Genomic DNA, 47,434 nt, shown 5'->3' on the forward strand with positions numbered 1-47,434 from the left:
TTTCTTCTATGTTTTCTTTTAGCTGATAAATAGAATCAAAATCCAATTCTACACGATTTACCGCTAAACCTGCAAGATGTGATATTACGCTCGATTTACGCACATTGATGTACACTTCCAAATTACTGGCTAAGGCTGCCTGGATTAAATGATATCCAACAAAACCCGTTGCTCCTGTAATCAAAACCCGCTTTTTCATATTGCTTTTTCGAGAATTCTGTATTTCCGATACAACTGTCCGCCAATATTTTCAATTGGTTTATTCACCATTTCATTATGATCGAGTGTCCAGCTGGCTTCTGCATATTTCATGTTTTTTGCAGCAAAACTTTTGATAATATTGCCGTATAAACATGCTTCTATGCCCATTTTACGGTAACCATCGATCACGCCTAATAATAAAATTCTAATACCATCTACCTTTTTCTTTCCGGTTAAGAGTTTAATCAAACCTGTAGGAAACAAACGACCACGTTTAATTTTAATCTGGATCTGGTTAATATCAGGAAGCGCTAAGGCAAAGCCAACAATTTGTCCCTTCTGCTCTGCTAAGATACAGAAATCCGGATCAAGAATTAACTTCATATCATTTGCCATATAATCGAATTCCTTATCGGTTAGTGGCACAAAGCCAAGATTTTTATCCCAGGCTTTGTTATACACCGCACGAATGGCTTCACGTTCATTCTTGAAGTCTTTCATGTTGATTTTACGGATTACGATATCATTGCGCTGTAAGCGTTCTTCAATTTTATCAATTAATCCAACAGAGCGATCGTTGTAATTTCCAGCGGTGTAGCGGTAGGCACGTAAATCTACATTTTTTACAAAGCCGATTTGCTCCAAAAGGGTAAGGTAATACGGCGGGTTATAAGGCATCATCAATACCGGTGGCCCATCGAAGCCTTCAATCAGTAATCCGCAGGTTTCATTGGTAGAGAAATTAACCGGGCCTAAAACTTTTGTTAGCCCCTTTTCTGTTAACCACTCTTCTGCAGCCTGAACCAATAAATTTGCTATTTCCTGGTTATTGATGCAGTCAAAAAATCCAAAAAAACCATCTTTACCTTCATAGACTTTATTATGATTGGTATTATTAATGGCAGCGATACGTCCTACAATTTTTTCATTTTCATATGCCAGAAATAACTGTATCTGAGAATGTTCATAGAAAGGATGTTTACCTGGAGTAAGCAAATCACGCTGTGCAATAAAAAGCTCAGGAACGTAATTCACATCATTCGCATGCAAATCATGTGGAAAATCTATAAAAGAAGCAAGCTGTTTCTTCGTAGAAACTTTGACGATCTCTCTCATGATTGTGCGCTAACTATATTAACGTCAACAGCCTTGAAAGCGGCTGTAAGCTTTTCTATTGCAATTTCAATCTGTTCGAAGGTATGTGTTGCCATTAGAGAAAATCTAATTAAAGAAGAATCTGATGGTACAGCTGGCGAAACCACAGGATTAACGAAAACTCCATTCTCCTGTAGGATATTTGTAATCATAAATGTTTTCATGTTATCTCTGATGTAAACAGGAATGATTGGGCTATTACTATGGCCGATATCAAAACCAGCTTCTACTAATAATTTTTTAGCATAATTGGTATTTTGCCACAGCTTATCTATACGTTCTGGTTCAGATTCGATAATATCTAAGGCGGCAATAACACTAGCTACCGCTGATGGTGGCATACTTGCACTAAACATCAGTGATCTGGCGCGGTGTTTAATATATTCTATGGTTTGGGCATCACCAGCAATAAATCCACCCAATGAAGCAAGTGATTTACTAAAAGTTCCCATAATCAAATCCACACTATTGTTCAGGTTGAAGTGTGAAGCCGTGCCTGAACCATTAAACCCGATTACACCCAGGCTATGTGCATCATCCATCATTACATTGGCGCCAAATTCATCGGCAATCTGTACCAGTTCAGGAAGATTTACTAAATCGCCTTCCATGCTAAAAATACCATCTGAAACGATCAGCTTGGCAGCATCTTCCGGTAAGCGACTAAGTTTTTTCCTAAGGTCTTCCATGTCGTTATGGGCATATTTGATCGTCCTCGAAAAGGAAAGTCTACTGCCATCTATAATCGACGCATGATCGTATTCATCTAAGATCAGATAGTCATTCCGATCCAGCAAACAGGAAATTACACCCAGGTTAACCTGAAAGCCTGTACTAAATAATACGGCTGCTTCCTTAGATACATATTCTGCTAATCTGTTTTCTAGCTGAATATGAATATCTAAAGACCCGTTAAGAAACCTGGAGCCTGCGCATCCCGTTCCGTACTTATCGATAGCTATTTTTGCTGCTTCTTTGATTTTGGGATGGTTAGTTAAGCCTAAATAAGAATTTGAGCCGAACATCAATACCTTTTTTCCATCAATGATTACTTCAGTATCTTGTGCAGATTCTATAGATCTAAAGTATGGATACAAACCCTTTTCTTTGATCAGAGTAGCATCTTTAAACGCGTCGATTCTATCTATTAATTTTTTGCGCATGCGTGTATTCTAAATGTTTGTTCTTAGCAAATTTTGCCCGATAATACTTAATGAATTCAACAGTATTTTTATCTGAAATAAAATGGCCTGATTCCGGTAATAATTATGCAACAATTTGATAACGCAATTTTAACCTAGATTATTACCTTAAAAAAGGTTAAAATGTGGGAATTATTGGTCAATAAGTGGGATGCCCCGAATTTGACATTCAAATGAATTGACTTTTCGACTTACTGACTTTTATAACAAAAAAGTAAAACGGTTTAAAATTAGTTAAAAAGCCAATAAAAAACTGTTTATCAGCTATTTATTTAAATATTTCGTTAATCATAATAGCCGTTTCTGATCAGCGAATCGTCATTTTTTTTTAAAAAAAACTTAAAGATGCAATGGAATATTAGATTTGTCGCACTCAATAACATCAGATATTCGGGACTAACTTCATCAATTACGATTAATACAATTCGGCATCATCCAGTTGTTTACATTGTGCGGGAAGTAATGGTTTTAATATTTCTGATGCTGGAATGTTAAATTAAGTCTCATGCAAAAACAGTTAAATCATAGCCCTTCAAAAAAACTTAGTATTAAAGAAAGTGAATCTGGCAAGGAAGGGATAGAAGTAGCGCGAATCAATCAGGTTAATGCTGACGTATCTTGTAATCAACCATTCAGGGCAACTTCTTATGGATTTATTCTGATGTTAAAGGGCAAAATCAGTGTTAAAACCAGCGTGAGAAACGAAATTTTGAAGGAACGTGATCTCTTTTTTATTTTTCCTGATTCGGTTTACGAGGTTCTGGATCATACTGATTTTTCATTCATCAAAATTACAGTGAGCAAAGATTACCTGTCAAAAGAGGGACTTTTTCTCTCTGCTGCTCAACAGTACACTATTTTTCAGGCTAAAGCGATCAATAAATTTTTCTTAACAAAAGATGAATACCATGACATATACCACAATGTGATTGCGCTTGAAAAGAAATTGAAAATTCCGGATGATATGCCTTTTCGGAGCGATGTAATCCGGAATAGCTTTATTGAAATTCTTTACGATTTACTGCTGTCAAATAACAGCCGTAAAGATCTTGAACCACCAAAACGGGATAGTAAATTTGAGCTCACCACCAGGTTTCTTGACTTGCTTTCTGAATTTTTCAGAACTGAACGGCAAGTTATTTTTTACGCAGGTAAGTTATTTATAACCCCCAGACATTTATCTCAGGTAGTCAAATCCGTTACGGGTAAAACTGCAGGAGAGCTAATAGATGAGATCGTAATCGGAGAAGCCAAAATTTTACTGGCTAATCATTCACTTAATGTATCAGGAGTTGCAGAGGCACTGAACTTCTCCAATTCCTCTTTCTTCGGAAAATATTTCAAAAAAAATACGAACCTATCCCCTTCTGTTTACAGAATGACAAACCGATTACCCCGCCAAACATTTTTTTAAAAATGTAACCGCCATTTTAATACATAAAGGCCAATATCTACTACATACAGACCTTGATGACGAGTATATTTTTAATGAATTTTGACGAAAAATTTTTAACAAAATGATTAGCCAGCTACCTAAAGTTGCCCCACAATACCAAAGCCAAAATAAGTTTAACTGTGATCCGACAAATTCTTCCAGCTTAATTACCATGTTCGGAAAATTTATTCTTTATGGCCTAGCCATAGTGGCTGTGGCAGAATTCCTGATGCGACAAGTAGGCCGGGAGCAACAGGAAATGAAATTTTCAGAAGATTCGCCAATAGAAACTTTACAAAGTCTATTCCTGCTGTTTTCGATCTTTGCGCTAACTTATGGAATATTGATTTATAAAAACTGGCGTCCCCTACTGCTATTAATTGCGGAGTTTCTATTCGCTTCTTTTGTGCGCGAACAGGATGCCTACCTGGATCTTCACTATTTTGATGGTGCATGGCAAATGATCGTTTTATTGTCCTTGCCTTTCCCCATCTATTATGCAATCACAAACCGTAAACTTTTACTTGAAACTTTAAAAGTTTATACTTCCCTGTTTGCCTTCGGAATGATGGTATCAGGTGTACTCACCACCTACATTTTTTCGAGATTATACGGCAGAAAAATCTTCTGGATGGCCGCCATGGAGAAGGGTTATATGCGGGATGTAAAAAATATTTCTGAAGAATCTTTGGAGACCTATGGTTATCTATTGATTTTTATTGCCAGCATAGAGATGATTTTAATGATCCAGCGAATGGATAGCAAATCAAAAAAATCTTTGAAACCAGTATCAAAAATAAGCAGCGAAAACCTTAGGGTTAGTTAAGCTTTATTAACCTAAAACCTCATGAAGGGTTGTCCCTCTTGCAAATGATTTTTACTTAATCAATCAGACTAAGTTTTAAGCCCTATAGCCTTTTACTGTTTTATAAACCTTACTACCTAATGAAGGGCTGTCCCGCAGATCAAAACGATTACCGCAGATTTTAACCTTCGTTTCTTCGGAAATCATTTTGATTTGCGAGAAAATTACTAGCCTATTGCAAATGGGTTTTTACTTCATCAATCAGACTAAGTCTTATGGCCTATAGCCTTATACTACTATATTAACCCAACTACCTAATGAAGGGTTGTCATGCAGATCAAAATGATTACCGCATATTTTAACCTTCGTTTCTTCGGAAATCATTTTGATTTGCGGGAAAATTATTAGCCTCTTGCAAATGGTTTTTACTTCATCAATCAGACTAAGTTTTAAGCCCTATAGCCTCTTACTGCTTTATTAACCTAAAACCTAATGAAGGGTTGTCATGCAGATCAAAATGATTACCGCAGATTTTAACCTTCGTTTCTGTGGAAATCATTCTGACTGGCGGGAATATTATCAGCCTCTTGCAAATGGTTTTTACTTCATCAATCAGACTAAGTTTTAAGCCCTATAGCCTTTTTACTGCTTTATTAACCTAAAACCTAATGAAGGGTTGTCCCGCAGATCAAAATGATCACCGCAGATTTTAACCTTCGTTTCTGCGGGAATCATTTTGATCTGCGGGAAATTATTAGCCTCTTGCAAATGGTTGTTACTTTATCAATCAGGCTAAGTGTTAAGCCCTATAGCCTTTTACTGTTTTATTAACCTAAAACCTAATGAATGGTTGTCGTCCAGATCAAAAATGATCACCGCAGATTTTAACCTTCGTTTCTGCGGAAATCATTTTGATCTGCGGGAAAATTGTTAGCCTATTGCAAATGGTTTTTACTTCATCAATCAGACTAAGTTTTAAGCCCTATAGCCTTTTACTGTTTTATTAACCTAAAACCTAATGAAGGGTTGTCCCGCAGATCAAAATTATTACCGCAGATTTTAACCTTCGTTTCTGCGGTAATCATTTTGATCTGCGGGAAATTATTAGCCTCTTGCAAATGGTTGTTAATTCATCAATCAGACTAAGTTTTAAGCCCTATAGCCTTTTACTGCTTTATTAACCTAAAACCTAATGAAGGGTTGTCTTGCAGATCAAAACGATTACCGTAGATTTTAACCTTCGTTTCTGCGGAAATCATTTTGATCTGCGGGAAAATTATTAGCCTCTTGCAAATGGTTGTTACTTCATCAATCAGACTAAGTTTTAAGTCCTATAGCCTTTTACTGCTTTATTAAGCTAAAACCTAATGAAGGGTTGTCGTCCAGATCAAAAATGATCACCGCAGATTTTAACATTCGTTTCTGCGGTAATCATTCTGATTTGCGGGAAAGTTATTAGCTTCTTGCAAATGGTTGTTACTTCATCAGTCAGACTAAGTTATAAGCCTACAGTCTTTTACTACTTATAAATTTAAAGGTGCGCGCACGGCTCAGGCAATTGTCAAAATCCCGGGGCTTATAAATTACGCAAACAACAAATCGTAATTTTATTGGATGAATTGTAAAAAAAGGATTTTGATGTTTAAGCTAGTTATTGTTTGTCAGCTGCTATTATCCAACTTTTTTAGCTTTGCTCAGGGAGCAAAAAACTCAACTTTTGAACAGTTTAAGAAGGACAAAAAGACCTATGAAAATTTCGAAAGACAGCATGGTCATTACGTAAAAACGAACAATGTATTAATGCACTACCTAAGCTGGGGTGATCCGAAAAATACACCACTGATTTGGATTCATGGTAGTTTAATGAATGCTTATGAACTAGCGCCAGTGGCTGATTCCTTAACGAATGCCGGGTATTATTTAATTGCTATTGATTATTATGGACATGGTAAAACACCCATTCCAGAGAAAGAAGTTTCACTTTACCATATTGCTGATGATATTATAGTTATGATGGATTCTCTTCGGATTAAGAAAGCTGTTATTGGGGGTTTTTCGAGAGGTGGTTATGTGGCTTCAGTCGTTTATCAATCATACCCGGAGCGGGTTATGTCACTAATTTTGGAAGATGGTGGTTCTGTAGCCTTTAATGCTTTTTACCATAAAATGAGTGAAAAGGAACTAGATACTAAAGCAAAAACAATGATGCTATCTCCAGCAATCGACTCCTTATACAATGGCAGTTATTCGTCTGATTTCGAAGCCTATGCAAAATTATATGATCATGAGAAAGGTGGGGATCAATTTGATCTTTTAGCTTTGATCAAACCAGCGGATAACAAATGGATTATCTATCAGGGTCTGATGGAATACTTCTCTATGGCAAATGATAAGGAATTCAGGAACTTAGTGTTACGTCCTGCTATTTCGCCCTTATACGCGGCTTCTATTACCTACATAGAACCAAAGATTATATTTAGAAATTTACATGTTCCTGTGCTTATTTTAGATCCTGTATCTGATCACGATCCTATGCCATTTACTTCGGAAAATAGTCAGCTGGCAGCGGCCCATCCCAGGTTTATTACCAGAAAAATATATGAGGGCATTGAGCATAATATCCACTATGCGAAACCGCAGCAATTTGTAAACGATTTAATAGCGTTTTTGAATAAGGTTAGAAAATAATCTACTGGTTAATATCTCGCTAATTAATAACAGGTTAACAAAAGAAACTTTTGTTTTGAATCTGTAAGCGATTGTGATAAAGGGTTGTTTTGCATATCAAAAATGAACACCGCAGATTTTAACCTTCGTTTTTGCGGAATCTCATAAATCCATGGAAAAATTATAAAAATAGTGCTCACAAAAAAGCGGAGCCGTTAGAAAAAAGGCTCCGCTAACGGAAATAAAATTTGTTAAATAGTAAATATTATTAACAGCTAAACCACTACTAAAAGTCTATTCGGTAGGGTGCAGAGAATAAGGCTTCACCTACCCCATTTGTTTTCACGGCCACCCTGGCGTACATAAAATTCCGCGAAGCTAACGCCGCCGGGATAGTTACCGAAATTGTTCCCGGTTGCCCGATCACTACATCTGCGGCAACTTTTTCTGCACTGGCATCTTGCCGGGTATTATCCACTATCATGGTAGTGCCAAGATAAATGTTTACACGCTCTAACTGGCTTGTTGCTGTAACTTGCTGTACTGTAAATGTTGCCGTTACGGTATTTCCTGATTTGCTGAAGGAAACATTATTTAGATTGAAATGTGGCACCACAGGAACATCTACCTGAGTATTTCCACTCACTTTAACTGAAATTGAGTCTGTATTGTCTATCCACGGACCGTTTCCACGCAAACGCACCAGCTTATAATCGCCATCGAACAGTGTTGCAGAGAAGGTTCCATCTTGGGCTACATAAACCGGAATTTTAGTAAAAAGAGCGTAACCACGTTGCCACAGCTCCAATTGTACACCATCAGAGCGAACGCCAACAGGTTGATTCTGAAAGATCACCCTACCAGAAAGACGGGATGTAGGTTCCTCGTAATTGTCTTTTTTGCAAGAGAAAAGTGCAATCAGGGAGAACAGTATGATATAACTTATATTTTTCATAACGATTGATTAATGAAATGGATTACGAACGATTTTAGGATTGTTATTGAGTACAGTCTGGCTAATTGAAGAATAGTAATTTCCAATCTGATAGAAACGTGGTGCTTTAAATCTTGGAGCCACTTGTTTAATAAAGATATATTTATCATTTTTTGCGGCATCGCCGGGGCGTACCACACGATAAGGATACAAAGCATAAAGCATTGCATCAGGACTACTCGTACTGCCATTCCAAACCTTATCTGCAATGCGCCAGCGGGCAAGATCCCAAACACGGTGATCTTCAAAAGCCAGTTCCACACGGCGTTCATTTCTTAATCGATCTATGGTTAAACTCGTTAAACTATTGGCTCCAAAACCAGCTCTTTCTCGTAATGTATTAATATAGGTTAAAGCGCTTCCTGTTTGGCCAAGTTCAAAGGCAGCTTCCGCAGCATTGAGGTAAATTTCACCTAATCTAAATCTGATCCAGGCAATATCCGTTCCACGGGTACGGGTACTGGCTAAAGGTGTATTATCAATAAATTTGCGCAGATAAAAACCAGTATTCGATAAATCAAGTGCAGAACGTTGTGGACCATCCAGCCCAGTTAAAAGCTTTCCATCGCTGTATCTTGCGCCTAAATCACCTTCAATAATCTGGTAAGCACTTCCATTCCATAATGCTACGCCTGCCTGAATGTTAACCGGTAAATTTCTAAAACTCGTTCCCGGATAGATCACCGTTCCATATAAGCGGGCATCCTTGTTTGCAAAAACATCCTGGGTATTGGTGTAGTAAATGTAGTCGCTATTATCTGGTGTTCTGATTTTAAGCGCTCCATCCGTACCATCTAGATATTCATATTTTTCTACCAGGTTTAAACTTGGGGCAATAGCAGAAGAAGCCAGGTTATCTTCCCTCAACGAACGGGCAATGTTATCATAGCTAAAGCCATGCTTGAAGCCTTTCGACTGTAAAAAATCCTGAATTAAAATCAGCTCCGGATTTCCGGTTTTCTTGGTTAAGGCCTCATAAAAATTCTCACCAAGGTTGGAGGAATTTGTTTTATAAAGCGAATACGGACCAGCGATTACTTGCTTCGCAGCATCTAAAGCCTTATTGTAAAAATCTGTTGCACGTTGCGCCGGGATTCCAACTTCACCGCCTGGTAATGTAATCGGACTCGCCATTAAACTATTATACTTAGCTAAAGAACCCGCATATAACATCGCTCTGCATTTTAGCGCTAATACAGTGTATTTATTCGCACGGGAGGTGCTCCCATTATTGCCAACCGTATTTACAATAGCATCAAGTTCTGAAGCAATGAAATCATAAACATCTACTTCTTTGCTTCGTGGTAATTGAAGACCGGTGGCATCGCCACTGTAATCATAAACAAGTGGTGAGGTAACTAATGGAACACCCCCCATCCTTTTTACCATTTCAAAATAATCGTACGCACGTAGAAAACGGAATTCAGCACTAAATTGTTCTTTCTGTTGCACAGTTAATTTAGCACTCTTCTGCACACCCTCAATCCCCAGATTTACGTCGCGGATAAATCCGTAATCCCAAAGTCTCCACCGGTCTACCGGGTAAGAAATGATATTATTTCGGTATTCATCCCCAGAATTTCCGCTTCCAGACCAAACGGCATCATCATAAGCGGTGTGCTCCGTCCAGCGGTTGGTTAAAGAGGCATCTGTCGGAATCCGGTTATATAAATTAGCCAGTACGCCTTCGATAAGCTTAGGGTCTCCATAAACCTGATCTTCTACCACGATACTTTGCGGCTCGCGTTCCAGGAAATCTTTTTTACAGGCCGAAAACACCGACATGAACGCGATAATTCCTATATAAATTTTAATATTTTTCATCATAAAAATCTTAAAGTGTAACGTTAAAACCGAAATTAAATAATCGCTGTTGCGGATAGACAATTCCATTAGTTGAAGAAATTTCCCCGTCGACTTCGAATTTTCTCAAATTGTCAAACGAAATCAGGTTGGTTCCATTGGCATAAACAAATATGTTTTTAAAACCTGCTTTTTCGATCCAGCTTTTTGGAAGTGAATAACCCAGCAACAAATTTTTCAGGCGGAGATAAGTTACATTGGTGATCCAGAAATCGTTGCGGTAAGAGAAGTTGGAAAGACCCGGATTATCTTTACGTAAGGCTGGATATGTACCCGGAATCCATTCACTATTCGGATTGAACGGATCTGCACGGTGCCAGCGATCATTTAGCAAATATGCCGGAGAGTTTCCATTGTTCTGAAACGGAATCTGCAATTCATATTCCCGTTGAAAGGTCTGCATACTCGCACCTGCAAAGTCAAACTGTAAAGTAATGCCTTTCCAGGTTACACTTCCATTTATCCCCACATTAAGATAAGGAAGTCCGCCTTGGGCATACCCAATTGGGCGTTGATCCATCCCGTTAATAATTCCATCACCATTGGTATCTTCAAACTTAAGATCGCCCGGCAAAAGGGTACGATTTCCTTGTCCGTCATTATTAATTGGGTAATTGTCTATCTCATCCTGTGATTGAAAACGACCGATAACATGGTGTCCAAAATTTACATCCGCCCAACGGTCTACACCAGAATTGCGGTATTCATCCCATGAGTTACCAAAACGTGGCTTATAATAATCCAGGGTGCGCAAGCGCGATAATGTCGCATTTACACCGATGGAATAATCAACTTCCCTGATTTTACTCCGGTAAGTGACAATCCCTTCCATTCCGCGGTTTGCATCAGCGTTGAGGTTATCATTTGGTAATGAATAACCCACTTCGCTCGGCAGTAGAATATCATATCTTGGTGCAGGTAATCCGGTTCGTTTACGTTCAAAAAAATCAACAGAACCTGTTAGCTTATTATTAAAAAGGGCAAAGTCGACACCGATATTTTTTGCAATACTGGTAATCCATGATAAATTGGTGATGGGCAAACCCCTCGGCGAAACGCCAGTAACCAATGAACCATTAAAGACAGCGCCACCATTGGCATAATCATAACCTTGCAGGTAACTAAAAGGAGCAACCAATGGCTGAGTAGTGTCGCCATACGGCTGACGATCGGTACCCGTCTGTCCATAAGACACCCGAAGTTTCAGGTTATCCACAAATTTGATGTTGCGAAAGAAGTTTTCCTTAGAAACTACCCATCCTGCAGATACGCCGGGAAAGAACCCGAACCGATTTTCTTTTCTGAACAGAAACGAACCATCGTAACGGCCCAATGCCTCTAAAAGATATTTTTGCTTGTAGTTATAGTTTAATCGGCCAATGTAACCTGCCCTTGCAGAAACTCCGTAAGTATTACCTAAAAATGTTTGATCTGCAAAGTAGATTAATGGCACGGTGTTATTAGGCGGGTTACTGATCATCTCTACATAATCATCGGTAGAATCGTACCGCTCGTAAGCAGCCACCACATCGAAAGAGTGATCACCGATGCTTTTAGCATAATTCAATTGAAACTGACCGAAGTTTTCTGCAATCTCTCTTCGCTCCTTTCTTCTGAACGGATTCTGGTTTCCTCCATTTATATTATAGCTATTCGTAGCCGGATCATAAGTATAAGCATTATAGGTATACTCAAAGTTCTCCCCTACATAAGTGGTATAATTATAAGAGTAAGTTGCTTTCGCAACCAGGCCAAAAGGGAAACTATATTGCGTATAGAAATTTGACTTCAAAGCCCGCCAATCGTTGTCAGCATAACCTGAAATTTCTTCTTCATACGTCGCCGGATTTACATTGATGTTGTGCGTAGCATTGATATAGTTCGGGTTATCATTTGCGTACGGACGTTCTGTTGGCCAGTTGGTATACAAACTCAGCAGCGGATTAAAGTAATCATCATATCCTGGTACACCAGATTGATGACGACGCTCCAACCTCCCGGCGATTTGCGTTCCAATTTTTAAGCCTTTTGCTAAACCGGCGTCTAAGTTCGCCTGAATGTTGGTACGGTTAAAACTAAAATCCTTTATCACGGCTTCTTGATTCAGGTGCGTAGCGGAGATAAAGAAGTTGGTATTGTTAGATCCGCCTGAGGCATTAGCAGATAGATACCGCTGTGGCACATTTGGTCTAACAATAAAATCATAATAATCAAAACTTTGAAAGCCTGGTTCCGTTCCAGCTTTCCATTTATCTAATAGTTCACGTGTCCAGATACTTGGTCTTTTCAAATTCTGATCAGACTCTGCCAGCGCCCTTACATAATCGCCTGCATTCGCTGGTTTTGGCATTCGGGTAAAATTTTGAAGCCCGTAGTAAGAAGAAACATTTATCGTTGTTGGCTGATTGGAGCGACCTTTCTTTGTGGTAACCAACACCACACCATTGGCAGCACGAAGCCCATAAATAGCAGCGGATGCATCTTTTAGGATGGAGATACTTTCAATATCATTTTGCCCAAGGTTGTTAAACTGCCCTGCATCAGATGGAATTCCATCAATCACATAAAGTGGCTCACCCATATTCCTGATCTGCAAGCCTGTTGTACCTCCCGGGCGGGCATCTGTTTGGCGGGTATTAACACCCTGAATTTTCCCAACCAGTGCGCCAGAAGTGGTAATGGCCGGGGTACGCATTAGTGCATCAGATTTAATATCACTTACCGCTCCGGTAATGGTTGATCTTTTTTGTGCACCATAACCCACCACAACCACCTGTTCCAATGAATTATCCTGCGCAGTTAACGAAACGTTGATAGAAGTACGTTGCCCCACAACAATTTCCTGTGTATTGAAGCTGATATAAGAAAAAACTAACGTAGCTTGTGGATTGGGGACATTAATGCTATAATTTCCGTTTGGGTCGGTTTTTACACCGTTTTTAGTACCCTTTACAACGATGTTTACATCAGGCATTCCCAGACCTTTTTCATCCAGCACTTTTCCTTTTACGGAAATCTGGGCGAACGCGATAAACGAAAAAAACGTCAGAACGACGGTTAAAATCGCTTTAAAAAACGTCCTTTCATAGATAAAGACTTTCATAAGATAAGATTTATTGGTTTATATTGGTTAATTCGAAATAGTAGAGCCACAGCTGTCCACCAACCCATGCCTATTTTATTAAGGCACGGTTAAAGTGACAGCATGCAACTCAATGACAATACACTGTAAAACTGATGCAAAGCTTGTTAAAAGACCAATTAGTTACTTTGGTCTATAACTTCGGTTACTTTGCCTTTCCCCACAATCCTTCTGAAGTCATTTGAACACGCTTCATGGTACCGTCTTTATTATAGTATAGGTGATCGATAGACACTGATCGCCTGTAACTCCCCCCGCCTGTTTCTATCCCCCCGTTATGGTAAATAAAATACCAATTCCCCTTGAACTGTACAATTGCCTGATGGTTGGTATTGCTGTTACCAGCCAGTTCGTTTAAAATTCCTTTGTATTCCCATGGTCCGTTAATATTGTTGCTCATGGCGTAAGCTGTTTTCTCAGGAAACCCGGTTGCATAGGATAAATAGTACGATTTACCTCTTTTGTGTACCCAAGGTGCCTCTGTAAATTTCGATAAATTAACAGGCATGATTTCACCTTCGGTTTCGACCATGTTTTCCTTAAGTTTGATGTAGTAGCATTGGGTATTGCCCCAGAATAGATAAGCTTGTCCATCGTCATCAATAAAAACGGTAGGATCAATATCATCCCAGCTAATGTTTGTCCATTTGGTAGTCATCTCATTAGTGATGAGTGCTGTACCTATCGCGTCTTTAAACGGACCAACAGCGCTATCTGCAACGGCAACTCCTATTGCCTTTCCTTTTTTTCCATTTTCATTTTTATGTTCTGTGGAAACATAAAAATAGTATTTACCATTGCGGGCAATTACCTGCGATGCCCAGGAGGTTTGCCCAACAGACCAGCTGAAATCTTTGTTTCGGAGTGGAATTGGATGTTCAGTCCAGTTGATAAGATCTTTTGAAGAAAAAACAAGCCAGTTAGGCATCTCGTAACCTTTTCCTTCTCCAGTATCCTGACCTGCGTAGATGTAAAAAGTATCACCAACTATTAAAGCAGCAGGATCTGCGGTATATTTATGTTTAAATAATGGATTTCCAGAAGTTTGGAAGGAGGTTTGAATCGTTTCAGCACCTTTGGTTTCGGCAGACTGTGCATATACAAATTCAAACGCAAAAACTTGCATTGCGATCAAAACGAACGTTAATTTCATAGCGATATATTTGGTTAGCCCTTTTCTAAACAACTATATAAAATCGGTTTTAGAACCAGATTTTTAAAAGCAATCTTGTAAGGTACTCTCAAATATAATGATAAAATTTATAAACGTCCAAATAACGTTTTTTTTTATTTTTTACTCTTGTTTCATTACTGATGATCCATCTACTCAGCGCCCGAACCTCCATATTAATTAAAAAACAGTCTTATTTGATTATCCTAGAGTTTAGATAAATGAACGAGAATAATGAAATGAAAAGATAAGAATGACTAAACGGCATAATAGCTAGCAGGCGGTAATGGAGCTGGCACATCATTTTCATCAAGCATTTGTTTAATGTTGATTTCAATATTTGTGGCGATAGTGGTCACCGCTGTATCTGTTGGCTTGTTATTGAAAGGATCTTGTAGGTGCGAAGCTGATTTTTCCAATAAAAAGAATGCAGACGAGATTACCAATAATAAAGGGATCTCAAAAAAGCTGTCTATATTCCGCAATGCGATGGAAAGTGTAACCACAAAAATATAGATAAAGAAATGAAGAAACAGGCGGTAAGTGGTTGGAAACACGGTGCTTTTTATACGCTCAGCCATCCCCATCTCGTTTGAAAAGTTCACTAATGTGCTGTTAATCTGTACATGGCTAAACAATTCCAGCGCACCTCTTTCCCTTAGTGCGGCAATCTGCAGCGTATTTAGCTGTAGTAGTGCGAGTGGCTTGTTACTATGTTTACTGATACTTTTTATATCTTTTTCGCTGATAAAACGATCTAGGTTTTCCAGCGGATCGTTTCCACGTAAACTCTGTCCGAGACTAAAACACCACGCAATATGCCTGTAAGCGATTTCTTTTATTTCATCACGCTTCTCTGCAGATACAAATGATTGAAGCTGTAAAACAAAACTTCGGCTATCATTCACTATACTACCCCAAACTTTACGGGCTTCCCACCATCTATCGTACGATTGGTTGATTTTAAAGGACAAAATCACTGAAATGGCCGTTCCAATAAATGTTGGAATGGCGATAGGCATTTCCGGAATCAGATTTTTATATTCTCCGGTAAGGTAATTTACCAATAAACCAATTATAAGTACATAAAGCACTTCTAGTTTTATCTTCTTTAGGATATAGCTCGCGGGAATTCTCTTATTTAAAAGCATCTGTATTTAAGTATTTCGATTTAAAAATATAAAACCATCTCTATCAACGCTGAGCTACCTTCATTTATTTTAATCAATAGTGTTTTGGCAAAAGACCAAGGTGTCCAAATAAAAGTCCTGAATAGCTACTATTTTGGAAGAATAAACCAAAATTCGCTTCCTTCACCATAATCGCTTGTTACGCCAATTTTACCATCATGTTTTTTGATGATCTCGGCAGAAATGTAAAGGCCAAGTCCTAACCCGGAATATTGACTTCCTTTGGCATCTACCCGGTAATAGCGATCAAAGAGGTGAGCAGCTTTTTCATACTCTATTCCGGGCCCGGAATCAATAACCGAAATTTTAATGGCGTCTCCCAGATCAAGTGCCTTTACACGGATGATTTTTTCATCGGGCGCATACTTTATTGCATTGTTTATGAAGTTGATGATCACTTGCTGAATCCGATCAGAATCGCCAATAATGTCTGCGAAAAGATCACCTTCTATTATAATTTTGTAAATTCCTTCCCGGTTAATGTGGGCACAACATTCATTAACAGCATCTACAATATTAAAGGGCTTCTTGTTTAAGTGTAGCTGGCCTTCATTCATTTTGCTGGCGTTCAATAAATCCTCAATTAAGGTGGTTACTTTCTTTAGTCCCTTATTAGCCTGATCAATCAGGCCTGCTAACTTTGGATCTCCTTTAGGTTTGTTTCGTTCCAGTAACTGAAGTGTGCCACTCAAAATAGTGATAGGCGTACGAAGTTCATGACTTGCAATGCTAATAAAATCATCTTTGTATTGATCTGCTTTCTTTTCTTTGCTTACATCCTGAACAGTTCCCAAAAGTTTATGCGCGGTATTTTCACCTGGCTCCATACGTCCCTGTAAATGAACCCACTTGAGCACATTTGGTGCAATTTTTACTCTGCCTACAAAATCAATAGATCCGTTAACAGGTATGTTATTCAATAAGGTCTCGATTTCAGTCGCATCTTCTTCAATAAACCTTGCAATTAATAACTTCACATCAAGCTTTATATCAGCAGCTTTTAAACCAATTATTTCATTAAGCCCTTCAGAATGAATCACCTCTCCACTCTCCAGGTTCAACTCAAAAACGGCCATACGCGAATACTGTAATGACATGTTCAGGCGTTTCTCACTTTCCTGGTAACTTTTCATGAAGGTATAATCATCCAGTACGGTATAAGCAAAGCGTTTATTACCATCACTAAAAACAATTGTGGTTACATGAACCCATACAATGCCGCCGCCTTTCGTTTTTAAGCAGGCCTCTAGTTTAAAAAACGGTTTACCACGAAACCACATTTCATGCTGAAGATTTTCCCAGGATGCTATATGTTGTTTACAGGCAAAATCCATAATCTTCTTACCACAAATTTCTGCTCTCGTGTATCCCAAAAGATCCGTTAAGGCATCATTCACTTCAATAATCACCAAATTTTCATCGATAATCTTTGTGGCGGCAGAGGTCAGGGAAAATATCGTTCTAAAACGGTCTTCACTTTGTATGTACTTTGCTTTATAGTCTTCCTCCTGTATCACTGATTTCATCTTTTCTTCCTATATACTATTTTAAAAAATTATATTTTCTTTAACAAAGTCTATTGCAGTTCAATCCTAGTTTTGATTAATTAAACGGTCTACCATATTCATTAACTCATCAAAATCAAATGGTTTGGATATGTAGCCTGATGCACCCGCTTTTGAAGCAATCTGCTGACCTTCTCTACTGGCAGAAATAATGATAACCGGAAGATCTTCTGTTGAAGGATTTTTACGGAGTATTTTTAATACCTGATCTCCTGATAATACTGGCATCCATAAATCAAGTACAACAAGATCCGGAGATTGGCTTTCTACTAAACCCTTTACATTCAGGCTATTTTGTTCAGCAATTATAGTATATGGAGAATCTTCGAATACCATTTCCAGCATATCTAATATTCCCTCGTCGTCGTCACATATTAAAATTTTCTTCGTCTCGTTCATTAGGCTCTAATTATTGGTATTGATTGGTAGTGTAAAACTGAAAGTAGATCCCTTGCCTTTTTCACTTTCTACCCAAAGTGTTCCGTTATGGTTTTTTATAATTTGTTCACAGATATATAAGCCGATGCCCATTCCTGGGAAACGTTGCTGAATTTCTCCGGCACGGAAGAAGCGCTCAAAGATTTTTTTCTGGTCTTCTGAACTGATTCCCATTCCCTCATCGGTAACTGACACCTTTACAAATTCGCTCACTTTCGAGATATGAACATATACCTGATCTGCTTCTGGAGCATATTTTATGGCATTTGATAGCAGGTTATTAAGTACCTGAATAATATGAGATTCATCTGCAGAAACAGAAATACCAGAGTGTCCGGTAATCAGGATCTTATGGTTAACCGACGCAGATTGAATGGCATCTACCGTTTCCTTCACCATTTTATCAAAATCAAAAGGTATTTTATGCAATTCGATATTACCGGTCTGGATTCGGGAAACATCCAGCAGTTCGGCAATCAGGTTGTTTAAACGATCCAGATATTGGGAAGTTTTACCCAGCATATTTTTAAACCGATCGCTTGCATTATCTGGTATCATCCGCTCCATGGCTTGCACATATCCTTTAATGGTCGTGAGCGGGGTTTTAAGTTCGTGGCTCGCAATGGAAAGGAAATCATCTTTCCTGCGTTCAATTTCTCTTTTCTCTGTTATGTCTTCGATGGCCAGGAGAATCTGGTCCTTAAACTGCCCTTCGAGCTCTATACGGTAAGCATTTAACAGCATTAGCTTTCTGCCAATATGCGGAAAATCGTGCTCTACCTCAAAATCTTCTACCGGGTTATTGGTGGGCAAAATATCGACTAACAACTCCCTGAGTTTTGGAATATCCCATTGATGGTTTCCCAATTCATATAAATTGGTGCCGACTGTTTCCTCGGATGTTACTTTAAAAGTTTTAATGAAGTGATCATTTGCACTAACTACACAAAAATCAGGATCTAAAACAAGAAGACTTTCACGTACGGTTTGAATAATACTGGATAGAAAAAGTTCGCTTTCCCGAAGGTTACGGGTACGATCTGCAATCTGCCTTTCCATAGATTCCTGCTGCTGTCTGAAATCTTGTTCTATTTTTTTGCGTTTGGTAATATCATTTTGAACGCCAATAAAATGGGTAACGTTGTTATGATCATCAATAACCGGCGAAATGAAAAGTTCGTTCCAGAAAAGATCACCATTTTTACGGTAATTGCGGATTTCTATTGTACAGCCTTTTCCTTGCGATACTGCTTCACGAATTATTGCTCTTTCAGTTTGTGAACGGTCTTCGCGTTGCAAAAATCTACAATTATGACCAATAATTTCAGATCTGGTATAACCACTGATTTTTTCGAAAGCGCTGTTACAGTAAATAATCGGGTTATCTGGTTCGCGATTGTCGGTGATGATAATGCCGGAAACAGAAGCATCTATCGCTCTGATGAGCAATTCAAAATCCTGGCTAACATCATTATTGGAGAATGGAAACTTCTCTCTATCAGGTATATTCATTTGTCTATTTAATCTGTCCTACTGATTTATACTCAATGGATTTCGTTCACTAATAGAATAATCCATTTTGGTTGATTTACAAATGCCATGCCTTTTCCCGGTAGAAAATGCAGACGAATAGATAGATTAACTAAAAAAGAAGGATTTAGTTTTTAATGAATAAAAAAACTAAATAGTTGTTTAATAGCGGCTAGTGAACCAGCATTGCCTACCGATATTGCTTAAATCCTAAAACAGCTTTAAAACTCAGGCTACTTTAATCAACCTGGTCAATTAATTAGCGCAAAATGGAGTATGTTTTTTAAGCAATTAAAAACATAACATGGCACATCGTGTTTATTACTCAACGAAACTTAAATATAATACTATGGACAAGCTAGAATTAAAAGGAGCATGGAATGAGCTCAAAGGAAAAGTAAAACAAGCTTATGGTGACTTTACTGACGATGATCTGAAACATGAAGAAGGTAAAGATGATGAGCTTTATGGAAGAATTCAACAAAAAACCGGAAAAACCCGTGATGAGGTAATTACATGGTTAAAATCATTGTAAATAAATACAAGCGCCACACTTAGTTAAAATCTGATTGTGGCGTTTTTCTTTTTTAAACTTTAACATATAAAAGTTAGATCATATCAATCATTTGAATATTTGCGTTCTGCAAATTTCAGCAACACTAAGGCCAATACTTTTACCTGCTTAAAATTCTGACTTAATTACTTCTTTTTGTATTTGCACATTTTTTACTGCAGTAAATAACGGTATCCCAGTTGTTTTCCCATTTCTTTCGCCAAGTGAAAGGGCGTTTGCAAACGGGACAAACTTTACTCGGTAAATTTTCTTTTTTGACTCCTTTCATGGTGTATCTCTATTTTTATTTATTCGATTTGGCTATCGAAGTAGCAACCTTCTCAAAATCATTTTATACAGTAAAACCTGTTTGATAAGAGACATCAATGCTGCTGTTTCGATGCAAAACATATTAAACAATAAAACCTTGCAAAATTGCAAGGTTTTATCTATCATCAGCTACCTATCCGGATATTTGAAGATAGGAAATGTACTAACGTTTTAATACATTTCATTGTGAATCTAAATCGTCCCGTTGATTTAATTCTAACGGGTTGGAAAGATCAATTATGATGCCCGAGACATGCTGTAAATCATTAAGGGTAATATTACCTGAAGAAATCACCTTTTTTAAATATTCGATTTAGTATTCCTAGAAATACAAAAACAGATCACAAAACACTATACCAGGATGCAAATAGCTGAAAAATAAACATTTACCTACAGTCAGATCCTATTAATTACTTTTAGGCAGGATGATTATTTATTCTGTCAATCTGCACATACATTTTTTACTAAAAGCTTAACATTTCGTATCAAATAAGGTACAATATGAAGAAATATGTTCAACCCATTGCCTGTTTCTCTTTCCCAATCCAAACGCGCTCCAAGTCTATTATTTTTAACTTATTGCCTGGTTTCTAGTGCTAGCGCAGATCTCCTGTGGTGAATCTTAAGTTATCTATAGGAGATTAATTCATCATCTATAGTTTCAATTCATCAAATGAATATTGCTTCATTTAAAGATGCAACTTTTTCGTCTTTAAGTATTCTATGAGTTCTTTTGGCCGGTCGGTCTGGATCATATTTGCCTTTTGCTTTACTAACCAACCCCAGGTTTCATCTTTTTTATTTTCTTCCACTGCCTGGTCATCATCATGACCTCCATTTTGTTCAGGCCATAAACTATTAATCCAAAGGCCATAATTTGATCTAAATGCTTCCAGGTGTTTTAAAATGGCCAAAGTATCCGTATTAAAATTAGCCTGTAACACCGTACGCTTATGCGGCTTATAACTATTTATTATTTGTAAAGCATCGGGCCTTTTCATATCAACAATAGGCATAATGGTAATATCATCATCAATTTTACCTTGCTCCTGTTCAATTGTGGTAAGAGGGGTACTGCCTTTTACATTCACAATGGCTTGCCTAATCATTCCGGCTTCCCGAAGTTCCTTAATTACCTGTGGGTAATAATCATAACCTTTATCTACATCTATAATAATGTGATCTTTTGCAATGCTGAGTATTTCTTTAAAAGTGGGTATTTGATGTTTAGTGGGATGCCCTGAGCCGGAACGGAGGTAAAATTTTTGAATTTCTGCCAGGGTATAATCAGCAACATCACCTTTACCAGTAGTTGTCCGGTCGATATCCCGGTCATGCATAATTACCAGATATCCATCTTTTGTCTTTTTTAAATCCAGTTCCATGATATCCACTCCCATTGCGATGCAGTTTTTAAGTGCTTGAATAGAATTTTCCGGGGTATTGCGCCAGTCGCCGCGGTGCGCTGTTACCAATACCATTTTACTATTAGGATTAAAGACCTGGTTAAGATTTAACTCCGGTTTAGATTGAGCAAACCCGCTCAGGGAGATCAGCATGAACGATAGCTGCAGAATAACTTTTTTCATTTTAATATTGTTTTAAGATTATGGATTTTGTTTGATGGATGGGTCTGTATCTATCTGATCTTGTGGAATGGGTTGCAAAAGATCGCGGTCTGCAATTCTAGTAGTTATATTTTGTGAGGCGAACCATGCATTCATCACCGGAACAGCCGTATTTGTTCGCAATAAATCGAACCAACGATCTCCTTCACCAATAAGTTCTAATCTTCTCTCCAGCATAATGGCTGCGCGGATTTCTGTTTGGCTTTGAAGTGTAATATCAACCAGGCCAGCCCTTTTACGGACTAAATTCAATGCGTTTTTCGCATTTTGTGCATTACCCAATTCATTTTCTGTCTCTGCCAGCATTAGCAATACATCGGCATAACGTAGCACCACGAAATTACTTCCTCCATCAACAGGTGTAGTTGTAGATGCTTTCAACTTGATTGAAAACGGTGTACCAGCGCTGGTAAGCCCGACATAAGCAGTTTTACGTTTATCGCCAGCACTATAGAGCTGATAAAAACTTTTAGTGGGTAGATTATGTCCCTTAGCACCACTAATACTGCCTGATGGACTAAATTGCTGATAGGCAGAACTTCCTTCGCTATTTCCATTTAGGCCGGAAGCAAATTGAACAGCAAAAATAATTTCATTGTTGTTCTTATTGTTTAACGCAAAAATATCTGCCGGATCATTTAATAACTGGTGTTTTCCGGAAGCTACCACATCGGCCAGTACCGCTTTACTTTCGCTAAACTTACCCAGCGTAAGGTATACTTTTCCAAGGAGCGACTGAGCAGCAGTTTTAATGGCTTTTCCTGGTGTATTGGTATTTACAGGTAATTCCTGGATGGCGCTGGCTAAATCTGTAGTGATCTGCGTGTATATTAAATCTTTACTGCTGCGGCCTTGACCAAAAAACTCATTTGGATTGCTGGTTTCTTTGGTTACCAACGGAACATCACCGAAAACCCTTACCAGGTTAAAATAGAGCAGCGCCCGGATGAAGTGCATCTCGCCCTTTCTGGCTTGCTTATTTGCAGAAACGCTGTAAGAAATTCCATCAACCCTGTTTAAAACGGTATTGGCACGTTGAATACCCTGATATGAATTTTTCCAAAAATCTGAAAGCATACCATTGGAGGCAACGGTGGTAAACTGATCAAGTTGACCATACATCCCACCATCATTTGCAGGTACTTCATCAAATGTATTATCTGACGGAATTTCTCCGATAGCAGGCAAATAAAGCCCGTAAAGTCCGTTCGACTGTAAAGTACCATATACGGCATTGATATATTCTTCCACCTCAGTTTCTGTGTTTAGAAAATTACCCAGAGATTTAGAAGTGATGGGCTGCTGATTTAGTTCTTTTGTACAGGAAGCAAGAGCCAGAAGGCAAAGCAGGCTTCCGGCATACCCAATTTTATTAATTATTTTTTTCATTTGATTGATATTGAAATACATGACGTTAAAAAGTTAGGTTAAAGCCTGCTACAAAAGATCTGGCCACCGGGTAATTAGAATATGAATACCCGGATGTAAGCACATTATCGCTTGTGGCATCTGGATTAAAACCGCGGAAACTGGTAATGGTGAGCAGGTTATTACCAGTTACATATACACTTGCTCTGGATATTTTTAGCTTAGAAAGTAAATTGGATGAAAAATTATAGGTGAACTGAACATTGCGCAACCGGATATAATCTGCTTTCTGGAAGAAGACACTAGAGGCATTGGTATTTAATCTGTTGGCGGAATAATTCGTATTCGGCTGGGCCAAAAATCCATTTGGATTATTTACCGGATGGTATCGGTTTTCGAAGTAATACTGATCTGCCATAGAGAAGCCTTCGCCAGATTCCATATTTAACAAACCATTATCGTAGATTTTTCTTCCGGAAATGCCATTGATGGAGAAACTTAATTCCAAGCTTTTATAAGCAAAACTGCTATTAAATCCGTAAGTAATCTTCGGTGCGTACGTACCAAAGCCCATGCGGTCATCAGGCGTTATTTTGCCGTCATTGTTTACATCCTGCACAATATAATCACCTAATAAGGTACCTGTAATATGCGGGCTACTATCTATCTGGCCTTGATTTTTATAAATTCCTGTTACGTTATAACCATAGAGTTCTGCAATGGGTCCACCTACCTTTGTTCTAAACGCACTATTAGAACCAGTAACAATCTGATTCTGCCCCGGACCAAGTTCGAGCACATTATTTTTATTGGTGGCAATATTGGCACCAAAGTTCCAGCTTAGAGGTCCTAGCTTAATATTATTGCCAGATAATTCCAGCTCAAAACCCTTATTACTGGCCCGACCTACATTTTGCAATGCACTATCATAACCAGATTGTGCCGGTACCGGAACCTGTAGTAATAAATCAGATGTAACCATAGAATAGTAATTGGCAGAGAGATTTAAGACTTTTAAGAAACCCAAATCGAATCCAAAATTATAGGATGTTTTGGTTTCCCAGGAAAGTGTACTATTAGTAGGGTTTACTGCTGCAAAACCTGGTAGCAATGTTGCACCACTTACATAATTTAACGGATTTGCCAAAGCGAAGGAACTATAATTACCGATTTGATTATTCCCTGCTTTACCATACGTTGCCCGTAATTTGAGCAAGTCTATCCAGCTGGTTTTTGGGAAAAAGTCTTCCCGGTTTACAATCCATCCAGCGGTTAGCGAAGGGAAATTACCCCATTTTGCATCTTGCCCAAATCTCGAAGAACCATCTCTTCTAATGGCTGCAGAGAATAAATATTTATTTGCATAAGCATATTGCAACCTGGCCAGATAAGACAATTGTGTCCAAACGTATCGGCTTGGCACCACAGCAAAAGAAGAAGCACCTGCAATATTATCGATGTTGTTATCGGGTATTCCCGTTCCGGAAACTACTGTACTGTTACCCGATTCTTTTTGAAAAGTTGTTCCGGCTAATATGTTAAAGTCGTGTTTACCAAAAGTCTTGTCATAATTTAAGGTATTCTCCCAAAGGTAATTGATCACCGAACCTTTTGTTTCACTGGCTCTTGCAGGCTTTGGTGTCGCGGTGCGGTATTCGCCAACATCAGATGGTGTAAAGAAATCTACAAAATTACTGCTGTAATCTCCACCAATCAACGATTTAAAAGTTAGTCCGTCTACAGGTTTAAAATTAACATAGGCATTTCCAAAAGTGCGGAACAGATTTTTGTTGAATTTTGTTTTTTCCATAATGGCCACCGGATTTTCTCCCAGCGCTCCATCTTCTGCAGTATTGGCTGTAATTTGCTGACTGATGGCTAAAGAGCCATCGGCATTTCTTGCAGGGAAGAAAGGATACATAATCAGTGCAGAACCAATTGCATCACTGCTCCTGCTGGCATCGTTCTGAAAAAATTTCTGCGTATTGTAACTCGGATTAACGTTTAATCCGATATCAAAAGATTTGGAAATTTTTGTATCAAATTTAAACGACATGCTGTACCGTTTTAAGCCAGTTCCCACCACAATTCCATCCTGATCAAAATAATTACCAGAAAAATAATACTTCGATTTTTCATTCCCGCCCGAAACTGCAACATTGTAACTGCTGATGGGGGCTGTACGGAAAATTTCATCAAGCCAATCCGTATTGTTTAAACCTGGCTGGTTATTCAGGTAGGGCTGAATATAGTTCAGTCTCAAATCTCTCTTATTTGCACCCTTTGCAACCCGTGTTGCATAATCATCAGCTACATTTCTAAGCGCTGGATTTCTGGATACATAACCCCAATCGCGGGCTTCAGTATTCAGTTGTGCAAACTGGTAGCCATCTACCAGATCTACACCATCTGATCGGCGCTGTGCCCCGGTATAAAAATCGAATGAGACTGTATTCTTGCCTGATTTGCCGCTTTTAGTAGTAATCAAAATCACTCCGTTTGCTGCCCTCGAACCGTAAATTGCTGCCGATGCAGGGTCTTTCAAAATATCGATCGTTTCAATATCCTGTGGATTAACCGTGTTTAGGGAGCTTCCTTCTGATAGTGGAAAACCATCCACAACCACTAAAGGACTTACACCTGCGGTAAGGGTACCAATGCCACGAATCACAATCTGAGGATCTGTACCTGGCTGTGCCGAAGCATCGTTAATAACCACACCGGCCGCTTTTCCGGCAAGTTGCTGTGCAAAATTGCTTCCACTGTATTTGTTAAGCTCTTCTGATTTTACCTGGGAAATGGCTCCTGTAATTTTGGTTTTTTTCTGGCTGCCATAACCCACCACAACTACATCGTTTAAACCAGAAGAACTGGATTCCATTCTGATCAGGATGGAATTATTGGCACCAGAATTAATCAAAAAAGCTGGTGAGGTTTTCTTCTCATAGCCAATATAACTAAATGTGAAATCATATCTATTGCCACCTTTCAGGTTATTGAAAACAAAAATCCCTTTAGCATCTGTAACCGAATTTTCAGTTTTTTTTGTGGCAGGATCCATCATCAGTACGGATACGCCAGGCAGGGTTGCACCTTTCTCATCAACCACAGTCCCTTTTACGGAAGCCGTTTGCTGTGCTTGTAGCGTGAAGGCATTCATGTTAAGAAGCAGTAAAAATGCGATAAAGCAATTTAACCTTTTAAGTGTCTTTTTAAGTTTGTTTGTTTGCATGATATAGTTAAAAAATTAGGCAATAGTGTTCCACTTATCCTATTTTCAGGATAGCTGGTTTGTTTAAAAACTGATTGTTAAATTATTTTAGTTTGCTAATGATGATTTCGTTGGCGTTCCGTTTATAGGTTAATTCATTCATATTGCAGATGGTTGGCAGCATTATTTCCAATTTTTCCGTACCACTAAATGTGCCGGTAAAGTATAGCTTCTGCAGATCAGCATCATCCATTCCTTCATAGCTGATCTGAACCTGATAAAGTTTGGCAAGGCGATCAAAAACCAGATTCAATGGTGCTTCACTAAATATTAAGGGTTCAGGTACGGGCGTTTTTACCGCTGGCTTCGCTTTAGTAGAATTTCTACCTGGGCTGAAGTGAGTTACCAATTGTTCTTTCTGTCTGGTATTGATGTAGAGCTGCTCTCCGGGAATGAGGTAAACATCCTTTAAATCCATTCCACTTTTTGAGGTAGATTTAACCACTACCTTTCCTTCCAGCAAATTCACTAATATCCGATCTTTTTTGGTGGTGTTAATGGTAAACGATGTACCTAAAGCAGTTGTGGTAAAACCTCTTGCAGTTACGATGAAAGGGTGTTTTTTATCTTTAGCTACTTTAAAGGTCACTACTCCTTCCATGCTGATGCTCCTGTTTTTCCCATTAAAAGGTTCGAAATAGCTTAATGAACTTCCAGGTTGTAAGGTTACGATGGAACCATCTGCCAGAAAGATCCTCATGTTAGTTTTTCCAGAATTATAGGGCTGGCGAAGTGTTTGTATTGGTGGCTGTAAATTGCTTACGGTTACTTCGTGTTTCTGATGTGTCTGCAGCCAGTTGATAGAAAAAACTATTCCTAATCCAACCACCAATATGGCGGCAACTAATTTTAACCAATGATAAAGTACGAGGGTTTTCATCGGTGGCTTTTGCTCCTGCCTGACTATCCGGCCATGAAGCTTTTCTAAAAGATCTTGAAAACGTTTCTCCGAGATTTTTTCTTTAAGCAGATGGGTTTCACTTTCAAATTCCTGCTCCAATGCATTTTTTAAATCAACTGAATCCTTGTTGATCAGTTCATAAAGTTTGCGCTGTTCTTCAGGATTTATTTGCTTTGCCCAGAATTTTGCAATCAGTTCCTTAATTTCGTTCATCTGATTATAAATACGCTATGAACTATATTTTGGGGGTGCCATTCTGTATTATGAAAACATTAACTTACCGTTAAGTAAATTAAAGGTTCATCATCATCACCAAAAGCAGAATGCTGATCATTTCGCCAGAAGAATGTTTAGACAGGATGTATTCTTTTATGAAATTTTTAGATTGTTTAAGATAATCTTTTACTGATTCTATCGAAAGCCCTAATAGTTGTGCAGTTTCTTTTTGAGATTTACCTTCGAAACGGCAAAGCTTAAATACCTTTTGCCTTTGCGGAGGCAATGCATTGATGGCCTCCTCCAGCATATTAAGTTCAGCCTCGATCAGGCGTTTATCTGGAAAAATTTCTTCCGCAACCGCGTGAAAAGGATCATAACTATCTACATACTGAATGCCCTGCTTCAATTTCTTCCTGAGGTAAGAAACAGACCTGTTATAGCTCACAACGAAGAGCCATGCCGATACCGATTGCTCCGGATCTATTTTCGCCCTGTTTTCCCAAAGTGCAAAGAATACATCCTGAAGAATATCTTCTGCGATGGCAGTATCTTTTATCAGTTTGAAGATGTTAGCGTAAATAAGCTGATGATAATGAACGTAAATCTGATCGAAGATTCTTCGGTCTTCCAATGAATCGTTTTTGAACTGGTACTTCACCATAAAGGTTTTAAATTGATCAGATTAAAAGACAACTTGTTAGGAGAATAGATTTACCACAAAATTAACAGCGCTATATTAACTCAGTATTAAATAAAACTACTTCATTAATTTATTTTACCATACTCAATCAAAAGCGGTGAATCTTTATTCCAACTTTATCTATGCCTTAACCTATATCTTTGTATCCTGCTTAAGTTAGTGCATACATCCTCTCCAAATGTAGGTTCGTTTTGCATAAGCATCAGGATATTTTTTCTTAATGGCGGTCAGCTTATTCTTCATATCAAGCGACTTTACATCTATAATCGCCGCAACCACAATATAATACCCTTTTGCAAATCCTTTATACGCATTGGAATACTCTACAGAAATATAATCATCATTATTGGCAGCGCCATCACCACGTGCAGGGTAACAAGGATAACCATTTTCATCTCCACCAGCATCTTCCATACAATCGCCTTTACTCATAGATAAGCCAATTTTCGCATTTGGGTTTAACCCTCTTAAGTCTAATTTCTTATGAAGCGATGCTGATGCCTTTTTAGCAGTTGCCAAAGCTACTTTATAATCCTTGGTGCTATTCACAATAATGATGTCTTTCGGCACTTCTACATTAAATTCATCTTGCGCGAAGGTATGGTGAGCGGCAAACAATAATAAAATGCAGCCGATTATTTTGCTGATCATATATTTCTCTTTTAGATAGGTTTAATGTTCGTCTTTGTAAATATCAAATTTCTGAAAAGGAATTTTACCGAAGTTCTTAACGGTTTTAACTTCCGTTTTAACCTCTTCAGGAGCAGTGGCGTGGAAACGATCGCCGCCATCTTTAAATAGGTACCAATTCCTATCTGCAGGTGAATATTTAAAGGTTACAATTCTGGTCCATCGATGCCCGCTCCCGCCATAGTGTTCTACAGAAAAATAGCCATTTTTAATGCTGATTCCCGTAAATGGATCGCCCATCATCCCGCCACAGTCAACACAATAAACACTATTGTTGCTTTTTGCTGCCAATTTGAAAGACTGATCAGCCTGCCCTAAAAAAATAAGCAATGGTCTTTTTTCCGGATGATCAATTACATCTGATGTTTTCTCCTCTCCCTTCTTCTTCAATACCAGAATAAAATCGGGATAAGCATCACGATTGAGATCGCCTTTGGTAACATTTAAGGCTTCGAAACCCGCAGGGATATATTTTTTTAATGCAGCAGGAACCTTTACCTCATCATCTTGATGAGCGGAACTGTTTGGATTTGCTGTTGCCAATTGGGTTAAGGCAAGGATGCTGAAGAGTAGTTTCATAAATTAATTATGCTATTTTAAGTTTATAATAATATTTAAATGGTCTATTTAGTTTTAAAAAGTGAAGAAAACATATTTCTCCAACCTTTCCAGGTTTGCCTGCCCGATAAGTTTCTTTTGAGTCGTAAACTCCAAACCGGATATGGTTTTCCTGCACCATCGTTGGGAAATTTATGATAAACTTTAAAACCCAGATTTAAGTAAAAAGATAACGCCTGCTCATTCTGGGCATTTACATCTACCAGCCAAGCTTGGTGTTCCTGAATAGCAAATTGAATCAGGCGTTTACCGAAACCTTTCCTAAAAGCATTTGGATGCACAAATAATAATTGGATTTTATAATTGGATAATGCAATAAAACCCTGCATCTGATTTCCTTCATGGACGGCAAAAAGATGGAGATTCTCCAAACTTTCCGTAATCATTTGCCTGTAATGATCAATATCTTTTTCGGTAATAAAATCATGACTAGCCCTAACCGATTCCTCCCAAAGTTGCAAAACGCTGGCGTGTTCAGCCTGCACTATCGGGCGGATGTTTTGGAATTGTTCATTCATGAGATCGCTTATGGTTTTATTTTAGCCAGGTAAGTGGTTAGGATAGCCCAAGTCACTTCTTTGGCTATGAAACAAAGATGCGGTGACTATGTTTTAAACACTTAGGTTAACTGGAAGTTCAGGATTTAAAGCGTACCAGCTGAAATCTTCTACACATAAACTTCCCACTTTTTTCAATATTCAACGCGGCCTTTCAGAACCATTTAATTTGGAAATTGTTGTGCAACTATGATAACAATAGAAATACAAGCCAGCACGGAAGAAATTGATGCATTAATTAATTTGTTGAATGAAAAACCTGCTTTTGAAAACATTAAACAGCAGATAATTAGTTCCAGAGATTTAAGTGAACACCGTCAGGATGAGGAAATACCAAAAGAAGGCGACAATGAGTATATCGAAAGATCTGAATAGGTAAAACCTGATTTATGAGATGATATATATTTTTCTAGTTTCAGCAATTGGATTTTTTAATTCATGTTTGAGACCAGTCTAAATACAGAATCTATTGGGAGTAATGTTTTAAAAAAGGTTATCTTTTTTCTATATAGGGGTTATTTTAGCAATGCTATCATCAACTACGGCGTTGCGCCCTATCTAAACAATTATGCAAAAACTGCTTTCCTTATATCTTCATTTATTTTCTTACTGCACGTCTTTACATTTGCATAAACTACGCAAAGCTATGCTAAAACTGCAGTCGAAAGGGAATCAAATATTGTTTCTGAATTAGGTATCAGTAAGCTTGGACTGCCTGAAAAGCTAACAAACACATCGCCAGACAATATATAGTTTTACATTACTGCTGATCATAAAAAACAAGATTACGATCATCTGCAAGAAGCCAGAGAAAACGCCTTGGATGTACTCACCAGCAGAGAAAGGAACCAATAGTTTGCTAAATACCGCTGGAGAGCAAATAACTACCTTTGAAAAAGCAGATACAATCTGCATATAGCAACTGAAGAATGGAAGGCTAGAAAGATTAAAAAACCTAATTTTGTTTCTGGTTCAACAATGTTAGTTAAGCTTTAGAAATTTTAATTCGAATTGATTTCACCGCTGCATTTTTCAAGGTCTGACGAAAGCTTTCATCACTTTTAAATTTCAGTTCATTAATTTCCCGCTGTTCGTAACTCACCACGAAAGTGTCTACTTCAAAAGGCCAGGGTTCTACAATTAACGAATCACCAGATTGATACAGCATATAAGCTTCACCATCCGGACCATTGCTGATCTCCAACCTTCTGTTTTCTGGCGGTATCTGTTCCTCACAAATTAGTAATGAAAAGGCATCGCAAAACTCCAGCAACTCATAGGCCTGATCTATTTCTGCCTGATCCGTACCTGCTTCTGCCATCCATTTTAGCTCGTTCTTTTTAAGGTTAGTTAAGAATGCTTTTGCTTTTGGATCATCACCATGTGTAAAGGCAATGTGTCGAGAGATCAGCAAAGCAATAAACCTGCTTTTTGTCAAGGCCATATCAACTAGTTTAGCCGATGCTTCCTCTTCAAATTCTGTCATTTTAAAATTGATGGGTGCACCTTTATCGTCGATTAAGGGATTGCGCTCAAATTCATTATAAACATCATCGTGCTCTGCTGTTGCAATTAAAGTGTCTACCCATCGCTCAGGTTGATTATCAAGCTTCCACCGGGCACAAATTTGCCCAGCCAAAAGTCCATGCGACCGTTGGGTAACCACCTGCCACCCCTTTTCATTATAGCAAACTATCATCGTATCTTTTTAAACTGCGGTACGCAACATTTCACGTTTACCCATAATTTTAGAAACCATTTTATGCAGTCTGCTGCGATAATCTTCACCTAACCATTGCAGGTAATTTTTAGTCACCTTGCCGAGGCATTTACCATATTGCTTAATCCTAAAATCGATTTCTTTATCCAGTTCACTACATAACTGAAGCGCTTCTACCGTTGTTCCGCTATTATCCACACACATCATTACCTGCTGACGAATGGAATCGCGAATCACAATTTTTGCTTTTTGCCCGCTTCCCAAAGCTGTCTGATAGGCTTCCAACACATCAAAGGAGACCTCCAGGCTGTTCGGAAACTTAGCACGTAATTCTGGGGAAATTTGATGAATTATACTGGTAGATTTATGAAGACTTTCATGGTATATAGCTGGATTTTCAAATACATGCTTCCAATCGATCTCTGCATTCCATTCTCCAAAACGTTCGGTATTGTTGCCTAAATCTATAATATTAAACGTTTTCTTTCCATTTAGCCGCCTAGCACCCCTTCCAATCATCTGATGATAAAGCGTAAGTGATGTAGTTGCGCGATAGAGCATAACCGATTGAATGCTTGGCTCATCAAACCCGGTAGTGAGGATGGAAACAGAAGTTAAAATGGCACCCTTTGTTTTCTTATACCATTTTAAAATTTCTTCGCGTTCGGTAGCTGAAGTTTTATTATCCAGGTGGCGAATTGGATAACCCGCATTCGTAAATACTTCTAACACTCTTTTCGAAGTAAATATTCCATTGTTAAAGATTAATGTTTTCTTTTTGATGGAATGAGATTCATAGGCATGAAGAAGCAAATCCAGCATCACCTGAGAACCATAAAGTTCATCTGACGTACTCACCGTAAAATCTCCGGAAATTCCAGTCCGCAGGGTATTTAATTCTACATCATATCCGTAAATTTTTGGCTTCGCCAGGAAACCTTGCTCAATTAAGGAAGAAATGGATTCACCAATAATCAATTCATTATAAAACTTATTCATAGGTAAATCAATGTTGGCAGAGAAAGGCGTTGCTGTTACACCGATAACAGCAGCATTTTCAAATCTACCCAGTAGTTTATGAAACGAATTATGGTGTGCTTCATCTACGATGACCAATCCTACATCAGCTGTGTTAATCAGTCCGTCTTCGATTCTGTGTTTCAGCGTTTCCACCATCGCTACATAACATTCGAACGTGTCTTTTCTCGAAATCTTTTTCACCCCACTATTTACTACCCTATTCATTACACCACTTGCCTTTAAAGCAGCTGTGGTTTGCTTGCAAAGCTCCGTTCTGTGGGTAAGTACAATTACTTTCTTACCGTAACTCTGGATAAAGCGTTTTGCAATCTCCGAAAAAATTACTGTTTTTCCTCCACCAGTAGATAGCTGATACAATAACCTGGTTTGTGTGCTTTTGGGTTCACTAAGCTTACTAAAAAGTAAGTCAATATCTTGCTGTTGGTAATAATAAAGCTTTCTTTTTGTAGCGGGTAACATAGGGGTATTTTCGGTCAGATTCATATCAATACAACCCTGGCTAAAAGAAGAAAGTTTGGTAATTCGGCAATTCCAGTAAAGGAAATTTTTAAAGTTTATCGTAGCCGTTATAAAAATCATTGATAACGAATCAATTGCATCTATAATTCCTGGTTAGCTCTTTATTGATTTTGACTAATGCTATTAAATTTAAAACTTAGTATGTTGATTGCTGTTAATGTTTAAACAAATACCTTAAATAATGACAGAAGATAAAAGACAACAGGCAATAAAATTATTGAAACAAGGGTTAGAAACCGTAGAAGACCGCGAGTATACCGAGATCGCAGAAGTACCAATGACTGATGAAAGTAAGTTCGAAGTAAAATACAGTTTCGTACATGATGGTATTGAAGGTATCTGTACGATAGTTGGTCAAAGTGAAACTGTTGAATCAACCACTGGAGAGGAAGAATTAAAAGTGACGCTATTGAGTGAATTTGACGAAGATTCCCTTCACTATAATTCTATGACTGCGAAAGAACAAGTTGATAATGACCTGATCAATGTTGAGGAATATATGCACAGACACATTAATGAAGGATAATCTTTAAATCCAGCTATTTAAAAAGTTATAAATTAAAATGGGCAATGCAGATTGTCCATTTTTTTTATTGATGATGTTTGTGATCATCTCCTATTTATTATAACATTAACCCCTTATGAGGTTGCCTTAAAATTTCGAAACAATAATTCTTTTACTGAAAAATGTGTTACTTCAGTGCATAAATTGCGATACTTCTTTTAACATCCTTTCGACAACCTAAAGCCTTATAAATCTTCTATTTCAGGCCAGACTTTTTTCCAGCTTATTTGGCGGATTAATAATTTTGGGGCACCCTTCTGTTTGGCAGAATAACCATGAAATATGAGGTAATCCTTCTGCTCAAATGTAGCCACCGCATTATGCCCAACACCATACCAGTCTTCATTACCGCTCAAAACCAGCTTTCCACCCCCTTTTGCCATAGATTTCCCTTGATCATCAAGATATGGGCCAGTAACCACTTTAGACCGACCGACAATCATTTTGTAAGTACTTTCCTTGCCTCTGCAACAATAATCAATTGAGGTAAATAAATAGTAATAAGTCCCTTTTTTGAAAACGTATGGTGCTTCAATGGCATTGGCTTTATCTCCACGACTGGCAATAGTCTCTATATTTTGCGTAGAACCTTCAACTTCCAATCGGCTGGTTTGGAGTTTAATCATTTTTATCCCATCCCAAAAAGAACCGAATACCAAATAAGGCGTACCATTTTTATCGGTTATCAAATTAGGATCTATGGCGTTCCAGTTGTTTTTACCAGAATTAGATTGAATTACCATACCATGGTCTACCCATTTATATCCAGAATCCGTAGGATTAAGGGTAATATTGGTTGCTACTCCAATTGCAGATGTATTTTTACCAAAGGTTGATACAGAATAATACAGGTAGTAGCGCCCATCTGAATAGGAAATGTCTGGTGCCCAGATGTAACCTTTAAAACCTGGCACAGCATCTACCGCCCATTGGGGAGCAGTATCGAAAACAGGCGGTTCAGCTTTCCAACTGATCCGGTCTTTAGATGACCATACGGCAATTCCCTTTCCGGTACAATACAAATAGTAGCGATTGTTCTGCGCAATCATTACCGGATCATGTGCATTTATATTTTGTTTTAACTCCTGACTTTTCACCCTTCTTACGCATATAAGGTTAAACACCAGAAAAGCCATTAAAAATTTTATTTGCATAAAAACAAACTTACTAACTTATCTACCGGAAGCAATAATAGAAAATACATGATTTTTGAAAGTTAAAGTCGACGATATGGACAATATGAAGATTTAAAAATACCAGATAAAACTAAAACATTATTCAGAAGGTTTTATATTTAGACATGAAAACAAATACTTTAGATAGATTTTTAAAAGCGCAGGATACAAATTACAATGACGCCCTTGCTGAAATTTCGAATGGAAGAAAAACCACACATTGGATGTGGTATGTATTTCCACAAATTTCTGGATTAGGTAAGAGCGAAATGGCTGTGCATTATAGCATTGCTGATTTGCAAGAAGCGAAGGCGTATTTACAACATCCTGTTTTAGGTAAAAGATTGGAAGAAATATCTTCTGCATTATTAAAGCATAAGGACAAAAGTGCAAATGAAATTTTAGGATCACCTGATGATGTTAAACTTCATTCTTGTATGACTTTGTTTTCCAGTCTTGAGAATGCACCTACCGTTTTTAAAGAGATAATACATCATTTTTACGATGATCAGGTCGACTCTGCTACGATAAAGTTGCTAAAATCGGAATGATACATTGTAAAAAATTGATTCGATTTTAAGAAGAAGCGTAGCAGAAAAAGGGAAAAATGATAAAAGTTAGCGTGGTTGCGTTAATGCTGATCAAGCGGAATACTAAAATAAAAAGTGGAGCCTTCACCTATCTCACTTTCCACCCAGATTCTACCATTATGCCTGGCAACAATCTCAGAAGATAAATAGAGGCCAATACCAAAGCCAGAAACAGTTGCCATTTGTGAACTTTCTACCCGATAAAACCTTTCGAAAAGTTTTGGTAAGTCTTCTTTGGGAATCCCCATGCCCTGATCCTTTATCACAAAAACCGCGTTCTGATCACGAGCTAAACATTCTATAAAAATCTTGCTGTTAATGGGAGAATATTTCACTGCATTTCCAATCAGATTATTGATCACATGACCAAGTTTGTTACGATCTGCATTTATAAAAAGTCCAGGCTCACCGCTATAAGAGATTTCATGGTTAGATCCGGTAGTCGTATACTCTTCTATAATTTCTTCTACTATTGCAGAAAATTCTATCCGCTGCAGATCCATAAACATCTTGCCAGATTCAAACCGCGAGATATTAAGGAAACCGTTAATCATATTCGTCATTTTTGTAATCTGTCGTTCTGCTCCGTCCAACGCCTTTACTACAAATCCGTTATCATTACCTTTTGCCTTTAATTGCATCACCTGAATGTATCCTTTCATAGAGGTGAGCGGCGTTTTTAATTCATGACTCACCATGGCAATGAAATCATTTTTACGTTGTTCATCCTGCTTTTGAGCTGTTACATCCATAATCACAGCATATACACTAGCAAAATTGCCGGCTTTATCCTTTTTTACTTTACCCACAACGCGCATCCATTTACGTTCTCCCGAGGTAAGGTGCTTAATTGGATAAGTACTATCCACTGGTGTTCCTGATTTTGCACAAGCTTCAAGCACCTGGTTTACTTCTGCAACATATTCTGGTTCTATGGCACTTAATACCATATGCCAGTCGATATCTCCGAATTCGGGTAAACCATACAGCAGCCTAAACCGTGGAGACATATCTGCCTTGCCTGTCTTCAGATCGACCCGACAGCTTCCCAGTTCAGCTGCATTAAATGCAGACTGAAGGTTATCATCACTTTCCTTTAAACCCTCCAATGCAATGCTCAACTGTGTATTCATTTTTAGCTGAAAATCATTTGCGATTTTCAACTCCTCATTCTTTAATTCAAGTTCAGCCGTACGAAGTTTTACAATATTTTCCAGGTTGCTGTTAAGTTCGTCTGTAATTTGCCTGGCCTCTTCTAATTGTTCATTTCTAACCTGCAGTAGTAACTGGTGTTTTTTGAGCTCAGTTAAATCTGTTATGATGATACTTAAAGCAGTGCCCTCATCAAGTTTTAAGACTTTTAGTGATAGTTGCACAGCGATTTTTTCCTGCTCACGATTAATGAGATTCAATTCTGTCCTGGTGTCAATTTCCCAGGCGGCATCAATCACCTCCTGAGCAAAGATCCAATCTTCATTGAAAACAAAATCAAGAAGTTTCATCCCGATTACCTTTTCAAGTGGAACGGTACATAATGTTGCAAAGCGCGAATTACAATATAAAATTCGCCCATCCTGATCGAGCGTTAACGCACTTTCAGTCATTTGCTCAATAAAAATTCTGTAAGTTTGATCGGCACTTTTCAGGGTAAAAAGCTGATGACCATCCTTGCTATTTACCACCAGAGCATCTACTTCACCACTACGGATGGCGTGAATAATATCATTGGCCTCCTCAAGCTGGATTTGCAATTCCCGGTTAACGGCCTCAAGTTGAAGAATTTCTTTCGACTTTTCCATTTACTTAATCCTAATGCCTAATCCCATCAATACCTTTTCCCGATCAGAAAAATCACCAATAATCCGCCTGCAAGGCTCTGGTTTTTTCTTTAGTAACATCGGGATTGCAGTTACGTTTTCGTCTCTTACGAGCCAAGGTTGCTGGTGCGCATCGATAATTTCAAGTTCATAGCGATCCTTCAGAAATTCCTCGCAGATTTCCCTCAGGTTTTTTATTGCACGAACAGAAACCGGCGATGACCCTGCAATAAAAAGTCTTAAAAAAAAATATTCACCCTGCTCCTGCTCCATTTAAATTATTTCCAGTATTTAAATTAACTAAACTGTTTGTTTGGGGCGAATATCTAATCCAACCAACACTTTTTCAACATTTGAGAGATCGCCGATAATTTTACGAACAGGTTCTGGCACTTTTTTAACCAGGGTTGGAATGGCCAAAATCTGATCTCCTTCAGCAAGTTGTGGTTTCTCCAACAGGTCAACTATCTCAATGCTGTATTCTCCTGCAAGATGGTCTTCACAAATTCGTTTAAGATTTTCAAGGGCAATAACAGACTTTGCCGTTTTGCCCGCAACATAAAGTCGCAGCTCATAAGTTTTACCCACTATTTCTTATTTTTTTTTGCCTGGGCTTTTGATGAAGCGCCAGTATTTCCTCTACGAAAATCCGTCATCTTCGACAAAGTATCACCCATAATTTGCTTTTTTAAAGCTTCTTCCACATAGACTTTATTTAATTCTTCTTCCGCAGATTCAAATTCAGACCGGAGACTATCTATCTTAGATTCAAGAACTTTTTTCTTACGGATTAATTCCCGGTCTTTCCTGCTAATGGCCTGATCATGAATTACCTCGCTGGTTTGCTGCATCAATAGCCTGGCAGCGCGTGCAGATCCGGTTAATACACCATCTTCTGTCAGGAAGACATCTTCCAGATCAAGACCATCATCTGTAATCACAAATTCTCTAACCTGATTAGAATGTTTCATCCCTCTGGATTTCATGATATACAAGCCGCGGTTTCGCTCGCCATTGTTTTCAATATCTCTAATTAGCAACCAGGCATCAACCAATGAGGAAACACCTTCATCGGTTTGCTCATTCACAATATTATTAAGCGTAAGTGCAGTGAACATTACCGTAATTTGTTCAGCTTGTAAGAAGTCGATCAAACGAACCAACATCGTTTTTACCTCACCCACCGAACCTATCGTGATCAGATTCGTTATTGGATCAAGGATAACCACATCTGGCTTAAACTTTTTAATTGCTTTATGGATGGCTACCAGGTGCATTTCTAAACCATAAAGGGTTGGTCTGGAAGCATAAAATGATAAATAGCCATTATCTAAATGGGTTTGTAAATCCATTCCAATAGATTTCATATTTCTGATAATCTGCTTTGGAGATTCTTCAAAAGCGAAAAAAAGACATTTCTCTTTTCTAAGACAGGTAGCATTAGCGAAGCTGGCAGCAATACTGGTTTTACCAGTTCCCGCCGTACCCGAAGCTAAAATGCTACTCCCTTTATAGAATCCTTTATTACCAAGCATTTTATCCAAAGCCGAAATGCCGGATGAAATACATGTTGATGAAACCTCTTTATTAAGTTCGAGAGAAGTAACAGGTAATACAGAAATCCCTTCTTTATCTATAAGGAAAGGATATTCGTTAGTACCGTGTACAGACCCCCGGTATTTTACGATTCTAAGTCTTCTTGTAGAAATTTGATTAATAATTCTATGATCGAGTAAAATCACACAATCTGAAACATATTCTTCCAGCCCTTGTCTGGTTAAACTTTTTTCTCCCCTTTCACCAGTAATGATGGCGGTAACTCCTTTTGCTTTTAAAAACTGGAAAAGCCTTCTGATTTCGGCACGAAGAATAGCATCATTATTCAATCCTGAAAAAAGGTTTTCTATAGTATCTAGTACAACGCGTTTAGCCCCAATGCTATCAATGGCATACCCGAGGCGGATAAAAAGACCTTCCAGATCGTATTCCCCGGTTTCTTCTATTTCCGAACGGTCGATATGTACATAATCAATCCGGATTTTTTTTTCCCCTTCCAATTTCTCCAGGTCAAATCCAAGAGAAGCTACATTGGTTTTAAGTTCGTCTGCCTTCTCCTCAAATGCCATAAACACACCTGGCTCATTATAATCCAATGCACCTCTAACAATGAATTCGATGGAAAAAAGTGTTTTACCCGATCCCGCTTCACCACAAATAAGTGTAGGCCGGTTTGATGGAAGCCCTCCTAATGTAATTTCATCCAGACCTGATATCCCCGTTCGGGTTTTTGAAATGCCAGTCAATAGTTCAGACCTGGACTTGCTAGTGCTTTTAGCCATTAATTATGCGTTAAAAACTAAATGTATGAATAATATTATATGTAGTAAAATCCCCATTAAACAAGACGGAATAAAAGCTAGGGATTTCATAGTGATTGGAATACTTACTTTTTAAATAAGTATTTTATTTAGTGATAGTTACACAACAGATTAAAGACGTATTAGTTTGCTACCCTAACTAAATAAAAATCAAATAAATATGTCAAGGGAAAATTGTTTACCTATAAATATCATTTAGACAGGAATATAACTTACAAGAATTAGAAGCGTGTTTATGAGCATAGAAATACCCGATAAATGCCGCCGTATTTGTATATAAGATGGAAGAAATTTATGGATCGTTTGAGATAAACCTAACTTGTTCCAAACCAACATCCTAAGGTAGATAAAATAAATTAACCAATGTGCGCATAAATTGCAATCAGGCTTTTATAGCTGATCAGGTGAACAAACCGTTCAGTTACAAAAACTTCATGGATTTGTTGAGATTCGCCCTGTAACTATCTGAGACAGGAACGAGATGCTTGTCTAAGATGAGTGTTTTGCCTTCAATACCATCTATTTTACTCAAGCTGATAATAAATGACCTATGAATCCTTAAAAAAAATTGCTGTGGTAATTTATGTTCGATATTTTTTAAAGAAGAATGGATGGAATAATCAACGTTTCCAACCAATTGAATTTTTACATAATCGCCTATGGCTTCAAAATATAAAATATCTATCACTTTCACCCGGCGAACAATATTAGAATCTCTAATAAAGATGAATTCAGGAAAATTCACCTCCTGATTGGCCTGATTTCTACTTACAGTGGCTTTAGCTTTTTCGATGGCTTTTAAAAATCTCGCAGCTGAAATGGGTTTGAGCAGAAAGTCGACTACATTCAGACTGAAGGCTTCAACAGCATGTTCTGCTATAGAAGTGGTAAATATGATTAATGGCGGTTTATCCTCTAAAATTTTTGCGAGTTCCAGCCCACTCATACCTGGCATCAGAATATCTAAGAAAATAAGATCGATCTTATTTTCTGTAATTTGTTGATGAGCTTCGATGGCATCCTCACATTCTGCAACTAGTGTAAGCGAGGTATCCATAGACAATAACTTTTTAATCAGGAGTCTAAAAATCTTATTATCGTCAACAATCAAACAGTTCATTAAGCGTTTTTTTTTCTACTAACTTACAAAAATACGCTTATAAAAAAAGAATATCCGGGTACAAATCTATGATAATTTTATCCTCTCATTCGAAGGTATAGACCTTTGCTACTGATGTAGTATTAACGTACCTAAACAATACACTATTTCGAGGCAAAACTTAACGAAAGAATGATCTGATCAAGAAAATTAGCCAGATCATTCTTTAATTTTAAAAGGGGATAAATTACTTTTTAGTGTTCATTTGATAATAAGGGTGATCCAATTTTAGATAATGTTCTTGTATTTTTGAGGATTCCCTAAATGATTAATGGTTGATTTAAGATATGGGGTAATTCGGATTCCATATCAAACATTCAGTAATTAGTCAGCATATTATTTCTTCTTTCTGCCTGTCTGATCAGCTGGATTTCCCCATATCAATTAATACTTCACAATTTTAAATTCTGTTCTTCTGTTTGCCTGATGTTCTGCAATAGAGCAAGCCACACCATTTTTGCACCTGTTTACCAACTGCGTTTCTCCATATCCCTTAGCCTTCATGCGGCTTCTTGCGATACCTCGGCTAACCAGATAATTAACTGCAGATTGTGCGCGTCGCTGAGAAAGATCTATATTATAAATATCTGACCCCCGGCTATCTGTATGCGATCCCATTTCGATTTCCAGTGTTGGATTATCCCGCATAATACGTACCGTTTCATCAAGTATTTTGGCAGCATCGGGCCTGATATTATCTTTATCGAAATTGTAATGAATATTTTTAATCTCTATCCGGGTTCCAACTACAAAAAGTGGTTGTAGGTAGAGATTTACTTCCAATGTATCAGATTTAGTGAGGCCAACAGTGGTTACACTTGCAGAATCACTATAATATTTTGTTTTCTGACCAAGCAGCGTATAATTAGTATTTTTATCCAGTTCGAAGAAGTATTTTCCGGAGTCTGCTGTAAGTTGTTTTCCAACTAACCGACGGTCTTCCGTTAAGAGTGTTACATCAGTTAATGGAAGTATCGCTCCAGTTGTTTTATTATAGGAAACACCTTTTAAAGCGAGGATGATTTTTGGTTTCTGAATGCCAAAACTATAAATATCATCACCTCCTTTTCCACCCTTCCTATTAGATGACAGGTAACCCATACCAAGGTCTGCCGAAGGTAATGACGTTTTAATAAATGCAAAATCATCACCTGGAGAATTAATAGGATAATGGAGGTTAACGGGCTTAGTCCAGCTATTTCTTTCTCCCTGGGTTACAAATAGATCGAGCCCGCCCATACCTGGCAAACCATTACTGGAATAATACAGCACACCATCTATCCCTATTGAAGGGAACATCTCATTGCCGCTGGTATTAATAGAATTTCCTGCATTTTCGGGCTTGCTCCAGCTGCCATCGTTCTGTAAGATACTGTACCAGATATCGGTACCGCCAAGGCTACCTGGCATATCAGAAGAAAAGTATAGTGTTTTTTCATCCTGGCTCAGGCTGGCTTGCCCGAGCGAGTAGGACGATACATTATTATATGGAAAGGGCTTCATCTCCCATTTACCATCCTTTGCGATATAAATATAAAGTTCGATGTTGTTTGTTCTGAACTTTCTTTTGCCCACAATTTCTATTTCACTATCCTTTTTGCCCACATACGTTCGTGAAACAAAAAGCATATCTCCTGCCTTATTGCTCACCACAGGCCCAACATGGTAACTTCCATCGTTATATGGAGCAACATCCAGCATAGGTAAACTCAGTGTACTATTTTCTGCCCTCTCGGCCTTAAATACCCGAAGATAGGAATGTCCTGTTCTGCCTGATATGCTAACAGATTCGCTCGTCTCTGCCTCTCCTGTATAATAAGCTTTACCAGCAGCAAGGGGAAATAAACTAAACTCAGAATTTACCGTATTAACTAGTGCTTCGTTCTTGATGACATGTGCGGTAGGCCTGGATAGCCATACCTGCGCTGAATCACATCCAATTATATCATTAAGTACTTTTTTACCATCCCCTGTTTTCTGTGCATAATTTTCAAATACCTTTTTAGCTTCTTTATATCGGAAATTCGATTTGAGTACCGCACCGTAGGCCAGCAGATTTTCATCCTTGCTTTCCGGATAGGTAACCAATCTTGAAAACCAGTTTTCGGCTGCTTCATAATCATTAATCTGCGCATAACAGTAAGCCAGTTTTTCAATATCTGCCATCCTTGGAACTTTCACATCCACCAATTTAAGATAGGCAGGAATGGCCTGAGCGTAATCGTAACTGTCATACTTAAGTTTTGCCCTTTCCCTTAGCGAGAGTTGTTCCTGCGTTTTGCCTTCATTACAAAATAACAAGACTGTAAAAAGAGGCAGTAAGAGATATTTAAAATTTATATTCATAACGTATCTTATTGTTATACAGAATTAAAAGAAGCGTGGACTAAGCAAACGGTTTAATTTTGACGGGAAGGTTAAACCAAGGGTGATTTCATGTGAGCCATTTTGTACACTACTCAACCCGCTGGTGATATAGTCATAAGAATAACCTATCCTAAACCGACTGGAAGCATAAAATTGTACAATCCCGGATAGTGAATTGGAATTACTTAATGTTTGACCTCGTCTGAAATCCTTATCCCATAGGTTTACACCTGTGCGAAATCCACCGCCAATCCAAAACCTATCCCCGAACACAAACATTGCATTTAAATCCAGACTACTTGGTCCTTTAAAATCTTCTTTCCAGAGCAAACTTGGTCTAAGTTTTAATCCTTCGGAAAGTTCAAACAAAGCTCCCGTCATGATATAATAATGGCGCTTACGCTTGATATTCTGTTGCGTTGCAGTATCCCATTGAAATATATCATTGGATACATCCCCTGAAAATAAATCCATTACAGAGGCCCCGACATAATATCGGGGACTACTATAATAGATGCCAAATCGGGCATCCGGAATAAAACTACTCAGGTTGCCATTGGTAACTGTAGGATCATCCACTTCAACGGGACGTAGGGATGCGCCATCAATGGCATAATTGGTTACTCCTGCTCCTAAGCCGAAGCTTAGCCGCTTTGTATCATCACCATTTAACCTTATCCTATAGGCATAATTTAAATAAATGGAATTGGCGGTCTGTGAGCCAAGTTTATCTGCAGTGATTTGAACACCAAGACCGACATTCTTTTTCGTACTCTCCGTTACGCCGTCCAAAGAAAGCTGTCCTGTTTGCGGTGCACCCTTCAACCCAGCCCACTGTGTGCGGAGTGCAAGTTGTGCAAATAGTTCTTCCTTATAGCCTGCATAAGCAGGGTTTACACTAAGAGAATTAAATATGTACTGCGTAAACTGGATATTCTGTTGTGCCATTACCGGCAGTTTTATCAATAAAACTATCGCTACTGCAAGTAGGGCTTTTTTTATAACAGGCTTCTTCATTTTTGATTCTGTTTAGTATTATCTTTTTAATAAAACCGGTCCGGCAACTGTTTGTGAATTGTTCCCTTTCTTAAGCGTAATCTTATAGAAGTAAGTACCTTCATTAAGTCCATAACCTGTCCAGTCGTTTCTATATCCCTTCATTCTGTAAACCTGGTTACCCCAGCGATTGTAGATTTCGATATCTACTGAATCAAACGATTCCAATCCTACAATAAAGAAGGTGTCATTCTTACCATCACCATTTGGCGTGAAAACATTCGGAATAAAGAACCCTTCTATGGTAATCGTTCCGATAGCTTCATTTGTCCAGTTTCCATTTGCATCTTTAACACGGTAGACAAAAGTATCCACTCCTGTGAAGCCCGGATTAGGTGTATACACTACCGTACCATCCGTATTTACTTTTACGCTACCATTTTTTGGCTGGGTAATAATCTGGATACTGCTTCGGTCTATTGTAGATCCGTTGCCGCTATCATTACCTAATATATCCATTTGTATAGGCGTATTGAACCCGGTTTGAGTTACATCATTAATTGCAAAAGGTATAGTAGCTGTAATAGCGATATTTACCGTTGCTGGATTTGATGTTACACCAGACTGGTCTTTTACAGTATAAACAAAGCTATCCGGTCCGCTATAATTAGGATCTGGAACATAAGTAACGGTTCCATCTTTGTTAATGGTTAAAGTACCATGTGCCGGAGGCGTAACAATAAGTACCGTAAGCGGATCCAGTGGTGTACTTCCGGGTACATCGTTCGTCAATATCGGAATGGTAACAGGAACACCTTGTTTAGTGGTGGTATTATCATTCGTGGCAACCGGTGGATGCTCCAGCTTGGTAACCGTTGGATTATCGTTATTCACATTCGATCCAGAAGTATCACTTACAGTTTTGCCTGATTCATCTTTTGAAGTTACAGTTGCCGTATTTGTTACGTTTCCACGATTTATATCTGTTGAAGTAACTAGATAGGTCCGTTTAACCGTTACAGCAGCACCTGGAGCCAAAACTCCAGGTATACTGATTGCTGCACTTGTTATGATTGGGTCATTCAAAACGATATTGCTCAGTACAGTAGTTCCGGTATTGGTGATCGTAAATAAATATTCTATACTATTTCCAAGCACGAAATTTCCATTTACACCAGTACCCGTATTCGTTACCGTTTTAACCAGTGCGATACTACTTACTTTTGGAAGCGGCGTAACCGTACAAGTCGGACACGTTGGGCTAGCCGGGTTATTCGGATCTACCGGGTTACCGCTTTCTGAATCATCAGTAATCGGGTTGCCTTTCGGATCTGTACCCTTACCTGTTGCCAGGTTGTCTACCCGGCCTGCATCAACATCAGCTTGCGTAACTGTGTAAGAAGCAGTGAAAGTATTGTTGTCTACTGCACCAGGAGCCAAAGTGATCGGTCCGCCAACTACCGTTACCTTAGCATCTGTAATGCGTATACCACTTACCGTTACGTTACCCGTGTTTTCTACTTTAAAGGTATAATTGATTTTCTCACCTACCTTCGCTCTGCCATCTCCGTTTGCATCAATAAATGCCCCGGTTTTAGTTAATCGGATGGCAGGAGTTGATGGTAATGGCGTAACCGTACAAGTCGGACACGTTGGGGTAGCCGGGTTGTTCGGATCTACCGGGTTACCGTTCTCTGAATCATCAGTAACCGGGTTGCCTTTTGGATCTGTACCCTTACCTGTTGCCAGGTTGTCTACTCGGCCCGCATCAACATCAGCTTGCGTAACTGTGTAAGCCGCAGTGAAGCTTGTCGCGTCAACCGCACCAGGAGCCAGTGTGATCGGTCCGCCAACTACCGTTACCTTAGCATCTGTAATGCGGATACCACTTACCGTTACGTTACCCGTGTTTTCTACTTTAAAGGTATAAGTAATCGTCTCACCTACTTCAGCCTTGCCGTTATTGTTCGCATCAGCGAATGTTCCGGTTTTAGTTAACCGGATGGCAGGAGTTGATGGTAATGGCGTAACCGTACAAGTCGGACACGTTGGGGTAGCCGGGTTGTTCGGATCTGTAGGATTCCCGTTTTCTGAATCATCAGTAACCGGGTTGCCTTTTGGATCTGTACCCTTACCTGTTGCCAGGTTGTCTACTCGGCCTCCATCAACATCGGCTTGCGTAACTGTGTAAGCCGCAGTGAAGCTTGTCGCGTCAACCGCACCAGGAGCCAGTGTGATCGGTCCGCCAACTACCGTTACTTTAGCATCTGTAATGCGTATACCACTTACCGTTACGTTACCCGTGTTTTCTACTTTAAAGGTATAATTGATTTTCTCACCTACCTGCGCTCTGCCATCTCCGTTTGCATCAATAAATGCCCCGGTTTTAGTTAATCGGATGGCAGGGCTTGCTGGTAATGGCGTGATCGTACAAGTCGGACACGTTGGGGTAGCCGGGTTGTTCGGATCTGTAGGGTTACCGTTCTCTGAATCATCAGTAACCGGGTTGCCTTTCGGATCTGTACCCGTAGCGGTAGCTAAATTGTCTACTCTTCCTGCATCAACATCGGCTTGCGTAATTGTGTAAGCCGCTGTGAAGCTTGTCGCGTCAACTGCACCAGGAGCCAGCGTTACTGGTCCACCTGTTACCGTCACTTTCGGATCCGTGATTTTAATGTCACTTACTGTTACGTTACCCGTGTTTTCTACCTTGAAGGTATAAGTGATTGTCTCACCTACTTCGGCCTTGCCATTATTGTTCGCATCAACGAATGTTCCGGTTTTGGTTAAGCGGATCGCAGGGCTTGCTGGTAATGGCGTGATCGTACAAGTCGGACACGTTGGGGTAGCCGGGTTATTTGGATCTGTAGGATTACCGTTTTCTGAATCATCAGTAACCGGGTTACCTTTCGGA

General features: G+C 38.6%; 38 protein-coding genes (1 of these 38 running past the window's edge). 7 read left to right on the top strand and 31 right to left on the bottom strand.

Annotation, left to right across the window (positions count from 1 at the left end; genetic code table 11):
• The 3 genes in view from SOM16_RS08565 to spt are tightly spaced (each overlapping or abutting the next) and all read right to left on the bottom strand, a layout consistent with a single transcriptional unit that may run on beyond the window.
• Positions 1–199: the 5' end (the start) of an NAD(P)-dependent oxidoreductase gene (locus SOM16_RS08565; protein ID WP_320463582.1), read on the bottom strand. It extends 779 nt beyond the left edge of the window; 199 of the gene's 978 nt are visible here — the first part of the coding sequence; the start codon lies at positions 197–199; its stop codon lies beyond the left edge, outside the window.
• The gene (locus SOM16_RS08570; protein WP_320463583.1) at positions 196–1,317 is read right to left on the bottom strand and encodes a hypothetical protein; all 1,122 of its coding nucleotides are present in this window, start codon (positions 1,315–1,317) and stop codon (positions 196–198) included. Before SOM16_RS08570 ends, SOM16_RS08565 begins: the two co-directional genes overlap by 4 nt.
• Complete coding sequence (gene spt / locus SOM16_RS08575; protein WP_320463584.1) at positions 1,314–2,519, bottom strand: serine palmitoyltransferase; 1,206 nt, start codon at positions 2,517–2,519, stop codon at positions 1,314–1,316. Before spt ends, SOM16_RS08570 begins: the two co-directional genes overlap by 4 nt.
• Before the next feature lie 544 nt (positions 2,520–3,063).
• Here spt and SOM16_RS08580 point away from each other — a divergent pair.
• The 3 genes from SOM16_RS08580 (at position 3,064) to SOM16_RS08590 (ending at position 7,486) form a co-directional block, all read left to right on the top strand.
• On the top strand, positions 3,064–3,972 hold the full coding sequence (locus SOM16_RS08580; protein ID WP_320463585.1) for a helix-turn-helix domain-containing protein: 909 nt from the start codon (positions 3,064–3,066) through the stop codon (positions 3,970–3,972).
• Between the two features lie 103 nt (positions 3,973–4,075).
• On the top strand, positions 4,076–4,819 hold the full coding sequence (locus SOM16_RS08585; RefSeq protein ID WP_320463586.1) for a hypothetical protein: 744 nt from the start codon (positions 4,076–4,078) through the stop codon (positions 4,817–4,819).
• Between the two features lie 1,617 nt (positions 4,820–6,436).
• Positions 6,437–7,486, top strand: a complete 1,050-nt coding sequence (locus SOM16_RS08590) for an alpha/beta hydrolase (protein ID WP_320463587.1) — start codon at positions 6,437–6,439, stop codon at positions 7,484–7,486.
• Positions 7,487–7,751: 265 nt separating this feature from the next.
• On the opposite strand, the gene SOM16_RS08595 is transcribed toward SOM16_RS08590, so the two are convergent.
• From SOM16_RS08595 to SOM16_RS08630, 8 genes are all read right to left on the bottom strand, one after another.
• Positions 7,752–8,420 carry a DUF3823 domain-containing protein gene (locus tag SOM16_RS08595; RefSeq protein WP_320463588.1) on the bottom strand — a complete coding sequence of 223 codons (669 nt, stop codon included), beginning with the start codon at positions 8,418–8,420 and terminating at the stop codon, positions 7,752–7,754.
• A gap of 9 nt (positions 8,421–8,429) precedes the next feature.
• Positions 8,430–10,286, bottom strand: coding sequence for a RagB/SusD family nutrient uptake outer membrane protein (locus SOM16_RS08600; protein WP_320463589.1), 1,857 nt, complete (start codon positions 10,284–10,286; stop codon positions 8,430–8,432).
• Between the two features lie 7 nt (positions 10,287–10,293).
• Positions 10,294–13,425, bottom strand: a complete 3,132-nt coding sequence (locus SOM16_RS08605; protein ID WP_320463590.1) for a TonB-dependent receptor — start codon at positions 13,423–13,425, stop codon at positions 10,294–10,296.
• Positions 13,426–13,609: 184 nt separating this feature from the next.
• On the bottom strand, positions 13,610–14,617 hold the full coding sequence (locus SOM16_RS08610; protein ID WP_320463591.1) for a glycoside hydrolase family 43 protein: 1,008 nt from the start codon (positions 14,615–14,617) through the stop codon (positions 13,610–13,612).
• A 275-nt stretch (positions 14,618–14,892) separates the two neighbouring features.
• Positions 14,893–15,786, bottom strand: coding sequence for a bestrophin family protein (locus SOM16_RS08615; protein ID WP_320463592.1), 894 nt, complete (start codon positions 15,784–15,786; stop codon positions 14,893–14,895).
• A gap of 128 nt (positions 15,787–15,914) precedes the next feature.
• Positions 15,915–17,351: a PAS domain-containing sensor histidine kinase gene (locus SOM16_RS08620; protein WP_320463593.1), complete on the bottom strand. Its 1,437-nt coding sequence runs from the start codon at positions 17,349–17,351 to the stop codon at positions 15,915–15,917.
• Positions 17,352–17,417: 66 nt separating this feature from the next.
• Positions 17,418–17,789, bottom strand: a complete 372-nt coding sequence (locus SOM16_RS08625; protein WP_320463594.1) for a response regulator — start codon at positions 17,787–17,789, stop codon at positions 17,418–17,420.
• Positions 17,790–17,795: 6 nt separating this feature from the next.
• On the bottom strand, positions 17,796–19,340 hold the full coding sequence (locus tag SOM16_RS08630; RefSeq protein ID WP_320463595.1) for a PAS domain-containing sensor histidine kinase: 1,545 nt from the start codon (positions 19,338–19,340) through the stop codon (positions 17,796–17,798).
• Positions 19,341–19,707: 367 nt separating this feature from the next.
• On the opposite strand from SOM16_RS08630, the gene SOM16_RS08635 reads away from it, so the two are divergent.
• Positions 19,708–19,893 carry a CsbD family protein gene (locus SOM16_RS08635; RefSeq protein WP_154280704.1) on the top strand — a complete coding sequence of 62 codons (186 nt, stop codon included), beginning with the start codon at positions 19,708–19,710 and terminating at the stop codon, positions 19,891–19,893.
• Between the two features lie 160 nt (positions 19,894–20,053).
• Here the strand turns inward: SOM16_RS08635 and SOM16_RS08640 are convergent, their stop codons facing one another.
• From SOM16_RS08640 to SOM16_RS08680, 9 genes are all read right to left on the bottom strand, one after another.
• The gene (locus SOM16_RS08640) at positions 20,054–20,200 is read right to left on the bottom strand and encodes a DUF2256 domain-containing protein (protein WP_320463596.1); all 147 of its coding nucleotides are present in this window, start codon (positions 20,198–20,200) and stop codon (positions 20,054–20,056) included.
• A 730-nt stretch (positions 20,201–20,930) separates the two neighbouring features.
• A complete protein-coding gene (locus SOM16_RS08645; protein ID WP_320463597.1) occupies positions 20,931–21,830 on the bottom strand; it encodes a glycerophosphodiester phosphodiesterase family protein in 900 nt (299 codons plus the stop codon).
• An 18-nt stretch (positions 21,831–21,848) separates the two neighbouring features.
• Complete coding sequence (locus SOM16_RS08650; RefSeq protein ID WP_320463598.1) at positions 21,849–23,258, bottom strand: RagB/SusD family nutrient uptake outer membrane protein; 1,410 nt, start codon at positions 23,256–23,258, stop codon at positions 21,849–21,851.
• A gap of 25 nt (positions 23,259–23,283) precedes the next feature.
• Positions 23,284–26,469: a TonB-dependent receptor gene (locus SOM16_RS08655; protein ID WP_320463599.1), complete on the bottom strand. Its 3,186-nt coding sequence runs from the start codon at positions 26,467–26,469 to the stop codon at positions 23,284–23,286.
• An 82-nt stretch (positions 26,470–26,551) separates the two neighbouring features.
• On the bottom strand, positions 26,552–27,622 hold the full coding sequence (locus tag SOM16_RS08660) for a FecR family protein (protein ID WP_320463600.1): 1,071 nt from the start codon (positions 27,620–27,622) through the stop codon (positions 26,552–26,554).
• A gap of 79 nt (positions 27,623–27,701) precedes the next feature.
• Complete coding sequence (locus SOM16_RS08665) at positions 27,702–28,289, bottom strand: sigma-70 family RNA polymerase sigma factor (protein ID WP_320463601.1); 588 nt, start codon at positions 28,287–28,289, stop codon at positions 27,702–27,704.
• Positions 28,290–28,484: 195 nt separating this feature from the next.
• Positions 28,485–28,979, bottom strand: a complete 495-nt coding sequence (locus SOM16_RS08670) for a hypothetical protein (protein WP_320463602.1) — start codon at positions 28,977–28,979, stop codon at positions 28,485–28,487.
• Positions 28,980–29,000: 21 nt separating this feature from the next.
• Positions 29,001–29,597 carry a hypothetical protein gene (locus tag SOM16_RS08675; RefSeq protein WP_320463603.1) on the bottom strand — a complete coding sequence of 199 codons (597 nt, stop codon included), beginning with the start codon at positions 29,595–29,597 and terminating at the stop codon, positions 29,001–29,003.
• Positions 29,598–29,641: 44 nt separating this feature from the next.
• Positions 29,642–30,154: a GNAT family N-acetyltransferase gene (locus tag SOM16_RS08680; RefSeq protein ID WP_320463604.1), complete on the bottom strand. Its 513-nt coding sequence runs from the start codon at positions 30,152–30,154 to the stop codon at positions 29,642–29,644.
• A gap of 228 nt (positions 30,155–30,382) precedes the next feature.
• Here SOM16_RS08680 and SOM16_RS08685 point away from each other — a divergent pair, with 228 nt between their 5' ends.
• A complete protein-coding gene (locus tag SOM16_RS08685; protein ID WP_320463605.1) occupies positions 30,383–30,568 on the top strand; it encodes a hypothetical protein in 186 nt (61 codons plus the stop codon).
• A gap of 610 nt (positions 30,569–31,178) precedes the next feature.
• On the opposite strand, the gene SOM16_RS08690 is transcribed toward SOM16_RS08685, so the two are convergent.
• Together SOM16_RS08690 and SOM16_RS08695 are read right to left on the bottom strand one after the other, a co-directional pair.
• Positions 31,179–31,892, bottom strand: coding sequence for a DUF3891 family protein (locus SOM16_RS08690; RefSeq protein ID WP_320463606.1), 714 nt, complete (start codon positions 31,890–31,892; stop codon positions 31,179–31,181).
• A gap of 9 nt (positions 31,893–31,901) precedes the next feature.
• The gene (locus SOM16_RS08695; RefSeq protein WP_320463607.1) at positions 31,902–33,533 is read right to left on the bottom strand and encodes a DEAD/DEAH box helicase; all 1,632 of its coding nucleotides are present in this window, start codon (positions 33,531–33,533) and stop codon (positions 31,902–31,904) included.
• 157 nt (positions 33,534–33,690) lie between these two features.
• On the opposite strand from SOM16_RS08695, the gene SOM16_RS08700 reads away from it, so the two are divergent.
• On the top strand, positions 33,691–33,999 hold the full coding sequence (locus tag SOM16_RS08700) for a hypothetical protein (RefSeq protein WP_320463608.1): 309 nt from the start codon (positions 33,691–33,693) through the stop codon (positions 33,997–33,999).
• A 224-nt stretch (positions 34,000–34,223) separates the two neighbouring features.
• Here the strand turns inward: SOM16_RS08700 and SOM16_RS08705 are convergent, their stop codons facing one another.
• On the bottom strand, positions 34,224–35,192 hold the full coding sequence (locus SOM16_RS08705; protein ID WP_320463609.1) for a family 43 glycosylhydrolase: 969 nt from the start codon (positions 35,190–35,192) through the stop codon (positions 34,224–34,226).
• Between the two features lie 146 nt (positions 35,193–35,338).
• Here SOM16_RS08705 and SOM16_RS08710 point away from each other — a divergent pair, with 146 nt between their 5' ends.
• Positions 35,339–35,764, top strand: coding sequence for a DUF1810 domain-containing protein (locus tag SOM16_RS08710; RefSeq protein WP_320463610.1), 426 nt, complete (start codon positions 35,339–35,341; stop codon positions 35,762–35,764).
• 80 nt (positions 35,765–35,844) lie between these two features.
• On the opposite strand, the gene SOM16_RS08715 is transcribed toward SOM16_RS08710, so the two are convergent.
• The 8 genes from SOM16_RS08715 to SOM16_RS08750 form a co-directional block, all read right to left on the bottom strand.
• Complete coding sequence (locus SOM16_RS08715) at positions 35,845–37,602, bottom strand: ATP-binding protein (RefSeq protein ID WP_320463611.1); 1,758 nt, start codon at positions 37,600–37,602, stop codon at positions 35,845–35,847.
• Positions 37,603–37,893: a circadian clock KaiB family protein gene (locus tag SOM16_RS08720; protein ID WP_320463612.1), complete on the bottom strand. Its 291-nt coding sequence runs from the start codon at positions 37,891–37,893 to the stop codon at positions 37,603–37,605. It abuts the gene before it with no gap.
• Between the two features lie 27 nt (positions 37,894–37,920).
• A complete protein-coding gene (kaiB, locus tag SOM16_RS08725; RefSeq protein ID WP_320463613.1) occupies positions 37,921–38,208 on the bottom strand; it encodes a circadian clock protein KaiB in 288 nt (95 codons plus the stop codon).
• The gene (gene kaiC / locus SOM16_RS08730; RefSeq protein WP_320463614.1) at positions 38,208–39,959 is read right to left on the bottom strand and encodes a circadian clock protein KaiC; all 1,752 of its coding nucleotides are present in this window, start codon (positions 39,957–39,959) and stop codon (positions 38,208–38,210) included. The genes kaiB and kaiC overlap by 1 nt, the downstream gene beginning before the upstream one ends.
• A gap of 460 nt (positions 39,960–40,419) precedes the next feature.
• Positions 40,420–41,118 (bottom strand): LytTR family DNA-binding domain-containing protein, encoded by a 699-nt coding sequence (locus tag SOM16_RS08735; protein ID WP_320463615.1) that lies wholly within the window; start codon positions 41,116–41,118, stop codon positions 40,420–40,422.
• Positions 41,119–41,541: 423 nt separating this feature from the next.
• Positions 41,542–43,503, bottom strand: a complete 1,962-nt coding sequence (locus SOM16_RS08740) for an OmpA family protein (RefSeq protein WP_320463616.1) — start codon at positions 43,501–43,503, stop codon at positions 41,542–41,544.
• Positions 43,504–43,527: 24 nt separating this feature from the next.
• Entirely contained in the window at positions 43,528–44,541 is a 1,014-nt protein-coding gene (locus SOM16_RS08745) for a type IX secretion system membrane protein PorP/SprF (RefSeq protein WP_320463617.1), read from the bottom strand.
• 18 nt (positions 44,542–44,559) lie between these two features.
• A partial coding sequence (locus SOM16_RS08750; RefSeq protein WP_320463618.1) for a DUF7507 domain-containing protein occupies positions 44,560–47,434 on the bottom strand: 2,875 nt, incomplete at its 5' end.

It is taken from the genome of Pedobacter sp. CFBP9032 (assembly GCF_034045265.1).
Classification (GTDB): domain Bacteria; phylum Bacteroidota; class Bacteroidia; order Sphingobacteriales; family Sphingobacteriaceae; genus Pedobacter.

Excerpts from the sequence above, each read along its gene's own strand:
- SOM16_RS08710 (WP_320463610.1), top strand. The coding sequence starts at position 35,339 with ATGAAAACAAATACTTTAGATAGATTTTTAAAAGCGCAGGATACAAAT.
- SOM16_RS08680 (WP_320463604.1), bottom strand. The coding sequence starts at position 30,154 with ATGAATGAACAATTCCAAAACATCCGCCCGATAGTGCAGGCTGAACAC.
- SOM16_RS08715 (WP_320463611.1), bottom strand. The coding sequence starts at position 37,602 with ATGGAAAAGTCGAAAGAAATTCTTCAACTTGAGGCCGTTAACCGGGAA.
- SOM16_RS08690 (WP_320463606.1), bottom strand. The coding sequence starts at position 31,892 with ATGATAGTTTGCTATAATGAAAAGGGGTGGCAGGTGGTTACCCAACGG.
- SOM16_RS08735 (WP_320463615.1), bottom strand. The coding sequence starts at position 41,118 with ATGAACTGTTTGATTGTTGACGATAATAAGATTTTTAGACTCCTGATT.
- SOM16_RS08625 (WP_320463594.1), bottom strand. The coding sequence starts at position 17,789 with ATGAACGAGACGAAGAAAATTTTAATATGTGACGACGACGAGGGAATA.
- SOM16_RS08670 (WP_320463602.1), bottom strand. The coding sequence starts at position 28,979 with ATGATCAGCAAAATAATCGGCTGCATTTTATTATTGTTTGCCGCTCAC.
- spt (WP_320463584.1), bottom strand. The coding sequence starts at position 2,519 with ATGCGCAAAAAATTAATAGATAGAATCGACGCGTTTAAAGATGCTACT.
- SOM16_RS08630 (WP_320463595.1), bottom strand. The coding sequence starts at position 19,340 with ATGAATATACCTGATAGAGAGAAGTTTCCATTCTCCAATAATGATGTT.
- SOM16_RS08595 (WP_320463588.1), bottom strand. The coding sequence starts at position 8,420 with ATGAAAAATATAAGTTATATCATACTGTTCTCCCTGATTGCACTTTTC.
- SOM16_RS08585 (WP_320463586.1), top strand. The coding sequence starts at position 4,076 with ATGATTAGCCAGCTACCTAAAGTTGCCCCACAATACCAAAGCCAAAAT.
- SOM16_RS08655 (WP_320463599.1), bottom strand. The coding sequence starts at position 26,469 with ATGCAAACAAACAAACTTAAAAAGACACTTAAAAGGTTAAATTGCTTT.
- SOM16_RS08705 (WP_320463609.1), bottom strand. The coding sequence starts at position 35,192 with ATGCAAATAAAATTTTTAATGGCTTTTCTGGTGTTTAACCTTATATGC.
- SOM16_RS08650 (WP_320463598.1), bottom strand. The coding sequence starts at position 23,258 with ATGAAAAAAATAATTAATAAAATTGGGTATGCCGGAAGCCTGCTTTGC.
- SOM16_RS08600 (WP_320463589.1), bottom strand. The coding sequence starts at position 10,286 with ATGATGAAAAATATTAAAATTTATATAGGAATTATCGCGTTCATGTCG.
- SOM16_RS08645 (WP_320463597.1), bottom strand. The coding sequence starts at position 21,830 with ATGAAAAAAGTTATTCTGCAGCTATCGTTCATGCTGATCTCCCTGAGC.
- SOM16_RS08615 (WP_320463592.1), bottom strand. The coding sequence starts at position 15,786 with ATGCTTTTAAATAAGAGAATTCCCGCGAGCTATATCCTAAAGAAGATA.
- SOM16_RS08605 (WP_320463590.1), bottom strand. The coding sequence starts at position 13,425 with ATGAAAGTCTTTATCTATGAAAGGACGTTTTTTAAAGCGATTTTAACC.
- SOM16_RS08640 (WP_320463596.1), bottom strand. The coding sequence starts at position 20,200 with ATGAAAGGAGTCAAAAAAGAAAATTTACCGAGTAAAGTTTGTCCCGTT.
- SOM16_RS08720 (WP_320463612.1), bottom strand. The coding sequence starts at position 37,893 with ATGGAGCAGGAGCAGGGTGAATATTTTTTTTTAAGACTTTTTATTGCA.
- SOM16_RS08740 (WP_320463616.1), bottom strand. The coding sequence starts at position 43,503 with ATGAATATAAATTTTAAATATCTCTTACTGCCTCTTTTTACAGTCTTG.
- SOM16_RS08570 (WP_320463583.1), bottom strand. The coding sequence starts at position 1,317 with ATGAGAGAGATCGTCAAAGTTTCTACGAAGAAACAGCTTGCTTCTTTT.
- SOM16_RS08635 (WP_154280704.1), top strand. The coding sequence starts at position 19,708 with ATGGACAAGCTAGAATTAAAAGGAGCATGGAATGAGCTCAAAGGAAAA.
- SOM16_RS08665 (WP_320463601.1), bottom strand. The coding sequence starts at position 28,289 with ATGGTGAAGTACCAGTTCAAAAACGATTCATTGGAAGACCGAAGAATC.
- SOM16_RS08580 (WP_320463585.1), top strand. The coding sequence starts at position 3,064 with ATGCAAAAACAGTTAAATCATAGCCCTTCAAAAAAACTTAGTATTAAA.
- SOM16_RS08660 (WP_320463600.1), bottom strand. The coding sequence starts at position 27,622 with ATGAACGAAATTAAGGAACTGATTGCAAAATTCTGGGCAAAGCAAATA.
- SOM16_RS08675 (WP_320463603.1), bottom strand. The coding sequence starts at position 29,597 with ATGAAACTACTCTTCAGCATCCTTGCCTTAACCCAATTGGCAACAGCA.
- SOM16_RS08620 (WP_320463593.1), bottom strand. The coding sequence starts at position 17,351 with ATGAAATCAGTGATACAGGAGGAAGACTATAAAGCAAAGTACATACAA.
- SOM16_RS08610 (WP_320463591.1), bottom strand. The coding sequence starts at position 14,617 with ATGAAATTAACGTTCGTTTTGATCGCAATGCAAGTTTTTGCGTTTGAA.
- SOM16_RS08685 (WP_320463605.1), top strand. The coding sequence starts at position 30,383 with ATGATAACAATAGAAATACAAGCCAGCACGGAAGAAATTGATGCATTA.
- SOM16_RS08695 (WP_320463607.1), bottom strand. The coding sequence starts at position 33,533 with ATGATTTTTATAACGGCTACGATAAACTTTAAAAATTTCCTTTACTGG.
- kaiC (WP_320463614.1), bottom strand. The coding sequence starts at position 39,959 with ATGGCTAAAAGCACTAGCAAGTCCAGGTCTGAACTATTGACTGGCATT.
- SOM16_RS08745 (WP_320463617.1), bottom strand. The coding sequence starts at position 44,541 with ATGAAGAAGCCTGTTATAAAAAAAGCCCTACTTGCAGTAGCGATAGTT.
- SOM16_RS08590 (WP_320463587.1), top strand. The coding sequence starts at position 6,437 with ATGTTTAAGCTAGTTATTGTTTGTCAGCTGCTATTATCCAACTTTTTT.